Genomic DNA, 57,060 nt, shown 5'->3' on the forward strand with positions numbered 1-57,060 from the left:
TGAGCTACAGGGGAATGCCTCGTTGCATCGATCGTACCTACCCGGGTATTCGCCAGGGGGCGTGCGCTCGCTGCGACACATACATTAGCGCAAGCAGGGGGGTGCTCCGCCAATCGGTTCCCCCGGCACCGATGCCGCGCCGGAGACCCGCGAGGGACAGACCCGCGAGGGACTACGCAAGGGAAGGGTGACCGTCATGCGCTACAAGCTCACGTTCGTCGTCGGACTGGCTCTGGGTTACGTGCTGGGCACGCGGGCCGGACGCGAGCGCTACGAGCAGCTGAAGAAGTCGGCACGCCAGGTCGCGCAGAACCCGGCCGTCCGCAACACCGCCGAGTCGGCGGCGCAGCAGGGCCGCCAGTTCGCGGGCAAGGCGTACCACGCGGTCGGCGAGAAGGTGGGCGATCGGGTCCCCGACTCGGTCGCCCAGCGCGTACGGTCCCTGCGTGAGCGCAACACGAACGGCACGGGCGAGGACGACTGGGGCACCAGCAACACCTAGGGAGCCCCGACCCGGCGCGGCCACCTCCCGCCGTACGGCAGAATTTCCGCCATGGGGATAGTCGCCGGGTTGGACAGTTCGCCCGATTTCACTCGTATCGTCGTCTGTGACACGGACACGGGGTCCGTGCTCAGGCAGGGATACGCGCCACATCCGGTCGAATCCGAGACCGAGGGCGGCGGGCGGCCCTCCGATGTCGATCCACAGGCCTGGCTGCTGTCGCTGGGCGAGGCGGCCGGCGGGGGGCTGCTCGAAGGGGTGCAGGCCATCGGCGTGTCCGCGCAGCAGAACGCGCTGGTGCCGCTGGACGCGCAGGGCAACACCGTGCGGCCCGCGATGGTCGGCGGTGACAAGCGGGCGCAGGTCGCCGCGGCGGATCTGATCGACGCGCTCGGCGGGCGCGAGGCGTGGGCGCAGGCGGTGGGCTGTGTTCCGCAGGCCGCGCAGCCGGTGACCAAGCTGCGCTGGCTGAACCGGACCGAGCCCGACAACGCCCGCCGTACGGCCGCCCTGTTGCAGGCCCACGACTGGCTGGTGTGGCAGCTCCTCGGGCGGCCGGTGAGAAGGACCACCGATCGGGGTGGGGCCTCCGGGACCGGGTACTGGTCCGCCGCCGGCGGCGGTTACCGGCCCGACCTCGTCGAGCTGGCCCTCGGTCACCAGGCCATGCTGCCCGAGGTGATCGGCCCGTCCGACGCGGCCGGTACAACTCCGGAGGGGCTGCTGATCTCCGCCGGGACCGGCGAGACCATGGCGGCCGCCTTCGGACTCGGGATCGGGTTCGGGGATGCCGTGGTGTCGCTCGGTGCCTCCGGGTCCGTGATGGCCGTACACCCCGAGGCGCTCGTCGACCAGAGCGGGATGATCACCTCGCTGGCCGACGCGACCGGGATGCATCTGCCGGTCGTCACCACACTCAATGCCGTACGGACCCTGCGCGGGGCCGCCGAGCTGCTCGGGCTGCCCGATCTGGAGAGTCTGTCCGAGCTGGCGATGAAGTCGACGCCGGGTGCGCACGGGTTGGTGTTCCTGCCGTATCTGGAGGGTGAGCGGACGCCGAACCTGCCGCACACCGCCGGGACGCTGGCCGGACTGCGGCGGGAGTCGATGAAGGCGGAGCATCTGGCGCGGGCCGCGTTCGAGGGCATGCTGTGCGGGCTCGCGGACGCGCTGGACGTGCTGCGCGGGCGGGGCGTGGCGGTGCGGCGACTCTTCCTGCTCGGGCCGGCCGCCGAACTGCCCGCGGTGCAGGCCGCGGCGCCCGCGCTGTTCGGGACGCAGGTCGTCGTACCGCAGCCCGCCGACTACGCGGCGATCGGTGCCGCCCGGCAGGCCGCGTGGGCGCTCGGGGTCTCGCAGGGGACGCTGGACCCGCGCACCCCGCCGCCCTGGCAGGGTCCGGTCGCGCAGGTGCTGGAGCCGGGTGACGAACTGGCCGTAGGGCAGGCGGTGCGCCAGCAGTACGTGTCCGTACGGGAACAGACCCATCCGGGGGCGTTCCGGTCGTAGGACTTCACGCGTTGCACTCTTAAGCGTTCATAAGGGGGCATGTGGCACTGCTCTTGGCTTAATCAGTTGAGGTAACGCGGGTGGAGTGTCGGACGATGGGGGCGAGGGGCAGACCGCCCACCCCCCACCCGCCGACTCCGAGAGACCCAGCGTGCTCATACGACTTCTGCGGACCTATCTCAGGCCCTACAGGAAACCCATCGCCCTGTTGGTGCTGCTGCAGTTTTTGCAGACCTGCGCCACCCTCTACCTGCCCACCCTGAACGCGCACATCATCGACAACGGTGTCGTGAAGGGTGACACCGGTTACATCCTGTCGTTCGGCGCCCTGATGATCGGGATCTCGCTCGTCCAGGTCGTCTGCAACACCGGAGCCGTCTACTTCGGCGCGCGCACCGCCTCGGCGGTCGGCCGGGACATCCGGGGTGCCATCTTCGACCGGGTGCAGTCGTTCTCGGCCCGCGAGGTCGGCCAGTTCGGCGCGCCCTCGCTGATCACCCGTACGACCAACGACGTGCAGCAGGTCCAGATGCTGGCCCTGATGACGTTCACGCTGCTCGTGTCGGCGCCGATCATGTGTGTCGGCGGGATCATCCTGGCGCTCGGTCTGGACGTGCCACTGTCCGCGGTGCTGATCGCGGTGGTGCCGACGCTGACGATCTGCGTGACGATCATCGTGCGGCGGCTGCGACCGCTGTTCCGGACGATGCAGGTACGCCTGGACTCGGTGAACCGGGTGCTGCGCGAGCAGATCACCGGCAACCGGGTCATCCGCGCCTTCGTCCGGGACGAGTACGAGAAGGACCGGTTCCGGAAGGCCAACAGCGATCTCACCGAGATGCAGCTGAGGACCGGCAACCTGCTCGCGCTGATGTTCCCGGTGGTCATGACCACGGTGAACCTGTCGTCGATCGCGGTGGTCTGGTTCGGCGCCCATCGCATCGACAGTGGCGGGATGCAGATCGGTGACCTGACCGCGTTCCTCGCCTACCTCATGCAGATCGTGATGTCCGTGATGATGGCCACCTTCATGTTCATGATGGTGCCGCGCGCGGAGGTCTGTGCCGAGCGCATCGAGGAGGTCCTCGACACGGAGAGCAGTGTCGTGCCGCCGGTGGCTCCCGTCTTCGAGCTGCGCCGGCACGGGCATCTGGAGGTCCGCGGGGTCGGCTTCTGTTATCCGGGCGCCGAGGAACCCGTGCTGAAGTCCATCGACCTGGTGGCCCGCCCGGGCGAGACGACGGCCGTGATCGGCTCGACCGGCAGCGGAAAGTCCACCCTTCTGAGTCTGGTCCCGCGCCTGGTTGACGCGACCGACGGCGAGGTCCTCGTCGACGGAGTCGACGTGTCGACCATCGACCCGGTGCTGCTCGCCAAGACGGTCGGCCTGGTCCCGCAGAAGCCGTATCTGTTCGCGGGCACGGTCGCCACCAACCTTCGCTACGGCAATCCCGACGCGACGGACGAGGAGTTGTGGCACGCGCTGGAGGTGGCGCAGGCCAAGGGCTTCGTCGAGGGGCTGGAGAACGGACTGAACTCCCCCATCGCGCAGGGCGGCACGAATGTCTCCGGCGGTCAGCGGCAGCGGCTCGCGATCGCCCGGACACTCGTGCAGCGGCCGGAGATCTACCTCTTCGACGACTCCTTCTCCGCCCTCGACTACGCGACCGACGCGGCGCTGCGGGCGGCCCTCGCGCACGAGACCGCCGAGGCGACCGTGGTGATCGTGGCGCAGCGGGTGGCGACCATCAGGGACGCGGACCGGATCGTCGTACTCGACGAGGGACGGGTCGTGGGGACGGGGCGTCATCACGAACTGATGGCGGACAACGAGACGTACCGGGAGATCGTTCTCTCCCAGCTCACGGAAGCGGAGGCTGCCTGATGGCCGGGCCCATGGGGCGGATGATGGCCGGGACGGGCCCCGACGCCCGTTCGATGGACTTCAAGGTGTCCGGCAAGCGGCTGATCGGTCAGTTCAGGCCGGAGCGGCTGACCATCGGCATCCTGCTGGTGTGTGTGGTGATCAGCGTCGGGCTGAACGTGGTGGGGCCGAAGATCCTCGGCAACGCCACCGACCTGGTCTTCGCGGGGATCATCGGGCGGCAGATGCCGGCCGGGACGACCAAGGCGCAGGCCCTCCAGGCGATGCGCGACCGGGGCCAGGGCTCGATCGCGGACATGCTGCAGAGCACGGACTTCACCCCGGGCAAGGGCATCGACTTCACCGCGGTGGGTCATGTGCTGCTGCTCGCGCTGGGCACGTTCCTGGTGGCCGGGCTGCTGATGGCGGTGGCGACCCGGATGGTCAACCGGGCGGTCAACCGGACGATGTTCCGGCTGCGCGAGAACGTGCAGACGAAGATGTCCCGCCTCCCGCTGTCGTACTTCGACAAGCGGCAGCGCGGTGAGGTGCTCTCGCGCGCGACCAACGACATCGACAACATCGGGCAGACGCTCCAGCAGTCGATGGGCCAGCTGATCAACTCGGTGCTCACGATCATCGGCGTTCTCGCGATGATGTTCTGGGTGTCCTGGCTGCTCGCCCTGGTCGCGCTGGTGACCGTGCCGCTGTCGTTCTTCGTCGCCACCCGCATCGGCAAGCGCTCGCAGCCGCACTTCGTGCAGCAGTGGCGCTCGACGGGCAAGCTCAACGCGCATGTCGAGGAGATGTACACCGGCCACAACCTGGTGAAGGTGTTCGGGCGGCAGGACGAGTCGGCGCAGCTGTTCGCCGAGCAGAACGACGCGCTGTACGAGGCGGGCTTCAAGGCCCAGTTCAACAGCGGGATCATGCAGCCGCTGATGATGTTCGTGTCGAACCTCAACTACGTGCTGGTCGCGGTCGTGGGCGGCCTGCGGGTCGCGTCCGGCGCGCTCTCCATCGGTGACGTGCAGGCCTTCGTCCAGTACTCGCGCCAGTTCTCGATGCCGCTGACCCAGGTCGCCTCGATGGCGAACCTGGTCCAGTCCGGCGTCGCCTCCGCGGAACGGATCTTCGAACTCCTCGACGCCGAGGAGCAGTCGGCCGACCCGATGCCGAGCGAGCGCCCCGCGGAGCTGCGCGGCCTGGTCGCCCTGGAGCACGTCTCCTTCCGCTACGAACCCGACAAGCCGCTCATCGAGGACCTCTCGCTGACGGTGGAACCGGGCCACACGGTCGCGATCGTCGGCCCCACGGGCGCCGGCAAGACCACCCTCGTGAACCTCCTCATGCGGTTCTACGAGGTCTCCGGCGGCCGGATCACCCTCGACGGCGTGGACATCGCGCGGATGTCCCGCGACGAACTGCGCGCCACCATCGGCATGGTGCTCCAGGACACCTGGCTGTTCGGCGGCTCGATCGCCGAGAACATCGCGTACGGCGCGTCCCGCGAGGTCACCCGGGGCGAGATCGAGGAGGCGGCGCGGGCGGCGCACGCCGACCGGTTCGTCCGTACGCTGCCCGACGGCTACGACACCGTGATCGACGACGAGGGGACGGGCGTCAGCGCCGGTGAGAAGCAGCTCATCACCATCGCGCGGGCGTTCCTCTCCGACCCGACGATCCTCGTCCTCGACGAGGCGACGTCCTCCGTCGACACGCGCACGGAGGTCCTGATCCAGAAGGCGATGGCCAAACTCGCCCACGGGCGTACCTCGTTCGTGATCGCGCACCGGCTCTCCACGATCCGGGACGCGGACACGATCCTGGTCATGGAGAACGGCGCGATCGTCGAACAGGGCGCGCACGCGGACCTGTTGGCGGCGGACGGGGCGTATGCGCGGCTGTACAAGGCACAGTTCGCGCAGGCGGTGGCGGAAGTGGACTAGCGGTTCGGTGTTCGGCTGCGGGTCCGGTGGGGGCTGGTCGCGCAGTTCCCCGCGCCCCTAAAAGACACCGCTCACCCGGTGTTTTTGGGCGCGCGGGGGGCGCCTGAAAGCATGGGCGCGCCCGACTCTTCAGGGGCGCGGGGCTGTGTACATTTGCGGCTCCGCCGCGGGGCGCGGCCCGCCCCCACCGGACCCGCACCCGGCATCAGTCCAGATAACCCCTGAGCTGATCCGCAAAGGCATGGTCCCGCAGCTTGTTCAGAGTCTTCGACTCGATCTGCCGGATCCGCTCCCGCGTCACCCCGAAGATCCGCCCGATCTCCTCCAGCGTGCGCGGACGCCCGTCGGCCAGCCCGTACCTCAGCTGTACGACCTTCCGCTCCCGCTCGCCGAGCGTCGACAGCACCGCTTCCAAGTGCTGCCGCAGCAGCAGGAACGCGGCGGACTCCACGGGACTCGTCGCGTCGCCGTCCTCGATCAGGTCGCCGAGGGCGACGTCGTCCTCCTCCCCCACCGGCGCGTGCAGCGACACCGGTTCCTGGGCGAGCCGCAGGACCTCGCTGACGCGTTCGGGGGCGAGGTCGAGGTGCTCGGCGACCTCTTCCGGCGTGGGCTCGTAGCCGCGCTCCTGGAGCATCCGGCGCTGGACGCGGACGACCCGGTTGATCAACTCGACGACGTGGACCGGGACGCGGATCGTGCGGGCCTGGTCGGCGAGGGCGCGGGACATGGCCTGGCGGATCCACCAGGTGGCGTAGGTGGAGAACTTGTAGCCGCGGGCGTAGTCGAACTTCTCGACTGCCCTGATCAGGCCGAGGTTTCCCTCCTGGACGAGGTCGAGCATGGTCAGCCCGCGGCCGACGTACCTCTTCGCCACCGACACGACGAGCCGCAGGTTCGCCTCGATCAGGCGACGCTTGGCCATCCGGCCCATGACGACCAACTTGTCCAGGTCGAGGGCGAGTTGGCTGTCCAGGTCGAAGGCGCTGCCGAGCCGTTCCTCGGCGAACAGGCCGGCCTCGACGCGGCGGGCGAGTTCGACCTCCTCGGCCGCGGTGAGCAGGGGGATGCGGCCGATCTCGCGCAGGTACTGGCGGAACAGGTCCGAGGAGGGTGCGCCGGTGTCGGCGACCCGGCCGCGGGGCCGTTCGTCGGGCTCGGGTGCCTCGGCGGTCTCCACCGCTTCGGCCGGCGGTTCTTCGAGCCCGGGCGGGCTCTCCAGGTCCGCGGTCTCGGGGTGGTGCGCGGCACGGCTCTGCGGGGGGACGGTCGCGAGGACTTCGGTCTCCGCGTCCGGTTCCGCGCCGTCCGTCGTGCTGGTCTCGGTCTGGTCGAGGGTCTGGGTCTGCACGGGGGCGACCTCCAGGATGATCGCTGCCAGGGGGTACGGCAGCGGTTCTTCGGGGGCGGAGTCGGCGGCCTCACCGCTGTCCGTCCCGTACTCGATGAGCGGAATCGCGGGGGTGAAGGACCCGCTGGGGACGGATCGGCCGCGCTCCGAGGACTCAGGCACCGGAACCCAGTGTGGAGTACGACACATCGCCGCCACGAGGGGCGTGCGGTGACTTTTTGAGTCCGTTCCGTAACTACGCGCTCAGAGCGCTGAGGCGCCGTGCACCTGGAGTGCCTGGTCGTACTGCTGAAGAACCCACAACTCGTTCTGTACGGCGGCCAGTTCCGCCGAGTCTCCGTGGCTGCCGAGGCGGGTGAGCGCGCCCTGGATGTCGTGGATCCGGCGCACTACGGCTCTTCGGCGGACGGTGACGAGCTGCTCGCCCGCGTAGTTCTCGTCGACCGTGCGGCGCAGGATCGCCTCCACGGCGAGCTCGGTGACCATCGCGCGGACCGCGTCGTCCGGTGCCGCCTCGCGGACGCGGACGAGATAGTCCTGGGGGTCCTGGACGCCGTACTCGGCGCCGCCCGCCTCGATGATCGCCTCCCGAACGGCCGCGTAGGGCGGGGCGGTGAACTCGTCGACGCCGTACGCGTCGAAGGCCGGGGAGACCAAATCGGGGCGCTGGAGGGCGAGTTTGAGGAGTTCGCGTTCGGTGGCGAAGACCGGGTTACGGAGGGTGAGGGCGGGGCCGCCGGTCGGGGGGCGCGGGGTGGTGTCGTACTGCTGCTGGGCGCCGCCCCTCGCCGGTGCCGGGCCCTTGCCGCCGCGGTCGCGGGCCCAACGGGCCAGCTGCGCAACCCTCTTGACCACGAACTGGGTGTCGAGGATGCCGAGCATGCCGGCTAGCTGGACGGCCACCTCGTGCTGGGCTCCGCTGTTCTTGATGCGGGCGACGATCGGGGCCGCCTCGTCCAGGGCGGAGGCGCGGCCCGCGGGGGTGTCGAGGTCGTAGCGGACGACGATCTGGCGGAGCGCGAACTCGAAGAGCGGGGTGCGGGGTTCGACCAGGTCGGCGACCGCCTCGTCGCCCTTGGCGAGGCGGAGTTCGCACGGGTCCATGTTGTCGGGGGCGATCGCGATGTACGTCTCGGCGGCGAACTTCTGGTCGTCCTCGAAGGCGCGCAGGGCCGCCTTCTGGCCGGCCGCGTCGCCGTCGAAGGTGAAGATCACGCGGGCCGAGCCGTTGTCCATCAGCAGCCTGCGGAGGATCTTGATGTGGTCGGTGCCGAAGGCCGTGCCGCAGGTGGCGATCGCCGTCGTCACTCCTGCCAGATGGCAGGCCATGACGTCCGTGTAGCCCTCGACCACGACCGCGCGGGACGATTTGGCGATGTCCTTCTTCGCGAGGTCGATGCCGTAGAGGACCTGGGACTTCTTGTAGATCGCGGTGTCGGGCGTGTTGAGGTACTTCGGGCCGTTGTCCGACTCGTAGAGCTTGCGGGCGCCGAAGCCGACGACCTCGCCGCCGATGTCGCGGATCGGCCACATCAGGCGCCCGCGGAAGCGGTCGATGGGGCCGCGGCGGCCCTCCTGGGAGAGACCGGAGAGGAGCAGCTCCTTGTCGGTGAAGCCCTTGCCGCGGAGGTAGCGGGTGAGGTGGTCCCAGCCCTGGGGGCTGTAGCCGACGGAGAAGTGCTCGGCGGCGGACTGGTCGAAGCCGCGCTCGGCGAGGAACTTGCGGCCGGTGTCCGCCTCGGGGCTGACGGCGAGCTGCTCGACGTAGAAGTCGGCGGCGGCCTTGTGGGCCTCGACCAGACGGATGCGCTCGCCGCGCTGGTGGGAGGGGTTGTACCCGCCCTCCTCGTACCGCAGCGTGATGCCGGCCTGGGCGGCCAGGCGCTCGACCGACTCCGAGAAGGTGAGGTGGTCGACCTTCATCACGAACGTGATGGTGTCGCCGCCCTCCTGGCAGCCGAAGCAGTGGAAGAGACCCTTGCTCGGGCTGACCTGGAAGGACGGCGACTTCTCGTCGTGGAACGGGCAGAGACCCTTGAGGTTGCCGCCGCCCGCGTTCCGCAGCTGGAGGTACTCGGACACCACGGCGTCGATCGGGACCGCGTCCCGAACCGCCTTCACGTCCTCGTCGTTGATCCGTCCTGCCACGCGTGAATTCTACGGGGCCGGACTGACACCAGTGACGAGCAGGATCTCTAGGCGCCCAGGCTGTCCAGCGGAACGTGTGGGTCCGCCAGAGCCTCGGTGTTCACCTGTGCCCTGGAGCGGATGAGCTGCTGGATGGGCTCTGTGACGTCCCACACATTCACGTTCATCCCGGCCAGCACGCGTCCCTCCTTCAGCCAGAAGGCGATGAACTCGCGCTTGCCCGCGTCTCCCCGGATCACCACTTCGTCGTAGGAGCCCGGGGGCGCCCAGCCGGAGTACTCCATACCCAAGTCGTACTGGTCGGAGAAGAAATAGGGCACGCGGTCGTAGGTGACGTCCTTGCCGAGCATCGCGCGGGCCGCCGCCGGGCCGCCGTTGAGGGCGTTGGCCCAGTGCTCCACCCGCAGCCGGGTGTCGAACAGGGCGTGGTGGAAGGCGGCCACGTCGCCGGCCGCGTAGATGTCGGGGTCGGAGGTGCGCAGCCGTTCGTCGACCGCGATGCCGCCGCCGTGCGCGCGGTCCGCCAGCTCCAGGCCCGCCGCCTCGGCGAGCGCGGTGCGCGGGGCCGCGCCGATGGCCGCGAGGACGTCGTGCGCGGGGTGCTCCTCGCCGTCGTCCGTGCGGGCGGCGAGAACCATGCCGTCCTGGCCGACGATCTCGGTGAGCTTGGCGCCGAAGTGGAAACGGACGCCGTGCTCGGCGTGCAGATCGGCGAAGAGCTGGCCGAGTTCGGGGCCGAGGACTCCGTGCAGCGGGGTCTGCGAGGGTTCCACGACGGTCACCTCGGCGCCGTACTCGCGGGCCGCCGCCGCGACCTCCAGGCCGATCCAGCCGCCGCCTGCGATCACCAGATGGCCGTTGTCCCGGCCCAGGGTGGCGAGGACGCCCTTGAGGCGCTCGGCGTGCGAGAGGCGGCGCAGATGGTGGACGCCCGCGAGGTCCGTGCCCGGGATGTCGAGGCGGCGGGGCTCGGAGCCGGTGGCGATGAGCAACTTGTCGTAGTGGACAAGGGTGCCGTCGTCTCCGAAGCGGACCGTCTTCGCCGTACGGTCGATGGCGTCGACGGTCTGGCCGAGATGCAGCTCGATGTCGTTGCGCGCGTACCAGGCGGGTTCGTGGACGAAGACGCTGTCGCGCTCCTCTTTGCCGAGGAGGTAGCCCTTGGACAGCGGCGGGCGCTCGTACGGGTGGTCGCGTTCGTCGCAGATCAGTATCACGCGGCCGGTGAAGCCCTCCGCTCGGAGCGCCTCGGCCGCCTTGGCGCCGGCCAGGCCTCCTCCGACGATGACGAATGTCTGATCCGCGTCGACCACTTGATGCCTCCTCGTAAGGGTGCCGCCATATGCGAGCGTCCCGCACGCAGCGTGATGCGGGAAGGGGGTGTGGCCCGATCAGGCCACGGAGGGTCACATTCGGGCTTGTTTCGCGTCACTGTGCCCCAGGGATGTGAGATGCGCGTGAAGAGACCGCGCCGACGCGTCGGTCAGTGACGCGATCTGATCGACGATCACCCGCTTGCGGGCGCGGTCGTCGGGCGCCTCGTCGAACTGGGCGCGGAACTGCGGCTCCAGCCCGTCGGGCGCGCGCGTGGTGAGCGCCTCGGCGAGTTCGGCGACCACGACGCGCTCGTCGGCACGGATGCGCTCCTGCTCGGCGCGCTGCATGACGTACCGGTCGGCGACCGCCTTGAGGACCGCGCACTCCAGCCGTGCTTCGCGCGGTACGACGAGTTCGGCGTCGTAGCGGGTGAGGCGGCCGGTGCCGTACCTCGCGCGCGTGGCGGCCTCGGCGGCCAGGCAGAAGCGGCCGATGAGCTGGCTGGTGGCGTCCTTGAGGCGGGCCTGCGCGACCGCCGAGCCGTCGTAGCCGTGCGGCCACCACGGCTCGTTCTGGAGCCGGTCCAGCGCCTCGGCGAGTTCGTCGGGGGCCGTGTCCGCGGGGACGTAGCGGCCGACGGCCACCTTGAAGATCTCCTGGCGTTCCGGTTCGGCGTGCAGGCAGTTGGGGTCGATGTGGCCCGCGTGCAGGCCGTCCTCGACGTCGTGCACGGAGTACGCCACGTCGTCCGACCAGTCCATGACCTGGGCCTCGAAGCAGGTGCGGGTGCCGGGGGCGCCCTTGCGGACCCAGTCGAAGACCGGTCTGTCGTCCTCGTAGACACCGAACTTGGGCGACTTGGGGTCGGTGGGGTGCGCGCCGCGCGGCCAGGGGTACTTGGTGGCGGCGTCGAGGGTGGCCCGGGTGAGGTTGAGGCCGACGCTCACCAAGTCGCCGGTCGTGTCGCTCTTCACGAAGCGCTTCGGCTCGATGCGGGTGAGGAGTCTCAGGGACTGGGCGTTGCCCTCGAAGCCGCCGCAGTCGTCCGCGAACTCGTTCAGTGCCTGTTCGCCGTTGTGGCCGAAGGGAGGGTGGCCGAGGTCGTGGGAGAGGCAGGCGGCTTCGACGAGGTCGGGGTCGCAGCCGAGGGCCGCGCCCAGCTCTCGGCCCACCTGGGCGCATTCCAGGGAGTGGGTCAGGCGGGTGCGGGGGCTGGCGTCCCAGGCCTGGCTGCGGGTTCCCGGGGTGACGACCTGGGTCTTGCCGGCGAGTCTTCTGAGTGCGGCGGAGTGGAGTACGCGCGCGCGGTCACGCTGGAAGGCGGTGCGGCCGGGGCGTTTGTCGGGTTCGGGGGCCCAGCGTTCGGTTGCGTGCGCGTCGTAGGACATGTCTCGACAGTAAGCGGCGGTAGTGACAATTCGGGAGTTGCGGGGCAGCAGGAGGCGATTCGTCTGCAGGCCGGTGGGGGTTGGTCGCGCAGTTCCCCGCGCCCCTAGGTGGGCTGCCCTTGCCTACGTATCAAGCTGATGCCAGTTCCGGTTCCGTGCTCGCCGTCGTCATCATGGCCTGGTCGTAGCGGTGGAGGACCAGCCTAGCCATCGCGGGGTGCGCTCCCAGAGGGGCCGACGCGATCCATGGAGCCGCCTCCGCGCACTGGGTCGCGAAGCGGCCGGGGGCCGTGAAGCAGGATGCGACAGCCACCCGGTGCCGGCCCCTCGCCGCGAGGGCGCGGACCGCCGTTGCGACAGTGGGAGTCGCCGCCGAGGCGTACGCGGGGATGACGGGGACTCCCAGGCGGTCGGCGAGGAGTTGGGCCGTGTGGTTGGTGTCCAGCTTGGAGTCCGGGTCCCTGGAGCCTGCTGCGGCCAGGACCACCGCGCTGCCCCGGCGGGACTGCTCGTCGGTCCTCGTACGCCAACCCGCCTCGACCAGGCGGTCGTAGAGGGTCTCCACGAGGAGGGGGTGCGGGCCCAGAGGGGGTGCCACGCGCGTGCGTGCCGGTGTCTCGGCGGCCAGTTCGGGGATGTCGTGCTTGACGTGGTAGCCGCGGGCCAGGAGGAGGGGGACGAGGACGGCGTCCGTGGGGCCGAGTGCGGTGAGGGTGTCCGTCAGGCGGGGCTCGTTGAGTTCGATGTGGCCCAGGTGGACGGGGAGGCCGGGGCGCAGTTCACGGACGCGGTCCATGAGGGCTCGTACGGTGCTCAGGGCGCGCGGGTCGCGGCTGCCGTGCGCGACCAGGACGAGCGCGGGCGGGCCGGGGCGGCGGCTGCCGTTCAGGGAGACGAGGCTGAGCTGGCTGGCGAGCTGACTGCTGATCCGGTTCATGAGATGCGCCGTACTGTCGAGGGTCGTGGACTCGTCGTGGGGATGATGCGACGCCGTCATGAAGTGATGGTGGCGGCAGGACGTTGCCGTGCCGTTGCACCGGAATGACGGGGGTTTTCCGGGGGTTCACGGTGGGGTGCCGGGGGTGTGTGAGGTGAGGTGACCTGCGCGTTCGGCGTTCACAGTGAAGCCGGTCACACTGCCGGCGGCGAACCGCGGTGGGTTACGGCGCGTCTGTGACTGTCGAAACCGAACAGCGAGGGGCCCCCGTTGATACGTCTGATGCGTCGCCCGAGACTTCGCCGACCCCGGCTGCCACGCACGCGTGCCGGGTGGCGACAGCTCGTGCAGGGGGTCGCCCTCGGGTGCGTCCTCGCGCTGCTTCCGGCGACCTGGCTGTGGGTGTCGACGGCGGACCGGCTGCGGACCCTTCAGGACGCGCCGCGCACCGATGTGGCCGTGGTCTTCGGCGCCGGGCTGTGGGACGGCGAGCCGTCGCCGTATCTCGCGCACCGGCTGGACGCGGCGGCCACGCTGTACCGGGAGGGCCGGGTGAAGGTCGTCCTGGTGACCGGTGACAACAGCCGCAAGGACTACGACGAGCCGGACGCGATGCGCGTCTACCTGGCGAAGCACGGGGTGCCCCGCGCGCGCGTGGTCACCGATTACGCCGGCTTCGACACCTGGGACTCCTGCGTCCGCGCCAAGAAGATCTTCGGCGTCGGCAGGGCCGTGCTCATCAGCCAGAGGTTCCACATCCGGCGGGCGGTCGCGCTGTGCGAGGCGGCGGGGGTCGACTCGTACGGCGTCGGGGTCGACGAGGCGCACAACGCGACCTGGTACTACGGCGGCACCCGCGAGGTGTTCGCGGCGGGCAAGGCGGCGCTGGACGTGGCGATCCGTCCCGATCCGCAGTTCCTGGGGCCGAAGGAGAAGGGGGTCGCGCGGGCGCTGGCCTCCGGAGGCAACTGAGGATCGTTCAACAATCGTTCAGCGGCGGTGGCGCCAGTCGCCGCCCTCGATCAGTTTGCCGTGGGCGTGGAGGGCTGCGGTGACGGCGGCGGACGCGAAGTACACCCACGCGCGTACCGCCGTGCCGTCGGCGTCGCGGGTCACCGGGCGTTCGACGCGCTCGTAGAGGTTGCGCGGGTCGCCGGGCGCGTAGTCCTCAAGCCGGTCGAGGGCCAGGAGGAGTCGGGGGTAGGACTCCCGGCGCGCGGTGACGAGTTCGCCGACGACCACCGAGCCGGGGTCCTCGACGGCGTACGGGTAGCCGGGGCCCTCGTAGAGGACGGCACCGTGCAGGCGCCCCGGTTCCTCCGACTCCGTGTGGCCGCGCAGGAAGTGGTCGTGGTTGGGCTCGCCGGGGCGGAGGGTGCCGTAGACGAAGAACGGGAGGGATGTCACTCGGCCTCCTGGAGTCCGGAAGTCTTTGCACGCGCTATGGACATGACATGTCATGACCCTTTAAATCTCATTCAACATCAACGCGGCCCCCACGCCCCCCACTTGCGTTCTTGAGGAGACCGATGAGTCGGACACGGCACGTTCATGGTTCCCGTCTCGCCACGGCCGGTATCGCGGCCGGCGCCGCGACCCTGCTGGCCGCCACCCTCTCCCCCACCGCCCACGCCGTCGACCGGCCGACCCGGTCCACCGCGATCGCGAACGCCGCCTCCGCGCTGCTGGCCCATGCCACGAGTCTGGGGCTGACCGCCTCGGAGGGCACGTCGGTCCGGGACGTGATCGTCGACCCGGACGGCACACAGCACGTCCGCTACGACCGGACGTACCGTCAACTCCCCGTACTCGGCGGTGACTTCGTGGTGCACCTGGCTCCGAACGGGAGTTACCGGAGCGCCGACCGCGCGACCCGCGCCTCCATGTCCCTGGCGACCGTCACGCCGAAGGTGGCCGCTCCGAAGGCGGCGGACCTGGCGGTGAACGCGCTGCGGGCCGCGCATCTCGGCGAGGCGCTCAAGAGCGTGACCGCCAAGCCCCAGCTGATAGTCGACGCCCTCCACGGCGCCCCGAAGCTCGCCTGGCGGACCAATGTCGTCGCCAAGGACTCGCTCGGCAACCCGGTCGCCCGAACCGTGCTGACCGACGCCCGCACCGGCGCCCGGATCGACGCCTGGGACAGCGTGGAGACGGCGACCGGCGACGGGCAGTCGCTGTACAGCGGGACGGTGCCGCTGGAGACGACGCTGTCGGGATCGACGTACCAGCTCAAGGACGCCTCGCGCGGCGGGACCTACACCGGTGACGCGGCGAACAAGACCGATCTGTGCATCCTCGGCATCTGCATCAGCCGGGCGCCGTCCACGGTGTTCACCGACACCGACAACCACTGGGGCACGGGGGCGACTTCGGACCGTTCGTCGGCCGCGGTGGACGCGCAGTACGGCACGAACGAGACCTGGGACTACTACAAGAACGTGCACGGCCGCAACGGCATCGCGGGCGACGGCAAGGGTTCGTACAACCGGGTCCACTACGGCAACAGCTACAACAACGCCTTCTGGGACGACAGTTGCTTCTGCATGACGTACGGCGACGGTGACGGGACGCAGCTCGGTCCGCTGGTGGCGCTGGATGTCGCCGGGCACGAGATGACGCACGGGGTCACCTCGAAGACGGCGGCGCTGACGTACTCGGGCGAGTCCGGCGGGCTCAACGAGGCGACCTCCGACATCATGGGCACGCTGGTGGAGTGGTACGCCAACAACGCGTCCGACCGGGGGGATTACCTCATCGGCGAGAAGATCGTGCGGTCCGGCTTCGGGCGGTCGGCGCTGCGGTACATGGACAAGCCGTCCAAGGACGGGAACTCCGCGGACTGCTGGAGTTCGACGGTCGGGAATCTGGACGTCCACTACTCGTCGGGCGTCGCGAACCACTTCGCGTATCTCCTCGCGGAAGGCAGCGGCGCGAAGACGATCAACGGGGTCGACTACAACTCCCCCACCTGCAACGGCTCTTCGGTCGGCGGGATCGGCCGGGACAAGCTGGGGGCCATCTGGTACCGGGCGCTGACGGTCTACATGACGTCCTCGACGAACTACGCCGGGGCCCGCACGGCGACGCTGAACGCGGCCAAGGACCTCTACGGGACCGGAAGTTCGGAGTACAACGCGGTGGCCGCGGCCTGGAGCGCGGTCAACGTGGGGTGAGACCCGGGTCACATGCGTCCATGTCACAGGGGAACGGGCCGTCTCGTCTCGTGGGTGTAGCCACTGACGACGACGGCCCACGGAGGGCACCATGGACGCACGACTCAACTACCTCGCCAGCGCGACCGCGAGCAAGGCCGCCAAGCAGTTCATGGCGGTCGGCAGGTCCCTCAAGAACTCTGAACTGCCCGCTCTGACCCAGGAGTTGGTGGCGCTGCGGGTCAGCCAGATCAATGGCTGCGCCGTCTGCGTCGACATGCACACCAAGGAGGCCGTCGCGGCCGGCGAGACCTCGGTGCGGCTGAACCTGGTCGCGGTGTGGCGCGAGGCCACGGTCTTCACCGAGGCCGAACGGGCCGCGCTGGAACTGGCGGAGGAGGGGACCCGGGTCGCGGACGCGGCCGGCGGGGTGAGCGACGAGGTGTGGGCGCACGCCGCCAAGCACTACGACGACGAGCAACTCACCGCGCTGGTCATCCTGGTCTCCTTCATGAACTCGGTGAACCGGCTGAACATCATCACCCGCCAACCGTGCAAGGGCGACTACGAGCCCGGCCTCTTCGGCTGAACCCCACACCCGCACCCGCACCGGCCAGGACAGGGAGAGCCCGCGTGAGCGAAACCGACCGGAAGGCCCAGGAGTTCGAGGAGCTGCGACCGCTGCTGTTCTCGATCGCCTATCGGATCCTGGGCAGTGTGGGCGAGGCCGAGGACGCGGTGCAGGAGACCTGGCTGCGCTACGACGGCTCGGCGACCCGGCCCACCTCGACCAAGTCGTTCCTGTCGGCCACGGTCACGCGGATCTCCATCGACGTCCTGCGTTCGGCGCGGGTACGGCGGGAGGAGTACGTCGGGCCGTGGTTCCCGGAGCCGCTCCTGAGCGACCCGTACCAGGATCCGGCGCGGTCGGTGGAGCTCGCCGACTCGGTGTCGATGGCCGCGCTCCTGCTGCTGGAGCAACTCAGCCCGCTGGAGCGGGCGGTGTTCGTGCTGCGGGAGGTGTTCGCCTTCGGCTTCGACGAGATCGCCACGACCGTGGGGCGTTCGGAGTCGGCGTGCCGGCAACTGCTGGTGCGGGCCCGGCGGCACATGGCGGACAGGCGGCCCCGGTTCGCCGCGGACCGGCAGGAGCGGCAGGAGCTGGCGACCCGGTTCTTCGACGCGCTGAAGGACGGTGACGTGGGCGGGCTGCGTGAACTGCTCGCCGCCGACGTGCAGTTCGTCGGGGACGGCGGCGGAAAGGCACCGCAGCTGGCCAGGGCCGTCATGGGCGCGGAGAACGTGGCCCGGGTGCTCGGCATGGTCTTCCCCTGGCTGATCCGGATCGACGTGTCGTTCGAGCCGCACGAGGTCAACGGCCAGCCCGGCGCGCTCTTCCGCGACCGCGACGGCAAGGTGCTCCACACCCTGGCCCTCGACGTCCTCGACGGACAGATCCAGACCATCCGCGCGGTGATCAACCCCGACAAGCTCACCCACCTCGGCCCGGTCGCCGACGCCTGGGCCGTCGACCGCGAGCTGAGGCACGCCAGGCGGCGCACGGACTGACGGACCGGCCGGGTCGGCAGCGCCACGCGCGACCGGCCGGGTCGGCAGCGCTACGCGGAGTACGGCCGCGCCTCCCGCGCTTCCTTCAACGCCCTTCCCCACCACACCAGTTGGTCGAGCATCGCCTTCGCCGCCGCGTCCGGGGCGGCGGGGTCCTTGAGGAGGCCGCGGTCGTCGAAGGACGCGCCCGCGTTGTGGAAGGAGACGGTGTCGCGGACCGTGACGGCGTGCAGTTCGGCGAAGACCTGGCGGAGGTGTTCCACCGCGCGCAGGCCGCCCGCGAGGCCGCCGTAGGAGACGAGCGCGACGGGCTTGGCGCGCCACTCGGTGTAGTGCCAGTCGATCAGGTTCTTGAGGCCGGCCGGGAAGGAGTGGTTGTACTCGGGGGTGAGGACGACGAAGGCGTCGGCCGAGGCGAGTTTCGGGGTGATGGAGGCGAGGGCGCCGGTCGCCTCCGGGGTAAGGGCGAGGGTCGTGGGCAGGTGGCCGGTGTCGGCGACGTCGACGACCTGGAGGGCGAGGTCGGCGCGGTCCTCGACGTGGGTGAGGAGCCAGTCGGCGACGACCGGGCCGAAGCGGCCGTGGCGGTTGCTGCCGATGACGACGGTCAGGGTCAGAGGAGCGGTCTCGGTGTCCATGCCTGGCAGCCTGGTACCTCAACCATTCTTGAGGTCAAGCCCGACCGTCCGTCACCCGTTCACACGCTCGGCGTGCGCTCTTCGGGTACTCCTTCGGGACGGGGCCGTCGAACCCCCATGACCTGCTGAAACAGCGAGGAAACGGGCCGCCGCGACCGCTCCCTGACACCCATTCACCACACTTCTGACGCGCGCTCAGGAAGCGGGCTCGGCCCGGTGCCACTTACCTCGGAAGGGCAGCCAACCACAGCTCGGAGGAGCACCGATGCGTCGTACGGCCCGTCTGTTGACCGGTACCGCGCTCGCCGTCGCCGCCGCCGGTCTCGCGACCGCACCGGCGTACGGCGGCGAGACCGGCAGCCTGGAGGTGTTCCCGTCGAGCGCCGTGCCGGGCGGCGACGTCACCGTCAACACGGCCGCGTGCGGCGACGGCGGTACGGCGGCCGGGGACGCCAGCGCGGTGGGCGCCGGCACGTTCACGCTGGCGCCGAGCACGCACGAGGGCGACGCGATCGGGCAGTTCAAGGTGCCGCCGAGCGCGCAGCCGGGGACGTACGAGATCGTCGCGAAGTGCACGGACGGCAAGCAGGTCTCCGGCGATCTGATGGTGACGCTGGCCTCGATGCGGCAGCAGGTGCAGCCGCGCGGAAGTGTGAAGACGGGGGTCGGTGGCGCCCTGGGCCCCGACCCCGTGCAGACCGCGGCCGGTGTGGCGGCTCTCGCCGTCGCCGCCGCGGGCGGTACCTGGCTCCTGCATCGCCGGGCGAGAGGCGACGGGATCTGACGGACACCCTCCGCTGTCCGTCCGCCGGTACCGCAAGTCCCCTCCCCCTCCGGGTCCGACGCCCCTCGTGACCCGGAGGGGGCGCGGGGCAGGCCCTGGTCACTGGAGAGGGGTGCGTGATGCGTCGTCGTAGATTCGGCAACACCGCGATAGGGGCCGTCACCGTGGGCGCCCTGTGCACGGGCGCGTGGCTGCTGACCAGTGGCGGCGAGACGAACGCGCCGCCGCAGCCGTCCGCCGCCGAGGCCCGCCCCGACCCGGCCGCCGAACGCGCCGCGGCCCGTGCGCTGCCGCCGTCGCCGCCGGACCGCATCCGTATCCCGGCCATCCATGTGGACGCCCCGCTGATGGGCCTCGGACTGACGAGCACCGGGAGCCTGGACGTGCCCCCGGCCGCGAAGAAGAACCTCGCCGGCTGGTACGAGTCCGGCACCACTCCCGGTGAGACCGGCACGGCGGTCGTCGCGGGTCATGTCGACAACGCCGACGGACCCGCCGTCTTCTACGACCTCGGCGCCCTGAAGAAGGGCAACACCGTCGAGCTGGACCGGCTGGACGGCACCGTCGCGCTGTTCACGGTCGACGCGGTCGAGGTGTACCAGGCCAGCCGCTTCCCCGACCAGAAGGTCTACGGCGCCGCCGGGCGGCCCGAGTTGCGGGTGATCACGTGCGGGGGCGGCTACTCGCGGTCCACGGGCTATCAGGGGAACGTCGTCGTGTTCGCGCACCTGACGGGCAGTCGCTAGTCCCCAAGTCCCGTTACGGGACGCCGAGTTCGAAGAGGGCGTAGCCCGCGTACGAGCCCGAGGCCAGGGCCGCCATGCCCAGCAGCGTGCACAGGTGGGCGAGGCTCAGGCGGCAACGCCCTTGTTCTTCTGCGTAGTTGCCGTGACCGTGGCCGAACTCCCGGTCGTGGTGGGCCCCGTGGGAGTGTCCGAGGTCGTGGCGCCGGGATTGGCGAGGGATGTCGTGGCGGACGAGGTGGGCGGAGCGGTCGGGGTCTCCCCCGGTGTCGGGGCCGAGCCGGTGGACGTCGGGCTCGTCGCCGGCCGGGGGTGGGGCTCGGCGGGCTGGACCCGGGTCGGGCCGGCGGGCACCAGGAGCAGCCCGATGCCGACGCCGACGACGGCCAGGGCGCAGCCGACGGTCCTGCGCACCATCCTGGTCCGGCGACGGACACGTACTCCCTCGTGGAGACGTTCGCGGTGGCGCGGCTCGAAGGGGACGGGCTCGTGCGTGTCGCGCATCAGCCGCGCCAACTGCCGTTCGAACGGATCCATTTGATCCATGGGGTCCTCCTTCACCGCGTCGGCTCGATGGCGTCGGTCAGGATCTGCCGCAGCCGCGCCACACCACGGGAGGCGTGGGAGCGCGCGGTACCCACCGGGCATCCGAGCGCCTCCGCGACCTGGCCCTCGGGCAGGTCCTGGTAGTAGCGCAGCACCACGGCCGCGCGCTGGTTCGGCGACAGCTGGGCGAGCGCGGCCTCCAGCCGGGACCGTTCCGCCACATCGGCGGACACGTCCCCGGTCATCGCCCCCTCGGGCAGCCGCTCGACCGGACGTTCACCCCACCAGCGCCGCCGGCCCGCACGCGCCGCCGCGCGGACCATCACCTTGCGGACGTATGCCTCCGGCGCGTCCTGGGAGACCTTCGGCCAGACGAACCAGAGCTTGACCAAGGACTCCTGCGCCAGATCCTCGGCCCGGTGCCGGTCACCGCCGACGAGCAGACGCGCGAGGTGGAGGAGTACCGACCAGCGGGCCGCCACGAACTCCTCGAACTCACCCGCCTGACCCTGCTCGATGCGCACTGTCTCTGCTCCCACTGGTTGCCTACGCCAGGTAAAAGGCGGTGGGCGGCCTTCCGCGATGCACCTGCGCTGCATGATCTGGATCACGGGGGGGTGTGCTGCAGACTCCGGGACAGGATGGGCGGGTGATCGACTACGACGACGAGGCGCGGGACCACGACATGTCCCGAGGCGGTGAGCCCGGGGCCCGGGCCGCGGCGGACGCGGTGGAGGCAGTGCTGCCGTTCACCTGGCGCCGGGCCACGTACGCGCCCGCCTTGCAGGCGTGGCCCTGCGCCGAGTGGGCTTGCTCTTTGCCGAGCTCAGCGCCCGCTCTCCAGATACCGGAGCACCGCGAGCACCCGTCGGTTCCCCGTCTCCGACGGTGGCAGGTCGAGCTTGGTGAAGATGTTGGCGACGTGCTTCTCGACCGCGCGCTCGGAGACGGTGAACGCGGTGGCGATCGCGTGGTTGGTGCGGCCCTCCGCCATCAGGGCGAGGACCTCGCGTTCGCGGGGGGTGAGGGTGTCGAGGGCGGTGGACCGGCGAGCGGCGCCGAAGAGTTGGGCGACGACCTCGGGGTCGAGGGCGGTGCCGCCGGCGGCGACGCGTTCCAGGGCGCCGACGAACTCGCCGATGTCGACGACCCGTTCCTTGAGGAGATACCCGAACCCGGCCGGGTTGCCGAGGAGTTGGGCCGCGTGGGTCGTCTCGACGTACTGCGAGAACAGCAGCACGCCCATCGCGGGGTACCGCTCCCGCAGTCGTACGGCCGCCCGTACGCCCTCGTCGGTCTGGGTGGGCGGGAGGCGGATGTCGACGACGGCGACGTCAGGGGCGTGGGTCGCCACCGCGGTCAGCAGGGACTCCGCGTCGCCGACCGCCGCGGCCACCTCCACGTCCCGCAGCTGGAGCAGCTGGACCAGGCCGTCGCGCAGGAGGGCCGAGTCCTCGGCGATGACGACGCGCATGCCACTCCGTTCGGATGTGAGGTCATGTGTGGGGCAGTTCGACCGTGACCACCGTAGGGCCTCCGCGCGGGCTGTCGCAGGTCAGTGTGCCGTCGACGGTACGGACCCGGGCCAGCAGGCCGGTGAGACCGGACCCGGCGCCGAGCCTCGCGCCGCCCTGTCCGTCGTCGGTGACGCGCAGCCGCAGGACTCCGTCGCGGGCGGTGACGTCGACGGCGGCGGCCGTGGCCCGGGCGTGTTTCGTCGCGTTGGCGAGCAGCTCGGCGGCGCAGAAGTAGGCGATGGTCTCGACGGCCGGGGTGGGGCGGGTGCCGATGTCGGTGGTGAGGGTGACGGGGAGCGCGCTGTCGGCGGCGAGGGTGGTGAGCGCGGCGCGGAGGCCTTCGTCGAGTACGGGCGGATGGATGCCCTTGACCAGGTGGCGCAGGTCGGTGATGGCCTGGGTGGCGTTGCCCCGGGCGGTGTCGACCACGGCGAGGACTCGGTCGGGTGCGGCCTCCGTGGTCACCAGTTCGCGGATCACGGTGAGCTGCATGGCGAGCGAGACCAGCCGGGCCTGGGTGCCGTCGTGCAGATCGCGTTCGATACGGCGGAGGGTGGCGGCGGCATCGTCGACGGCCCGGGCGCGGGTCTCCTCCAGGGTGCGGATCCGGCGGGTCGCCGCGTCGGGGCCGAGCAGCACCGTCAGCAGCGCGCGGTGCGGGCCCAGGGCGTAGCGGAGGAGTACGGGCGCGAGGGCCAGCAACAGCAGTCCGGCCGTGAACGGGATCAACCACCGTGGCCAGGAGTCGAGTTGGAAGCCGAAGAACTCCAGCGACACATGGCGCGCGGAGCCGTCGGTGGCGCTGTGCACCGTGTCGTAGTTCCAGCGTTTGAGCAGCGGGTGCAGGGTGAGCAGGACGCCGTAGACGTATCCGACGACGACGGCCGCGTACGCGAAGACGGCAGTGAACGGGGTCAGCAGCGCGCAGCCGGCGGCCCGCCAGCCCGCGCGGTCCAGCAGGACGCCCCGGCGCCAGCCGAGGAGCCCGCTGCCACCGGGTGTGCCCGGCGGTTCGATCTCCAGTCCGAGCAGCCGCCGCGCGAGCGCCCGCTGCAGCGCGCCGAGCGCCAGCGCGCCCCGCACGGTGACGGCCAGCAGCCACAGCCCGAGCGTGGTCACCGACAGCGCCCCGCCGAACGCCAGCCCGACGAGGGTGAGGAAGAAGCCGGCCAGGGCGAGCGGGAGGGCGAGCACGCCGTAGAGGACGGCGGCCAGCGCGCGGCGGCCGAAGGTGGCGACGGCGAGCGTACGGAGGCGGGAGCGGAGGCTCGGCATGGGATCAACCTAGGAGAGGAGCGACCTGGCGACACGGAGCTGTACGGCGGTGAGGCCCCGCACCAGCCACGGCATCAGCAGCAGGAAGCCGATGCCGCCCAGGACGGCGTGGAAGGCCCAGGCCCCGGCGAAGGTGGGGCCGCCCCAGGCGCCGGCGTAGTCGTCGCCCGCGCGCAGCGGCCAGCCGAGGTTCATGGGGACGATCGCCCAGCCGTAGACCGTGACGAAGGCGGTGAGGAGGTTGAGGGGGGTGGCGAGGAGGGCGTGGCGCAGGCCGCCGCGCCGCGCGGCGCCCGGCATGTCCGTGTCGATGTCCGTGTCGAGGAAGCGGCGGACCAGGCCCCGCTGCCGGCGGGCCGTGGGGGCGCCGAGGAGGCCGAGCGGGACACAGGCCAGCCCGACCGGGAGGGCGAGCAGCGCGTAGGCGGTGCGACGCCACGTCCCGGCGGTGAAAGGCTCCCGCACGACCCGCCAGATCCGCACCGCCGCCGTGTCGCGAACCTGCACATGACGAACACTGTCCATGGGGCTTCCTCCTGGCTGTGGCCTGCGACGAGCTGCCGAAGAACCGATGTCTCCAGCGTTCCGCCGCCGGCCGCCGTACACGATGGTGCCTGCACGGAAGCGCGGGGTTCGGTTAACCGAACCGGGACGGATCCACCCGCCCTCACACTCCGCCCCCGGCGCGCACCCGGAACCCTCACACCCCCCGCGCGCTCCCGCTGAGGGCAGCGTTCCTCACGGGAAACAGATGTGATGCGGTCGGGTAACACCGACGTCGCAGGCTCCTGGACATGACCTCGAATCCGCGTGTGGTGCCCACCATCGTGCTCGTCGGCCACGGCATGGTCGGTCAGCGCTTCCTCGAAGCGCTCGCCGAGCGCGGCCTGACCGCCACGCACCGTGTGGTCGTACTGTGCGAGGAGCCGCGCCCGGCCTACGACCGCGTCCAGCTCACCTCGTACTTCTCGGGCCGCACCCCCGAGGAACTGTCGCTCACGGACGCGGAGTTCATCAAGGACCACGGCATCGAGCTGTACGTCGGCGACCCGGCGGAGACGATCGACCGGGCGGCGAAGACGGTAACGGCCCGCTCCGGGCTGGTAGTCGAGTACGACGCCCTCGTGCTCGCCACCGGCTCCTACCCGTTCGTGCCTCCCGTCCCGGGCAAGGACTCCGACGGCTGCTTCGTCTACCGCACGATCGAGGACCTCCTCGCGATCGAGGCGTACGCGAAGTCGCGGGCCACCACGGGGGCGGTGGTCGGCGGCGGGCTGCTCGGCCTGGAGGCCGCCGGTGCGCTCAAGGGGCTCGGACTGGCCACGCACATCGTGGAGTTCGCGCCCCGGCTGATGCCGGTGCAGGTCGACGAGGGCGGTGGCGCGGCCCTGCTGCGCACCATCGAGGACATGGGTCTGACGGTCCACACGGGGACCGGTACGCAGGAGATCGTGGCCGGCGCGGACGGGGCCGTCGTCGGCATGAAGCTGTCGGACGGCTCCGAACTCGCCACGGACATGGTGGTGTTCAGCGCCGGTGTCCGCCCCCGCGACCAACTCGCCCGGGAATCGGGGCTGTCGGTCGGCGAGCGCGGCGGCATCACGGTCGACGAGCAGTGCCGTACGGTCACCGACCCGCACGTCTTCGCGATCGGCGAGTGCGCGCTGGCGGCGGACGGCCGGGTCTACGGCCTGGTGGCGCCCGGCTACGAGCAGGCGGAGACGGTCGCGGCGACCATCGCTCAGGACGAATCGGCGTTCACCGGCGCCGACTTGTCCACCAAGCTGAAGCTGCTCGGCGTGGACGTGGCGTCCTTCGGCGACGCGCACGGCGCCACCGCGGACTGCCTCGACGTCGTCTACTCCGACGCGCGGGCCGGGACGTACAAGAAGCTGGTGATCGGCCGGGGCGGCGAGCTGCTGGGCGGCATCCTGGTCGGCGACGCGGAGGCCTACGGCACGCTGCGCGCGTTCACGGGGTCCGTACCGCCGGTCTCCCCCGAGCAGTTGGTGCTGCCGGCCGGTTCCGGGGGCGCCGTCCAGCTCGGCCCCTCCGCGCTGCCCGACGAGGCGGTGATCTGCTCCTGCCACAACGTCACCAAGGGCACGATCCGCGGGGCGGTCACCGAGCACTCCTGCACGAGCGTGCCCGAGGTGAAGAAGTGCACCAAGGCCGGTACCGGCTGCGGGAGTTGCGTCAAGGTCCTCGGCCAGCTGGTCACCGCCGAGCTGGAGGCGAGCGGCATCGAGGTCGACAAGGGCCTGTGCGGCTGCTTCGCGCAGACCCGCGAGGAGCTGTACGAGATCGCCCTCGCGCTGCGCATCACCTCCTACCAGGACCTGTTGGACCGCTACGGCCGTGCCGACGCCCGGGGCGGCGACGGCTGCGAGATCTGCAAGCCGACGGTCGCCTCCATCGTCGCGTCCCTCGCCCCGACGATCGGCGCGAGCGGCTATGTCCTGGACGGCGAGCAGGCGGCCCTCCAGGACAGCAACGACCACTTCCTCGCCAACCTCCAGAAGAACGGCTCCTATTCGATCGTGCCGCGCATCCCCGGCGGCGAGATCACCCCCGAGAAGCTCATCGTGATCGGCGAGGTGGCCCGCGACTTCGGCCTCTACACGAAGATCACCGGCGGTCAGCGCATCGACCTCTTCGGCGCCCGGGTCGAGCAACTCCCGCTGATCTGGGCGAGGTTGGTGGACGCCGGCTTCGAGTCCGGCCACGCCTACGGAAAGGCCCTGCGCACGGTGAAGTCCTGCGTCGGCCAGACCTGGTGCCGCTACGGCGTCCAGGACTCCGTCCGGATGGCGATCGACCTGGAGCTGCGCTACCGCGGACTGCGCTCCCCCCACAAGCTCAAGTCGGCGGTCTCCGGCTGCGCCCGCGAGTGCGCCGAGGCCCAGTCCAAGGACTTCGGCGTCATCGCCACCGCCAACGGCTGGAACCTCTACGTAGGCGGCAACGGCGGCGCGACCCCGCGCCACGCGGACCTGCTGGCCCAGGACCTGTCCGACGCCGAACTGGTGCGCCTGATCGACCGGTTCCTGATGTTCTACATCCGTACGGCCGACCGCCTGGAGCGTACGAGCGTGTGGCTGGAGCGGATCCCGGGCGGCCTGGACCACATCCGGGACGTGGTCGTCGAGGACTCGCTCGGCATCTGCGAGGAGCTGGAGTCGCTGATGGCCGCGCATGTCGCCGGGTACCGCGACGAGTGGGCCGAGACCATCAACGACCCCGAGAAGCTGGGCCGGTTCGTGTCCTTCGTGAACGCGCCGGACACCCCGGACCCGGTCGTCGGCTTCGTCCCCGAGCGCGACCAGATCAAGCCCGACCTGCCGCTGCTGACCATCGGCATGCGGCCCCAGCAGACCGCAGACGTCCTGGAAGGAAGCGCCCAGCGATGACCCTGGCTCCCGAGACGACCGACCTGAAGGTCCAACTCAGGCTCGAAGAGGGCTGGTTCGCGGTCTGCGACCTCAACCGGCTCCTCCCCGGCCGCGGAGTCGCGGCCCTGCTGCCGGACGGCCGCCAGGTCGCCCTGTTCCGCGACCGCTCCGGCACCCTCTACGGCATCGACAACCGCGACCCCTTCAACGGCGCGGCCGTCCTCTCCCGCGGCCTCACCGGCACCCACCAGGGCCGCCCGTTCGTCGCCTCCCCGCTGCTCAAGCAGCGCTTCGACCTGATCTCCGGGGAGTGCCTGGACGACGCGTCGGTGCGGGTGGAGACGTACGAGGTGCGGGCGGGGTGAGACCGAATCGACCGCGCTGCTTGAGGAGTTGAGGACGGCTCGGGGAGCGCAGGCGCGCAGTGTCGCCGTCGCCCGCCCGGAGGGGTTCGCCCGACGGCCGGCGCCCCGGGCGGTCGTCGACTTCCTGCGCGAACACCCCGACACGACCTTCCGCGTGGACGTGGTCGACCGCCAGGAGGCGACGCGTCGCGTGGTCGAGGGGCTCGCCGATGTCGCCGTGACGTACACGATGGACCCGCAGCACGACGTCCGTGTCGAGTGCGCGGTCGTGGTCCCCGTGGCCGCGATCGTCCCGCTCGGCCATGAACTCGCCGACCGCGACCGCATCGGCCTCGCCGACCTCTGCGCCTACCCGCTCGCCCTGGCCTCGCCGGGCACCAGTCAGCGTGAACTCTTCGACATCGGCACCGAGTTGGAGGGGATCACGGTCCGCCCCGCGCTGGTCTGCGACAGTCTCGCCCCGCAGTACGAGTTCGTCCGCGCAGGAGGCGGCCTCGCCCTGGTCGGGGACCTCGGCGACATCGGGCAGGACACGGCGGCCGAGGGCGTGTCCTACGTCCCCGTCGACCACCCGGTGTTCCGGCAGCGCGAGGCGCAGGTGCAGACGGCGACGGGGCTCCGCCCGTCCTGGCCGGCGTCCCAGTTCACCGAACTGCTGGTGGGGGCGCTGCGGCAGGGCTGGCCATCCTGACGTTCTTTCTTGACCGTTCGTTCCAACTGGATCTAGGCTGCGACACATGGCCAGGACCAAGGAGTTCGACCCCGAGGCCGCACTGCGGGCAGCCCTGGAGCTGTTCTGGCGGCGCGGCTACGAGGCGACGTCGATGTCCGATCTCGTCGAGCACCTCGGCATCGGCCGGGCCAGCATCTACGCGACCTTCGGCAGCAAGCACGAGCTGTACCTGAAGGCACTGGAGAGCTACGACCGGGCCGGACTCACGCCGATGGTGCGGGAGTTGTCCCAGCCGGGCCCCGCACTGCCGCCCCTACGAGCGATCGTACGGCGGTATGCGGCCGAGGCGGCGGACGAGCAACTACGGCCGCTGGGCTGCCTGGTGACCAACACGGCGGCCGAACTCGCCCCGCACGACCGGGCCGCGACCCGGCTGGTCGAGCGCAACTGGGACCAACTGGAGGCCGTACTGCGGTCGGCGCTGGTGCGGGCCCAGGCACAGGGCGAGTTGCCCGCCGACCGCGATCCGCTCCCCCTCGCGCGCATGCTGCTGGTGCTGATGCAGGGGCTGCGGGTGGTCGGCCGGGCGTCCGGGGACCCGGCGCGGGTGCGGGACGCGGCGGAGCAGGCGTTGGCGCTGCTGGACTGAGGCCTCGGGTGGCGCAGGGCACCTTTTCATGTCCCCATACTGAACCGATCGTTCTGGAAAGAGGCTCGTTCATGAGCAACCGCTTCTCCGGCAGGACCACACTCGTCACCGGGGCCGGGTCCGGGATAGGACGCGCCATCGCCCTCGCGTTCGCGGCGGAAGGGGCGAACGTCGTCGTGGCCGGGCGGCGACGGGGGCCGCTGGACGAGACTGTCGCCCTGATCGAGGCCGGGGGCGGTGACGGCGCCGGGCTCGGGAAGGCCTTCGCGGTGAGCGCCGATGTATCGAAGGCCGCCGACGCGGACGACCTGGTGCGGGCGGCCGTCGACCGGTACGGCTCGCTCGACGTGGCCGTCAACAACGCGGGCGTCTTCCGGGGCGGGCGGCCCCTCGCCGACCTCACCGAGGAGGACTGGCGCACCCAGCTCGACATCAACGTGACCGGCGTGTTCCTGGCCCTGCGCGCCCAGATCGCGCGGATGCGGGCCCAGCCGTCCGGCGGTGCGATCGTCAACGTGGCGTCCACCTTCGGCGTGCACACCAGCAGCCCCGGGGCCGCCGCCTACGCCGCGTCCAAGGCCGCGGTCGCCGTGCTCAGCAGGGGTGCCGCCGTGGACCACATCCGTGAGGGCGTCCGTATCAACGTGGTCAGCCCCGGCGCCACCGACACCCCCATGTCCCTGCGCCCCGGCGAGACGGAGACCGACCGCGCCGAACGCGTACGGGCCACGCTCCCCCTCGGCCGTATCTCCGCCACGGCCGAAATCGCCGCCGCGGTCCTCTACTTGGCCTCGGACGACGCGGCGTCGGTGGTGGGCACGGATCTGGTGGTGGACAGCGGAGCGACGGCCTGAACACCCGCCCCTACGGCTTGAGTTGGTCGTAGACGACCCCCGTCAGCTCCTCCGAGGCCGCCCAAAGCCGTTGCCCCATCGCGTCGTTGAGGGTCCACGGCGCCCGCCAAGAGCGGGCCGGTGCCCCACGCCACATCACGACTCGCGGACCGTAGAAGGAATCCGGGCGTACGTCGGGCGCGGTCGCCGCATACAGGGAGGGCAGCGCGCCGGCCTCCGCGGACTGGGCGAAGACGCGATTACCGAGTTCCATGGCCCGCTCCGCACCCCTGCGTCCCTCCACCCGCGGCCCGGCGGTCTGGAGGTTGGTGGCGGCGTACCCGGGATGGGCGGCGGTGGCGACCACCCCCGAACCGACTGCCGCGAGCCGCCGCGCCAACTCGTGCGTGAAGAGCAGATTGGCGGTCTTGGAACGGGAGTACGCGGTCCAACGACCGTACCGCCGCTCGCTGTTGAGGTCGCCGATGTCGATGTTGGCGAGCGTGTGCATGAAGCTGGAGACGGTGACGATCCGCGCGTCCGGCGCGTCGAGCAGCGCCGGCAGCAGCAACCCGGTCAACGCGAAGTGCCCGAGGTGGTTGACACCGAAGTGCGTCTCGAAGCCGTCCACCGTCGCGCCGTACGGCATCGCCATCACGCCCGCGTTGTTGACGAGCAGATCGAGCCGCTCGTACTGGAACGTGGCCGCGAACTCCCGTACGGAACCCAGGTCCCCGAGGTCCAGCCGCCCGAACTGCGCCCCGGCGCCCGGCACTTCGGCGACGATCCGGTCCGCGGCCGCACTCCCCCGCGCCGCACTCCGACACGCGAGCACGACCCGGGCCCCCTTGCGCGCCAGCTCCCGCGCGGTGACGTACCCGATGCCGCTGTTGGCCCCGGTGACGACGGCGACCCGACCGCCCTGATCGGGCACGGCCTTCTCGTTCCAACCGGACATGGACGGCTCCTCCCGTCGACGCGTGAACGCCGGTGCACGAAGAGCGTACGAGAGCAGGACCGGCCCCGCGCCCCCACGCCGCGTGACCTGCCCGTCACAGACCATCACAGGTTGGTCACTCCCCCTTCACGTATCCCGCCCCGGCGTTACGTTCCAGGCCACACCAGACACAGGGGGACGAGATGACTCATCCGTACGCGATGCCACCCGTACCACCGGCTCCCCGGCCGGACCGCCCCGCACCCCGCTGGGCCCGCAAGCGGTATGTGCTCCCGGCCCTCGCGCTGGCCCTCTTCATAGGCGCGGGCATCGGCGCATCCGGCCAGGACACGAAGAAGAACACGACGGCGGACGCGAAGCCGGCGGCGGCGAAGCCCCAGCCGACGATGACGATCACGGCGACCACAACGGAGACGGCGACTCCGTCACCCGCACCCACGGTGACCGCGACGAAGACCGTGAAGGTCACGAAGACGGTCACGGCTGAGGCGGCAGCGGGGAGCGGTTCGGGTTCCGGTTCCGGGTCCGGGTCCGGGTCCGGCGACAGCGGCTCAAGTTCCGGCGGAGGCGGCAGCACCTACTACGCGAACTGCACTGCCGCCCGCGCCGCCGGTGTCACGCCCCTCTACCGGGGCGACCCGGGCTACGACTCCCACCTGGACCGGGATGGGGACGGGGTTGCTTGCGAGTAACGGCCCATGACGGCAGCGGAGAAGGTACGGGCAGGCGTCCGCCCGCTCTGCGTCGCATGATCATTCACGCGCGCAGGGCCAACCCGCCACGATCCGCCTCATGTTGCAGCTGAGCGCGCACGCCACCCATGGCGGTCGGATGTTCCTGCGGTTCTGGGATGCAGGCGCGCTGACCATGGGGTCGGTGTTGGCATCGGAGAATGGCTCCGATGCAATTCGGCTTGTCCTAACGGCGACGGCAGCGCAACTCCTGCGCGCCCCCACCCAAGTCGCTTCGGGACGAAGATCTCCGGAGCTCCAGGCTCGCAAAGCCGGCAGGCGTGATGCAGGCCTTGCGAGTCGGACGCTCCCACGGTCAGGCCAGCGCGGGCATGAAGCCGCCGCGGGCGGTGCCCGAGGACAGCAGGGCAGTCCAGTCGAGTGCCTGGGGCAGGTGGTCCAAGGACGGCACGACCGCCCCGCCGGCCTGCTCGGCATCCGCGCACCAGTCGCCCATGGCGCCGGATGCCCTGCCGTCGTCGGCCCCGCCGACCACCGGTGCGGCGAGAGCGGGGACGATAAGCCCGTGGTCCCCGGGTCCGTCCACCACGCACAGGGTGAGTCGGGGAACGATGCTCCAGCCCTCGCACAAGGGCACCGTCCCGTCCGACGCGGTCAGCACCGGCAAGGCATCGTGGACAGGCGCGTCGGCCAGCAGGAGCACGGGCGTGACACCACGGACGAACAGCGTGTTCTCGGGATCCAGCAGCACGGGGCCACTCTCTCAGGCCAGGTCATCGGAGCCGCAGTGGGGTACCGAGTCCGCGGAAGTCCGATCGAACCGATCGAACTCCTAAAGCGGTTGTCCACTGCGGAGTTGATCCTCAACGATCCGCCGCACAACAGCGAAGCGCTCGTCCTGGCGAGTCCCACCTGCCAGATCACTCAGGGCATACGCCGTGTACACGAACCCGTCCGTCGTGTGGAACCGCGCACCCCAGTTGCCGAGGCTCACCGCACTGACACGCGACCACGGCAGACGCTGAGTGCCCCAGGGGTTCACCATGACGATCATGTCCGTCGCGAGTTCCAGGCGTATGCGCAGCAGCCCCCACCAGGCGAAGAGCCCGAACCCCAGCGCGACGGCAGTAGCGATCCCTGCGGAGCCCACGGAGCCCGCGTCCGGATGCGAGAGCATGCCCAGCCAGACGGACAACGCCCCGCACGCCGGGCCGGCAGCCAGCACGTAGCCCATGAGCCGGCCGGACCAGCCGACCCGCCACTCCCCGATGACGCCGTCTCGCACATCGTCCACGGTGCGAATGATCCTCGCCCGTACCTCACAACGGAACACACAGAGGGGCGGCATCCCCGCACAGGATGCCGCCCCTCCTTCGTGATCCGGAACCGCCGCCCATCGGTGAGGGTCGGGGACAGGCGACGGTTCCGGCGTTCAGTGGGCGTATGACCTTACGGCTGTACGGCCGTATGACCTGCCAGCGGTCGGTCCTACGCCCCCTACGACCTACCGGTGATCGCTCCCCTGAGCCACCGAAGCCGCCCGCCCCGCCTCAAGTCGCGCCACCGGAATCCGGAACGGCGAGCACGACACGTAGTCGAGCCCGACCTCGTGGAAGAAGTGGACCGACTCGGGGTCGCCGCCGTGTTCGCCGCAGACGCCCAGCTTCAGGTCCGGGCGGGTCTCGCGGCCCGCCTTCGCCGCGAGCTTGACCAGCGAACCCACGCCGTCCCTGTCGATGGTCTCGAAGGGGCTGACTCCGAAGATGCCCTTCTCCAGGTAGGCGGTGAAGAAGGAGGCCTCTACGTCGTCGCGGCTGAAGCCCCAGACCGTCTGGGTGAGGTCGTTCGTGCCGAAGGAGAAGAACTCCGCCGCCTCCGCGATCTGGCCCGCCGTCAGGGCCGCGCGCGGGAGTTCGATCATCGTGCCGATGGACAGTTTCAGTGACGTGCCCGTCGCCGCCTCCACCTCCGCGATGACCTGGTCGGCCTCCTCGCGGACGATCTCCAGTTCCTGGACCGTGCCGACCAGCGGGATCATGATCTCGGCGCGCGGGTCGCCCTTCGCCGCCTTGCGTTCGGCGGCGGCCTCGGCGATCGCCCTCACCTGCATCGTGAACAGGCCCGGGATCACCAGGCCCAACCGGACACCCCTCAACCCCAGCATCGGGTTCTGCTCGTGCAGGCGGTGGACCGCCTGGAGGAGGCGGAGGTCGTTCTCGTGGGACTCCTGGCGGGACTCCGCGAGCGCTACTCGGACCGACAACTCCGTGATGTCCGGCAGGAATTCGTGCAGCGGCGGGTCCAACAGGCGGACCGTCACCGGGAGTCCGTCCATCGCCTTGAACAGCTCTACGAAGTCGGCCTTCTGGAGCGGGAGAAGCGCCTTGAGGGACTCCTCGCGTTCGGTGTCCGTGTCGGCCAGGATCAGGCGTTCCACCAGTTCCCGGCGGTCGCCGAGGAACATGTGCTCCGTACGGCACAGGCCGATGCCCTGGGCGCCGAAGCGGCGGGCGCGCAGCGCGTCCTCGGCGTTGTCCGCGTTGGCGCGCACCCTCAACCGCCGTACGCGGTCCGCGTATCCGATGATCCGGTGCACCGCCTCGACGAGTTCGTCCGCGTCGTCGGCGCCCGCGTGCATGCGGCCCTCGAAGTACTCCACGACCGGGGACGGGACGACCGGGACCTCACCGAGGTACACCTTGCCGCTGGAACCGTCGATGGAGATGACGTCGCCCTCCTCGACGACGTGTCCCCCCGGCACGACCATCCGGCGGCGCTTGGTGTCGACCTCAAGCTCCTCGGCGCCGCAGACGCACGTCTTGCCCATGCCGCGTGCGACGACGGCCGCGTGGGACGTCTTGCCGCCGCGGGACGTCAGGATGCCCTCCGCCGCGATCATGCCGTCGAGGTCGTCGGGGTTGGTCTCACGGCGGACCAGGATGACCTTCTCGCCCGAACGCGACCACTTCACCGCGGTGTACGAGTCGAAGACCGCCTTGCCGACCGCCGCGCCCGGCGAGGCCGCGATGCCCCGGCCGACCTGCTGGACCTTCGCGTCCTCGTCGAAGCGCGGGAACATCAGCTGCGCCAACTGGGCGCCGGTGACGCGCTGGAGGGCCTCCGCCTCGTCGATCAGGCCCTGGTCGACCAGTTGGGTCGCGATGCGGAAGGCCGCACCCGCCGTCCGCTTGCCCACCCGCGTCTGGAGCATCCACAACTGGCCGCGCTCGATGGTGAATTCGATGTCGCAGAGATCCTTGTAGTGGTTCTCCAGGGTCTTCATGATCTGCATCAGCTGGTCGTACGACTTCTTGTCGATCTGCTCCAGCTCCGCGAGCGGGACGGTGTTGCGGATGCCGGCCACGACGTCCTCGCCCTGCGCGTTCTGCAAGTAGTCGCCGTAGACGCCCTGGTGGCCGCTGGCGGGGTCGCGGGTGAAGGCGACGCCGGTGCCGGAGTCGGGGCCGAGGTTGCCGAAGACCATCGAGCAGACGTTGACGGCGGTGCCGAGGTCGTGCGGGATGCGTTCCTGGCGGCGGTAGAGCTTGGCGCGGTCGGTGTTCCAGGAGTCGAAGACCGCGTGGATGGCGAGGTCCATCTGCTCGCGCGGGTCCTGTGGGAAGTCGCGTCCGGCCTCGGTCTTGACGATCCGCTTGAAGCGGGTGACCAGCTTCTTCAGGTCGGCCGCGTCCAGTTCGGTGTCGACGGTGACCTTCTTGGCCTCCTTGGCCTTGTCGAGGGCTTCCTCGAAGAGGTCGCCGTCGACGCCGAGGACGGTCTTGCCGAACATCTGGATGAGGCGGCGGTACGAGTCCCACGCGAAGCGCTCGTCGCCTGCCTGCTTCGCCAGGCCCTGCACGGACTTGTCGGAGAGGCCGATGTTCAGGACGGTGTCCATCATGCCGGGCATGGAGAACTTCGCCCCGGAACGGACCGACACGAGGAGGGGGTTGTCGGCCTGCCCCAGCTTCTTGTCCATCGTCGACTCCAGCGCGTCGAGGTGCGCACTCACCTCGTCACGCAGTGCCGCCGGCTCCTCGCCACTGTCGAGGTAGGTCTTGCACGCCTCGGTGGTGATGGTGAAGCCGGGGGGCACGGGAAGGCCCAGGTTGGTCATCTCGGCGAGGTTGGCACCCTTGCCGCCGAGAAGGTCCTTGAGGTCCTTGTTTCCCTCGGTGAAGTCATAGACGAACTTCGCTACGTGGGGTTCTTTGTTTTCCGACACGGGTCTCGACTCCTCGGGACGCGGGTGGCTGCCCTGACGGCCAGGAACATACCCAGATCGAAGGCGTCTGGGTACGTCCACTTGCATGTCATGCGTCCGTAACCAGTCGTCCGCCAGCGGATCGAAAGTCAAAGCTCGGCAAGCGAACACCGCCGGATGTTTTCACTTCTTGAACCCAGTAGGGTCCATCGGCACACTTTTCCGCTCACCTGAGCGGGTTGCACGCTCGCCTGTTTTCGATCGATGAACGATCAAGGGGTGGCACGGAGTGCCACCCCTTGGAGAAGTGCAGCCGCCCAAGATCCGCTCACCTGAGCGCCACCCCTATCAAAGGTGGTGAGAATCACGCTTCCACACCCGGCCGGATTTCACCATGCGGACGGACATCGGACGGACCTCGGACATGTCCCGGGACCGAAACGCGGACGTCACACGCCCAGCGCGAGCAGCCGCTCCTCGACCCGCTCCGGCGCGTACAGGTACTCCACGACCAGCGCGCCCGCCCCCACCAGACCGGCCCGCTCGCCGAGTCGTGAAGTGAGCACGTGCAGATGAGCGGTGGAGCGCGGCAGCGCCCGCTGGTACAGCAGCTCCCGTACGCCCGTGAGGAAGGAGGTGCCGGCCAGGTCTCCCGCGATCATCAGCACCCCGGGGTTGAGGAGCGTCACCACGGTCGCCAGGACGTCCCCGACCTGCCGTCCCGCCTCGCGGGCGAACGCGGCCGCTCCCGGGTGCCCCGACGCCAGCAGGTCCCGTACGTCCGAGCCGGACGCCGCCGGAACCCCGGTCTCGGCCAGCCTCCGCGCCACGGCGCCACCGCTGGCGACGGCGGCGAGACAGCCGTAGGACCCGCATCGGCACAGTGCCTGCGCGCCCGCCGGGATGCGGATGTGGCCGATGTCGCCGGCGCCGCCGTCGATCCCCCGGAAGATGGAGCCGCCGACGACGACTCCGGCGCCGATACCGGTCGAGACCTTGACCAGGACGAAGGCCGAGCAGTCGGGGTGGCCGGTGCGCTGTTCGCCGTAGGCCATGAGGTTGGCGTCGTTGTCGACCAGGACCGGGACCCGGGGGGCGCCGGTGTGTTCCGTGAAGGCGCGGGCCAGGCGGCCTCTTATGTCGTAGCCGTCCCAGCCGGGCATCATCGGCGGCTGGACGACCCGGCCGGTGTCGGTGTCGACCGGGCCGGGGACCGCGAGACCGATCCCGCAGACCTCGGACGCCCGGTGTCCGGCCTTCTCCAGCAACTCGGCGAACCAGCGGCCGAGTTCACCCAGTACGACGTCGGGGCCGTCCTCGACGGCCAGCGTGCCGCCGTGCTCCGCGAGGATCTCGCCGGTGAGCGAGAGGACGCACGCGCGCGCGTGGCGGGTGTCCAGGTCCGCCGCGAGGACCACGGCGTGGGCGTCGTCGAATTCGAGGGTGATGGAAGGTCTGCCGCCCAGTGGGGAGTCCACGGGGCCGCCCGCGCCCTCGCGCAGCCAGCCCGCGCGGAAGAGCCGGTCCAGGCGCTGGCCGACGGTCGCGCGGGAGAGTCCGGTCACCTGTTGGAGGGCGCCTCGGGTCGTGGCGCGCCCGGTGCGCACCAGTTCGAGCAGATCTCCGGCGCTCCCTTGACCTCTTCCCGTCATGCGCACCCCCTTGTGTTTCTCAACCCTGCATTACATATTGAGTTTTGCGTGTTAAATAGACGTAACCCTACGGTAGCCATGACCGAACCGGTCGGCACGACGTGTTTCGTGGAGTCCCGAGTGGATCGCACTGCCCAGCTCACAGCCCTCCCGGTGGAGCACCACCTCGTATACGATCCACCGTCCTTGTCAGGTTCGCTGCACCTCAGAGCGGCTGCCGTACTCGAAGGGAACTGGACGGGAACCTCAACGGTCCCCTCCCGTGGTCTGTATCCGCACCAGTGGTCCTGGGACTCCGCGTTCATCGCGATCGGGCTGCGGCACCTCTCGCCGCTGCGGGCCCAGACGGAGCTGGAGACGCTGCTCGCCGCCCAGTGGGGCGACGGCCGGATCCCGCACATCGTCTTCAACCCCTCCGTACCGCTCGACGCGTACTTCCCGAGCCCCGACTTCTGGCGCTCCTCGACCGCTGGGCACACCGCGGGCGCCCCGCGCACCGTACAGACCTCGGGCATCGTGCAGCCACCGGTGCACGCGCTCGCCGCCTGGCTGGTGCACTGCGCGGACCCGGGCCTCTCCCGCGCACGCGGCTTCCTGGCGGGCGTCTACCCCCGGCTGGCCGCCTGGCACCGCTATCTGCTGCACCGGCGCGACCTGGGCGGAGGCGGACTCGCGTCCGTCGTGCACCCCTGGGAGCAGGGCATGGACAACAGCCCCTGCTGGGACGCCCCCCTCGCACGAGTGACCCCCGCACCGGCCCGCTCCTTCCGCCGCGCCGACCTCGACCACGGGGCCGCCGAGGACCGGCCCACGGACCTCGACTACGGCCGTTACGTGCGGCTCGCGACGGACTACCGGGACGGCCACTACGCCGACGGGACAAGCGAGTTCGCGGTGGAGGACCCCTCCTTCAACGCCCTCCTCATCGCCTCCGAGCACGCACTGGCCCGGATCGCACGGGAGTTGGGCGCGACCGGCACGGCCCGCCACGCGCGCGCGGAGCGGCTGACGGGGGTGCTGATCGAGCGGCTGTGGGACCCGGCGGAGGGCATGTTCTTCTGCCGTGACGTCCGGGGCGGGGGACTGATCCCCGAGCGCAGCGTCTCCGGTCTGATCCCGCTCCTCCTCCCCGATCTGCCCCGGGACATCGCCGCGGCCCTGGTCCGTACGGCGTCCGGCCCGCACTTCGGGCTCGGCGAGAGCACCCGACTCCCGCCCAGCTACGACCTGTCGGGCGAGGCCTTCGACCCGCACCGGTACTGGCGCGGCCCGGCCTGGTTCAACACCGGCTGGCTGCTGGAGCGCGGCCTGCGGCTGCACGGCGAGCGGACGCGGGCGGACGCGCTGCGCGAGGCCGTCCTGGAGACGGCCGCCGCCACCGACTTCGCCGAGTACGTCGACCCGTACGACGGCGAGGCGTGCGGCGCGACCGGCTTCAGCTGGACCGCCGCACTGACCCTCGATCTGCTTCACGAGCCCCCCGGGCACGGCGTGTCCGGCACGGGCCTCGGCACGTTCGACATGAGTGGCACAGAAGTGAACGGCAAGGCAGTCAAGGTCGCCAAGAGAGTCAAGGGAGGGGACCGGGGATGACGGACCGGCATCATCTGCTCGTGCACGGCGGGACGTTCGCAGCCGTGGGCGACGGCGGGGACATCAGCGGCGTACGGGGCGGCAGTTCCCCGGACGGGTTATTCGTACGGGACGCCCGGCACCTGAGCCGCTGGCAGTTGACGGTCGACGGCGCGGTGCCGGAGGCACTGACACCGGTGGCCGACGGGGACATGGCGCGCTGTGTCCTGGTCCCGCGCGGGGGCCGCCAGGAGCCGCCCGCGCACACGCTCTTCCGTGAACAGGCCGTCGGCGACGGCTCGTTCGTCGAGTCGCTGAAGGTGACCAGCAACCGGCCGGTGCCGACCACGGTCCGGCTCGCGGTCACCGCGGACGCCGACTTCACCGACCAGTTCGAACTCCGCTCCGACTACCGCACCTACGCCAAGACCGGGGCCACCCGCTCCCGCCAAGTCCTCGACGACGGCGTGGAGTTCGCCTACCAGCGCGGCGAATGGCGCTCCTGTACGACGGTCACGGCCGAGCCCGCCCCCGACGGCGTCGAGGAGACCGGCACCGGAGCCCGCCGCATGGTGTGGACCCTGGACCTCGAACCGCACGGCACCGCCGAGCTGGCCCTGCGGGTGATGGCCCGCCCGCACGGCGACAAGCGGGCCCTGCGGGTACCGCGCTCACCGTCCGCCCTGAACGAGCAACTCCTCGCGCTGGAGGGCGAGTACGTCCAGGGCGTCTCCTTCCCCACCGGCTGGCCGGAGCTGGCCGCCGCCTGCGCCCGGGGCCTGTCGGACCTGGCCTCGCTCCAGGTCCCGGCGACGGGCCTCGACGGCGAGGAGCTGCGCGTACCAGCGGCGGGGGCTCCGTGGTTCTTGACCCTGCTGGGCAGGGACGCGCTCCTGACGTCCCTCTTCGCGCTCCCCTACCGCCCCCAACTCGCCGCCGCCACACTGCCTGCGCTCGCCGCGACGCAGGCGACGGCGGTGGGTCCGGAGTCTGTCTCCCAGCCCGGCAAGATCGTGCACGAGGTGCGGCACGGCGAGCTGGCGCACTTCGGGCAGGTGCCGTACGGGCGTTACTACGGTTCGGTCGACGCGACCCCGCTGTTCCTGGTGCTGCTCGGCGCGTACGTCGAGCAGACCGGCGACACGGCGCTCGCCCGGCGGCTGGAGTCCAACGCCCGCGCGGCGGTGGGCTGGATGCTCGACCACGGCGGCCTGACCTCGCGCGGCTACCTGGTCTACCGCGCCGACCAGGGCGGCCTGGCCAACCAGAACTGGAAGGACTCCCCCGGCGCCATCTGCGGGGCCGACGGCACCCGCGCAAGCGGTCCCGTGATGGCGGCGGGGGCCCAGGGGTACGCGTACGACGCGCTGCGCCGTACCGCGTGGGTGGCGCGGACGGTGTGGGAGGACGAGACGTACGCGGCCCTCCTGGAGCAGGCGGCGGCCGATCTGCGGGACCGTTTCCAACAGGACTTCTGGATGCGGGACCACTCCTTCCCGGCGCTGGCGCTGGACGGGGAGGGCCGCCAGGTCGACGCGCTGGCGTCCGACGCGGGCCATCTCCTCTGGTCGGGCCTCCTCGACAAGGAGTACGGCGAACTCGTCGGCCGCAGGCTCCTGGAGCCGGACTTCTTCTCCGGCTGGGGCGTCCGCACGCTCGCCTCCGGGCAGGCGGCGTACCACCCGCTGTCGTACCACCGGGGTTCGGTCTGGCCGCACGACAACGCCCTGATCACGCTGGGCCTGGCCCGCTACGGCCTGCACGACGAGGCCCGTACGGTCGCGCACGCGCTGGTCGACGCGGCGACGGCGGCCGGCCACCGGCTCCCGGAGGTCCTCGCGGGCTACGGCCGCGACACCCACCCGGAGCCGGTTCCGTACCCGCACGCGTGCGTGCGGGAGTCCAGGTCGGCGGCGGCTCCGCTGGCGCTGCTCACGGCGGTAGGAGGCGCGTGACGCAACAGTGATAAGCCGTTTGCCGGGTGTTTGCCCAGTTCCGTGAACGGGCGCATGAGGCAACTCGTACGGAATGACGGCGGCCCTGCCTCCCCAGCGAGGGTCTGGCCTGCCAGGTCCCAAGGGGCCGCCACTCCGACTACGGGCTCCTCATGGAAGGACCTTCGGGTTGCCTCAGCACACGAGCACACGCCAGTCACCGAACACGGCCGGGGCAGCCGATGGCCAGGTTCCGCCGCCGGACATCGACGGCGACGTCAGCGACGGCGTCGACATCGACGTGGACGTGGACACCATGGACACGGAGCCGATACCGGGCGACGCGACAGCGATACCGGGCGAGGCCGGGGCCGAGCGAGTCGTAGAAGCTCCGGCCGAGACCGGGAAGGTCGTAGAAACTCCTGCTGAGGCGTCGGCGAAGGCGGCGACCGAAACCGGGGCCGAGACGGTGGAGCCCCCGGCGGCCGAGGCCACGGACACCGAAGCCGACAGCTCCGAGGTCCCGGGCTCCGGCGCTGCCGAGCGGGCCACCGCCTCGGACCTGGAACCCGCGGGCGTCGCCGCAGCCGACCCCGACGCCGCCGCCGAGTACGAAGCCGCCCCCGCCCCCGAGGTCACCGCGAACGGAGCCGACACCGCCCCCGAGACCGCCGACTCTGACGCCGAAGTCGCTGAAGCCGCCGAAGCCGCCGCCGAGGCCTCGACCGCCACGGAACCCGAAGCCGACGCCGACCCCGAGGTCACCACCCCCGAAGCCGCCGCCGATGCCGAAGCTTCCACCGACGCCGAGGCTGAGGCCCCCGCCCCCGAACCCCCCGCCCCGGACCACACCCCCACCACCACCCCCCGCCCCACCCGCCCAGGCCCCCGCGCCTGGAGTAGTCGGCTCGGTCTGCGGGGGCGTATCCGAGGGTGGCGGGAGAAGCATCCCGGCGCCGCTCGCGTCGTGTCCTGGACCGTCACCGTGCTCGCCGCCGCCATCGTCTACGTCTGCCTGCAGATGCCGACGACCCTGAACAGCCTGAAGCCCGCCGAGTTCATGCGGCTGCCGGCGGAGGCGATCCTGGGGGCCGTCGTCCTGATGAGCCTGCCGCGCCGGCCGCGGATCGTGCTGGCGGCGTTCTCCGGTGCGCTGACCGCCGTCGTGGCGATCCTGAACATGCTCGACATGGGCTTCAACGAATACCTGGGCCGGGGCTTCAACGTCGTCCTGGACTGGAGCCTGTTCGGCGACGCCCGCGGCTATCTCGTGGACACGCTCGGCGGGACGGTCACGTCCGCCGTCACGGTCGGTGTCATCCTCTTCGTCCTGCTGCTGATCGTGCTGGTCGCGCTGGCCACGGTCCGGCTCAGCAACCTGCTGGCCGGTCACAAGGCCCAGGCGTCCCGGGGCGCGCTCATCGCCGGCACGGTCTGGATCACCTGCACGGCCTTCGGCCTCCAGGTCTCCGGTGTGCCGCTCGCCGCGGACCACACCGCCGCGATCCTCAAGCTCCGCACCGTGGCGATCCGCAACACCCTGCGCGACGAGGCAGAGTTCAAGAAAGTCGCCAAGGTCGACGCCTTCGGCAACACCCCGGGCAGCCAGCTCGTCCCCGACCTGCGCGGCAAGGACATGATCTTCACCTTCATCGAGAGCTACGGCCGCAGCGCGATCGAGGACCCGATCATGGCGCCCGGTGTCGACGAGACCCTCGCCGCCGACACCGAGGCCCTGTCGAAGGCCGGTTTCGCGGCGAAGAGCGGCTGGCTGACCTCGGCGACCTACGGCGGCAGCAGCTGGCTCGGCCACTCGACGACCATGTCGGGACTGTGGGTCAACAACCAGCAGCGCTACCGCACGGTGATGGCCAGCGACCACCTGAGCCTGACCGACGCCTTCAAGAAGACCGGCGACTTCGACACCATCGGTGTGATGCCGGGCGTGCAGAAGGGCTGGCCGGAGCAGAGCTTCTACGGCCTCGACAAGGTCTACAACGCCTTCCAACTGGGCTACAAGGGACCGAAGTTCAGCTGGTCGACGATGCCCGACCAGTACACCCTTGAGCAGTTCCAGAAGCGGGTGCACAGCAAGCCGCGCACCGACGGCAAGTCGCTCATGTCGATGATCATCCTGACGTCGAGCCACCAGCCGTGGGCGCCGATCCCGAAGCTCGTCCCGTGGGACCGGCTGGGCAACGGTTCGATCTTCGACGCGATCGAGAAGGCCGGCAACAAGGCCTCCGACGTCATCGCCGACACCACCAAGTCCCGCCAGGAGTACGGCAAGTCGATCCAGTACTCGGTGAACTCCCTCACCCAGTGGCTGGAGCGCTACGGCAACAAGAACACCGTGCTGGTCTTCCTCGGCGACCACCAGCCGATCGCCCGGGTCAGCGGCAACCACGCCAGCCGCGACGTGCCGATCTCGATCGTCGCCAAGGATCCCAAGGTCCTTGCGAAGATCGACAGTTGGAACTGGACGGACGGCCTGCGCCCCGCGCACGACGCCCCGGTGTGGAAGATGAGCGCCTTCCGCGACAAGTTCCTCACGGCGTACGGCTCTACACCCCACCCGAAGACGAACTAGCCGCCCGAGGTGTCGAGTTCGGCGTCCTCGCCGATCCCCGCGCAGTCGTACGGGTCCTTCAGCCAACCGTCGGGCAGCACCACCCTGTTGTTGCCCGACGTACGGCCGCGGGGCCCGTCGGCGCCGGCCGGCCAGGGCTGGTCGAGGTCCAACTCGTCGAGGCCGGAGCGGAGTTCGGTGAGGGACGAGGTGATGGCGAGGCGCTTGCGCATCTCACTGCCGACCGCGAAGCCCTTGAGGTACCAGGCGACGTGCTTGCGGAAGTCGATGACCCCGCGCGCCTCGTCGCCGATCCACTCGCCGAGCAGGGTCGCGTGCCGCACCATGATGTCGGCGACCTCGCGCAACGAGGGCTTCAGACCGCATCCATCAGTGCCTCCGGCACGGGCCTGTTCACGTCCCTCGAAGGCCGCCACGAGGTCCGCGAACAGCCACGGGCGCCCCAGGCAGCCGCGCCCGACCACGACCCCGTCGCACCCGGTCTCCCGCACCATCCGCACCGCGTCCTGCGCCGACCAGATGTCGCCGTTGCCGAGCACGGGGATCTCCGGCACATGCTCCTTCAGCCGGGCGATGGCGTCCCAGTCGGCGGTGCCGCCGTAGTGCTGGGCGGCGGTGCGGCCGTGCAGCGCGATGGAGGTGACGCCCTCCTCGACGGCGATGCGGCCGGCGTCGAGGAAGGTGATGTGGTCGTCGTCGATGCCCTTGCGCATCTTCATGGTGACGGGCAGGTCGCCGGCGCCGCTGACGGCCTCCTTGAGGATCGCCCGCAGCAGGTTCCGCTTGTACGGCAGCGCGGAGCCGCCGCCCTTGCGGGTGACCTTCGGTACCGGGCAGCCGAAGTTGAGGTCGATGTGGTCGGCGAGGTCCTCCTCCGCGATCATGCGGACGGCCTTGCCGACGGTCGCGGGGTCCACGCCGTACAGCTGGATCGAGCGCGGCTTCTCGGTCGCGTCGAAGTGGACCAGCTGCATGGTCTTCTCGTTGCGCTCGACCAGCGCCCGGGTCGTGATCATCTCGCTGACGAACAGGCCCTTGCCCCCGCTGAACTCCCGGCACAGGGTGCGGAAGGGCGCGTTGGTGATCCCGGCCATGGGGGCCAGGACGACGGGCGGCGAGACGGTGTGCGGGCCGATCTGCAGGGGGGGCGCAGTCGGCGACACGGGCGAGGCGACGGGCGTGGACATTGCTCCATTGTGGCGTACCGGCAGAGATCATGTATCGGTAATTAGTTAGACGCACTATCGAGTTTCGCGTACGATGGTTCGCATGCCCGAGCTCAGCCACCGTCGCCGCATGCTGGTGCTCGCGATCTGCTGCATGAGTCTGCTGATCGTGAGCCTGGACGTCACCATCCTGAACGTCGCGCTGCCCGCGATGCAGACCGATCTCCACGCGAGCACCTCCGGTCTGCAGTGGACGATCGACGCGTACACCCTCGTCCTCGCCTCCCTGCTGATGCTGGCGGGCTCCACGGCAGACCGGATCGGCCGCAAGCGGGTCTTCGTCGTCGGCCTGGTGGTCTTCAGCGTGGGCTCCCTGCTCTGCTCGCTCGCGCCCGACCTGAACGCGCTCATCTGGTTCCGCATGATCCAGGCGGTCGGCGGTTCGATGCTCAACCCGGTCGCCATGTCGATCATCACCAACACCTTCACCGAGCCGCGCGAGCGCGCCCGTGCCATCGGCGTGTGGGGCGCGGTCGTCGGCATATCGATGGCCGCCGGACCGCTGATCGGCGGACTGCTCGTGGACTCGGTCGGCTGGCGCTCGATCTTCTGGATCAACCTGCCGGTGGGCATGGCCGCGCTGCTGCTCACGCTGAAGTTCATCCCGGAGTCGCGCGCGCCCAAGCCCCGCCGTGCCGACCCGGTCGGCCAGCTCCTGGTGATCGCGCTGTTCGGCTCGCTGACGTACGCGATCATCGAGGCACCGGACTCGGGTTTCACCGCGATCCTGCCCTTCGCGGCGCTCGCGCTGGTCGCCCTGGTCGGCCTCGTCTGGTACGAGCCGCGCCGCGACGAACCCCTCATCGACCTGCGCTTCTTCCGCTCCGCGCCGTTCAGCGGGGCCACGGGGATCGCCATCAGCGCGTTCTCGGCGCTGGGCGGCTTCCTGTTCCTGTCCACGCTGTATCTGCAGAACGTGGTCGGTCTGGACGCGTTGCACGCCGGCCTGTGGATGCTGCCGATGGCGGTCCCGACGTTCCTGTGCGCGCCGATCTCCGGACGGCTGGTCGGCAGTCGCGGACCCCGAATACCCCTTCTGATCGCGGGTTCCGCGATGACCGTGAGCGCGCTGCTGTTCGCCGGGTTCGAGGCGGAGACGTCGAACGTCTCGCGCTTCATCGGGTACTTGCTCTTCGGCATCGGCTTCGGCTTCGTGAACGCGCCGATCACCAACACGGCGGTCTCCGGGATGCCGCGCGCACAGGCGGGAGTCGCGGCGGCCGTCGCCTCCACGAGCCGGCAGCTCGGCCAGACCCTCGGCGTCGCGGTGGTCGGCGCGGTGCTGGCCTCCGGGGTCGGATCGTCGTCGTACAAGGACACGTTCGTGTCGGCGGCGCGGCCCGGCTGGTGGATTCTCGTGGCCTGCGGTCTGGCCGTGCTGATCCTGGGCGCGGTGACCAGCGGCGCCTGGGCCCGGCGAACCGCCGAGCGCACGGCCGAGAAGCTGTCCTCCGTCGAGGTGCGCGAGGCGGCCGGGATCATCGCGTAGCCCACCGGGACGGCCGAACATCCCGCAGACACCGGCGAGTTGATCCGCCGGAAGCCGGTCCGGCCCGCCACTCCGATCTCCGGACCAAGCACGCCCGCGCGTTGGGTCTCGAGGCACCGAACTTCGAGACCCTGAGCAACCCGAGGTTCAACAGGCCGGGACACCCGAGGCCTGGACGCGGCGGAGGCGGCCCGGCCTCACTTCTCCAGCGCGATCGCGTGCAGTCTCTCCAGCCGTTGCCTCGACTCCTCGTCCGCCGGGGCGTAGGTCACCATCCGCGGGCCCCTCGACGGGCCCAGCCACAGGTCGGTGTGGTCGACCGTGAGGCGGCCGACGTGGGCGTTGCGGAACTCCTTGCGGCGCGGGCTGGCGCCCATCACCTCGTGGCGGTCCCAGACCTCGCGGAACTCGGGGGACGTGTGCAGCCGCTTGAGCAGGGTCTTCCAGGTGGGGTCGGCAAGATGGTCGGCCATCGAACCCCGGAAGCGGGCGGCCATGAGCCGCTGGGTCTTCTCCAGGTGCACGATCGAGGAGCGCCACTCCTGGTGCGTGTAGGAGAGGATCATGCAGTTGCGGTCCTCGGGCGGCACCGCGTCCATGTCGCAGAGCAGCATCCCGTAGGTGCGGTTGTAGGCGAGGATGTCGTACCGCGCGTTCTGGAGGCAGGCCGGGATGGGGTCGAGCTGGTCCAGCATCGCCTGGAGGGCGGGCGTGACGACCGGGCAGACGGTGGCCGGCTGCGGATCGGTCGCGTCGGCCAGCTGGAAGAGGTGGCTGCGCTCGCTGCGGTCCAGCAGCAGGGTGCGGGCGAGTGCGTCGAGGACCTGTACGGAGACCTGGATGTCCCGGGCCTGTTCGAGCCACGTGTACCAGGTGACGCCGACCGCGGCGAGCTGCGCGACCTCCTCGCGGCGCAGCCCCGGCGTACGGCGCCGGGTGCCGCGCGGCAGGCCGACCTGCTCGGGGGTGATGTGCTCGCGGCGGTGGCGCAGGAACGCGGCGAGTTCATGGCGCCGGACCGTCGAAGCGGTCTGCGGAGAAGCGGTCTGCGGAGCCGCCGTTCGCGCCGTCCCTGTCGCTGTCGCCGTTTCCTGTGCCATGGTCGTCATCACCCCAGTCTGCCGCCGCGCGGACCCTGTTTCCAGGTAGTCCTGCTACCAGGATAAGGACACTCTGGTACCAGTCTGGCGGAGGGAGCAGGCTCGTCGGCGTGACCGAAACCATCGCTTCCCGCACCGTCCGATCCCCGGCGGCGCCACCCGTGCTCGGCGGCCTCGGCCTGTTCACGGTGCTGCTGGCCGCGGCGCTGCCCCTCATCGACTTCTTCATCGTCAACGTGGCCCTGCCGACCATCGGCAGGGACCTCTCGGCGAGCGAGGCCGTCCTCGAACTCGTCGTCGCCGGCTACGGAGTCTCGTACGCCGTGCTGCTCGTCCTCGGCGGCCGGCTCGGCGACCTGTTCGGGCGCCGCCGGCTCTTCCTGGGCGGGATGGCCGCCTTCGGCGTGACCTCGCTGGCCTGCGGCCTCGCGCCCACCGCGTGGACACTGGTCGCCGCGCGGATCGCGCAGGGCGCGGCCTCCGCCGCGATGCTCCCGCAGGTCCTCGCCACCATCCAGGCCGCGACCCAGGGCGCGCGCCGCGCCAAGGCGATGGGCCTGTACGGCGCGACGGCCGGCCTCGCCATGGTGGCCGGGCAGATCCTCGGCGGGGTCCTGGTCGCCGCCGACATAGCCGGTACCGGCTGGCGCGCGGTGTTCCTGGTGAACGTGCCGGTGGTCGTCGTCGGACTGGTGCTGGCCGCCAAGGTCGTACCGGAGACGCACTCCCCGCATCCGGAGCCGGTGGACGTGCCCGGCACCTTCCTGCTGGCCGCGTCGCTGCTGGCGCTGCTGGTGCCGCTGACCGAGGGCCGGGCGGCGGGCTGGCCGCTGTGGACGTGGCTGTCGCTGGCCGCGTTCCCGGGGATCGTGTCCGCGTTCTACGCGGTGGAGCGCAGGGCGGACCGGCAGGGCCGTACGCCGCTGGTGCCGCCGAGTCTGCTGGCGCTGACCTCGCTGCGGCGGGGGTTGATGATCGTCCTGCCGCTGTCGATCGGCTTCAGCGGCTTCATGTTCGTGATCGCGGTGGCGCTGCAGCGCGGCGCGGACCTGGGCCCGGTCGCGGCGGGCCTGGCGCTCGCCCCGATGGCCGTGGCGTTCTTCCTGGTCTCGCTCGCCGGGCCGCGCCTGGTGACCCGGTACGGCACCCGGGTCGTGGCGGCGGGTTCGGTCGTGCAGGGGGTGGGCGTGGGGCTGATCGTGCTGGCCGCATGGCGCTCCTGGCCGGACCTCGGCTTCGTCGAACTGCTGCCGGGGATGGCGGTCGCGGGCGTCGGTCAGGCGCTCCAACTGCCCATCATCTTCCGGATCATCCTGTCCGAGGTGCCGCCCGCCCGGGCCGGTGTGGGAGCCGGCGTGATGGTGACCACCCAGCAGTCGGCGCTGGCGCTGGGCGTGGCCACGCTCGGCACGCTGTTCCTGTCGCTGATTCCGGGCATGGGCATGCGGGACGCCCTGGTGACCACGCTGTTGGTGCAGCTGGCGGGTGTGGTGCTGACCGGGCTGCTGAGCCTGCGACTGCCGCGCGCGATCGGCTGAAAGCCGGACGAACCGCCGGACGTCATGTTCACAGCTTGGACAACTCGCCGTGAATTGCGCCCCGTTGATGTTGGTCTTGCTGCACACTCCTTGCCGGAGACTCCTGAGCGGAGGCGAGGCGCATGTTGCAGATCAACACCAGCAAGGTGAGCCGCTGGGACCAGCACGGGCGGGAACATGTCGTCCGCGTGCAGCGCAAGGGCGCGCAGCGCATGATCGTGTGCGACACCTGCGGCTGGAAGAAGAGCGCGCAGTTCCTGCCCTGGCTGAAGGCGGAGGAGCATCTGGCCGAGGAGCACCAGGCGACGGTGGACCCGTCCGACGGCTGAGCGGGGAGCGATGAGTTCACGAGGCGAGGAGAGTCGTCACTGGCGTAACAGCTACGACTCCCCGGACCGGAAGGCCGACCGATGAGCTCTCTCCACGACACCCTGCGGCAACGCGTCGACGACGGCACCGTGCCGGGGGCGGTGGGCCTGGTGGCCCGCGGAGCCGACGTCGAGGTGGTGGCCGTCGGCTCCGCTGACGTCGAGGGCACCGCGCCGATGGCCCGCGACTCGATCTTCCGGATCGCCTCGGTCAGCAAGCCGGTCACGGCGGCGGCGGTCCTGGCGCTGGTGGAGGACGGGCGCCTCGCGCTGGACGCCCCGGTGGCGGAGTGGCTGCCGGAGCTGGCGAAGCCGACGGTGGTCCGCACGCCGTCCTCGCCGGTCGAGGACGTGGTGCCCGCGGACCGGCCCGTCACCGTCGAGGACCTGCTGAGCTTCCGGGCCGGGTGGGGATTCCCGGACGACTTCTCTCTGCCGGCCGTCCAGACGCTGCTCGCCTTCCAGCAGGACGGCCGCGCCCCCTACCTCCAGCCCGGCCCGGACGAGTGGCTGGCCGCCCTGTCCCGGATCCCGATGGTGCGCCAGCCGGGCGCCGCGTGGCTCTACAACACCTGCTCGGACCTCCAGGGTGTCCTGGTCGCCCGGGCCTCGGGCTCGTCCTTCCCCGACTTCCTGGCGGAGCGGTTCTTCGGACCGCTGGGCATGACGGACACGGCGTTCACCGTCCCGGAGTCGAAGCGGGCCCGCTTCACCACCGCCTACGCCCCGGGCGAGCGGGGCACCCTCCGGCAGTCGGACACCCCGGACGGCGGCTTCAGCCGGCCCCCGGCCTTCCCCTCGGGCGCCGGCGGCCTGGTCTCCACGGCCGACGACCTCCTCGCCTTCGGCCGGATGCTCGCGCACGACGGCACGGCACCGGACGGCACCCAGGTCCTCTCCCCCACCTCCGTGAGCCGCATGACCACCAACCACCTCACCGCCGCCCAGCGCGAGGCCGCGACCCTCTTCCTGGAGGGCCAGGGCTGGGGCTACGGCGGCCAGGTCGACGTCACCCCGGTCGACCCGTGGAACGTCCCCGGCCGCTACGGCTGGGTCGGCGGCACCGGCACCACCGCCCATGTCGTCCCCCCGACGGGCACGGTGACGATCCTGCTGACCCAGGTGGCGATGACCAACCCGACACCGACACCGCTGATGCGGGAGTTCTGGCGGTGCGCGGCCCGGAGCTAGGCCGTCTCCGCAAAGTCCCGCCGTCCGCCCGGAGGGCCGGCCCGGCGGCGTCCGGTGCGCGCTCTGAGGTTGCCCCGGCCGGAGGCTGGGGTGCCGGGCGGAAGCCCTCGTACTGGTTGCACGTGGGCTTGCGCCCGGTGCGGCGAGTGGGGGCACCTCTCACGCCCTTGAGGCAGTGGCGGAGCGTGCCGGGCGTCGCGGGGGGGCAGGCGGGACTCCGCGGACACGGCCTAGGCCGGACCGGAGAACCTCTCCGGCCGGAAGTCCGCGAGCAGTTCGTCGCTCTCGCCGCCGAGGATCTCCGCGGCGAGCAGCCGGCCGAGGACGGGCCCGAGTGTGATGCCGCTGTGGGAGACGGCCTCGTAGTAGCCCGGCACGGACGGCACCGCTCCCACGGAGGGGAATCCGTCGGCCGGGATGGGCCGGAAGGCCACCCGGGTCCCGGTGACGCGGGAGTCGGCGAGCCGGGGAACGACCTGGCGCGCCGATGCGTGGAGCAGCCGGGCGAGTTCCGCGGGGTCCTCCTCGCCGGTGTCGATGAGTGCGTCGGTCTCGCGGCTGTGCAGGACCATCGATCCGTCTCCGTCGGGGCGGATCTCGATGTGGGGCGCGTGCAGGGCCCGGTGGATCGGGACCGGGTTGCAGGCGATCCGGGTGACGACACCGGGTTCCCGGCGCATCGGCAGGTCGCGTGCGACGAGCCCGGCGATGCGGGAGGCTCCGGGGCCGGCCGCGTTCACCACGGCGTCCACGTCGAGGACGCTCCCGTCGGACAGGGCGACGGTCCGGACGCTCCCGTCGGCAGCGGTACCGATGTCGCGGACCTCGGTGTCGGACCTCGACCCGGCGCCGGCCGCGAGCGCTTCGCCGACCAGGCGGCCGACGAGACGGCGGCCGTGCACCCAGGCCTCGTCGGGGTAGAGCAGGACGGGAACGTCGTCGGGCAGCGCGAGAGCCGGTTCGAGGCTGCGGCGCACCTCGGCTCCGGTGGAGAGTTCGACCCGGTAGCCCCAACCGGCCAGCAGTTCCGCCGTTTTCAGGAACCGCGCCTCCGCCGCCGGATCGTCAGCCCAGCGCAGATGGCCGCTCGGATACCACCACGAGTCCGGCCCGATGGCCGCGGCCAGCTCGCGGTGTGCCGCCATGCCCGCGACGTTCAGGTCGAAGTAGGACCTGCGCACGGTCTTGTTGCTGGCGTTGACCCACGAGAAGGACCAGTCGGTGACGCCCTCGCCCGGTCGGCCCGCGTCGAGGAGGACCACTTCGGCGCCCCGCCGGGACAGGTTCCAGCCCACGCAGGCTCCGAGGACGCCCACGCCGATGACGGCGACGCGTCGAGACCGTTCCACGGACCCGATTCCCATGGACCCGATTCTCAGCCCCGCAGCCCTCGCACCAACAGGTCCACGACGGCCTCGAACTCGGCCTGCGCGCCCGGCCGTTCCCACTCCTTGGCGTAGCCCGGGTCGTGGAAGCGGCCGGTGGCCTGGAAGACGGCGGTGGCGGCGGTGCGGGGGTCGGAGGCGGCGAACACGCCGGTGTCCACGCCCGCTTGGATGATCCGGGTCAACTGCCCGGTCAGCTCGTCGAGATGGTCACTGACGACTCCGCCGAGCCCGGTCGCCAGCACGCTGTACGTGGCGAACAGCTCCGGATCGGCGCCCGCCTTGCGCCGCTTGGCCGCGAACAGCCCCGCGAGCCAGCCGCGCAGCCGGGTCTCCGGATCCCGGTCGGTCTCGTCGACGATCCCGGACAGCGCCTCGGCCGTCCGGTCCAGCCAGCGCTGGGTGACCGCCTCGCGCAGCGCCGCCTTCGTGCGGAAGTGCCGGTAGACGGTGCCGTGGCTGACGCCGAGCGCGCGAGCCACGTCCACCACGGTCGCCTTCGCGGGGCCGTGGCGGCGCAGCACCTCCTCGGTCGCTTCGAGGATGCGCTCGGCGGTCAGGGCTTCGCTGGTCGGCGGCATGTCTAGACGGTACCCGGCACCGCGATCAGCGTTCGCTGTCGAGCATGGCCATCTGCGCGGGGGCGTACCGCTCGCCGGCCGCCGCGTCCGCCGGTACGGCCGCCTCGATGGCGGCGAGGTCGGCCGCGTCCAGGGTCACGTCCAGCGCGCCGAGCGCCTCGCCGAGCCGCTCGCGGGTCTTGGCACCGACCAGCGGCACGATGTCCGTGTGGTGCCGCCGGCCCTGGGAGAGCACCCAGGCGATGACGATCTGTGCGACGGAGACGCCCTTCTGCTCGGCGATCTTGCGCAGGGACTCGACCAGGGTGAGGTTGTGCTGGAGGTTGTCGCCCTGGAAACGGGGCGTGCGGGCGCGGAAGTCGTTCGCGGCGAAGCCCTGGCCGGGTGTGACATGGCCGGAGATCAGCCCGCGGGAGAGCACGCCGTACGCGGTGACGGCGATGCCCAACTCGCGCAGGGTGGGCAGGATGTCCCGCTCGGGGCTGCGTGAGATGAGCGAGTACTCGATCTGGAGGTCGGCGATGGGGGCGGTGGCGGCGGCCCGGCGGATGGTCTCCGCGCCGACCTCGCTCAGGCCGATGTGGCGGACGTATCCCTTCTCGACGAGTTCCGCGATGGCGCCGACGGTCTCCTCGATCGGCACGGCCGGGTCGAGCCGGGCGGGGCGGTAGACGTCGATGTGGTCGACGCCGAGGCGCTGGAGGGAGTACGCGGCCCAGGTCTTCACGGCGTTCGGGCGCGCGTCGTAGCCGAGCCACGCGCCGTCCGGGCCACGGTGGGCGCCGAACTTCACGCTGGTCAGCGCGTTCTCCCGCAGGGCGGCCGGGGCGGTGCGCAGGGCCTCGCTGATCAGCAGCTCGTTGTGACCCATGCCGTAGAAGTCGCCGGTGTCGAGCAGGGTCACGCCGGCTTCGAGGGCGGCGTGGATGGTGGCGATGGACTCGGCGCGGTCCGTGTCGCCGTACATGCCGGACATGCCCATGCAGCCGAGGCCGAGGGCGGAGACCTGGGGGCCGGTGGTTCCGAGGTTTCGGGTTCGCATCGTCATGCCCTCCACCCTGCCCTATCAAATGACAGATTTCAATATCTGTCATTCCAACTCTGTCATCCGTCATGCCCGGCTGGTCCAGACCTCTTGACTAAAGGTCTGGACCACGCGCACTCTCGTGCCAGCACTGTCATGCCTACGACACCTCACCGCACCCCCACCGGGAGGCCCCGTATGCTCCGCCGCCTGCTCACCGCCGCCCTGACCGCGGCCGCCCTCGTCGTCCCCCTCGGAATCGCCACCGCCCCCACCGCCTCGGCGGCCGACACCTGCGCCGTCAAGTCCCGCCCGGCCGGCAAGGTCCTCCAGGGCTACTGGGAGAACTGGGACGGCTCCGCCAACGGCGTCCACCCGCCCTTCGGCTGGACTCCGATCACCAACTCGGCGATCGCCACGCACGGTTACAACGTGATCAACGCGGCCTTCCCGGTCATCCGCTCCGACGGAACGGCCCTCTGGGAGGACGGCATGGACACGGGCGTGAAGGTGGCCACGCCCGCCGAGATGTGCGCGGCGAAGGCGTCGGGCCAGACGATCCTGATGTCGATCGGCGGCGCGGCGGCGGGCATCGACCTCAGCTCGTCCACCGTGGCCGACAAGTTCGTCGCGACGATCGTCCCGATCCTGAAGAAGTACAACTTCGACGGCATCGACATAGACATCGAGACGGGTCTGGTCGGCAGCGGCAACATCGGCCAACTCTCCACGTCCCAGGCCAACCTGATCCGCGTCATCGACGGCATCCTCGCCCAGATGCCGTCCAACTTCGGCCTGACGATGGCCCCGGAGACCGCCTACGTCACCGGCGGCAGCATCACGTACGGCTCGATCTGGGGCGCGTACCTCCCGATCGTGAAGAAGTACGCGGACAACGGCCGCCTGTGGTGGCTCAACATGCAGTACTACAACGGCAGCATGTACGGCTGCTCCGGCGACTCGTACTCGGCCGGCACGGTCGCGGGCTTCACCGCCCAGACCGACTGCCTCAACAAGGGCCTGGTCGTCCAGGGCACGACGATCAAGGTCCCCTACGACAAGCAGGTCCCGGGCCTGCCCGCCCAATCGGGCGCGGGCGGCGGCTACATGACCCCGTCCCTGGTCTCCCAGGCCTGGACGCACTACGGCACGTCCCTCAAGGGCCTGATGACCTGGTCGATCAACTGGGACGGCTCGAAGAACTGGACGTTCGGCGACAACGTGAAGGCGCTGCAAAGGCGTTGAGGTTCACCTGGCCGTGAGGGCGAGCTTCGCCCCGAGCGCCACGAACGACCCCGCGAAACTCCGCCGCAGCCATGTCATCACCCCCGGCCGTGAGACGACGTGGCTGCGGACGGAGGCGGCGAGGACGCCGTACGCGGCGAAGACGACGAACGTCGCCAGCATGAAGACTCCGCTGAGCGCCACCATCCGTACGGCGGAGTGGGGTTCGTGGGGACTCACGAACTGCGGCAGGAAGGCGAAGAAGAAGATCGTCAGCTTCGGATTGAGGATGTTGATCAGCACTCCCCGGACGATCACGCGGCCGGCGGAAATGGGCGCGCTGTCCTGGTCGACGTCGATCGCCGCCTTGTCCTTCACGGTCGCCCAGGCCATGTACAGGAGATAGGCGACACCGGCGTACTTGAGAACCTGGAAGGCGGCGGCACTGGCGTTGAGCAGCGCGGCCAGCCCGACGACGGTGGCCAGCACGTGCGGCACGATCCCGAGCGTGCAGGCGAAGGCCGCGAGGACGCTCGCGCGCCGTCCCCGGGAGAGACCGGCGGCCAGGGTGTAGACGACGCCGGTGCCGGGGGTGGCGACCACGACGAGGGTGGTGAGGAGAAAGGCGAGGCTCATGAGGCCAGCCTGGCGGTGCCGCGGACCTCGTGGCAGGGCCAATGGGCCGCTGGTGTCGGGGACCAATCACCAACGCCGGACGGGCGTTTCAGCCCGTCCGGCGTTTCGGTTCAAGCAGACCTAGGCACCGATCAGGCGACCCGCGAGGTAGCCCTCGATCTGGTCGAGAGACACCCGCTCCTGCTTCATCGAGTCGCGCTCGCGGACCGTCACCGCGTTGTCCTCAAGGGTGTCGAAGTCGACCGTCACGCAGTACGGCGTGCCGATCTCGTCCTGGCGGCGGTAGCGGCGGCCGATGGCGCCGGCGTCGTCGAACTCGATGTTCCAGTTCTGCCGCAGCGCCTGGGCGAGGCCCTTGGCCTTCGGGGACAGCTCGGGGTTGCGGGAGAGCGGGAGCACCGCGACCTTCACCGGGGCCAGACGGTGGTCGAGGCGCAGCACCGTGCGCTTCTCCAACTTGCCCTTGGCGTTGGGCGCTTCGTCCTCGACGTACGCGTCGAGCAGGAACGCCAGCATCGCGCGGCCGACACCGGCGGCCGGCTCGATGACGTACGGCGTCCAGCGCTCCTGGGCCTCCTGGTCGAAGAAGTGGAGGTCCTGGCCGGAAGCCTTGGAGTGCGCGGTGAGGTCGTAGTCGGTGCGGTTGGCGACGCCCTCCAGCTCACCCCACTCGTTGCCGCCGAACTGGAAGCGGTACTCGATGTCCGCGGTGCGCTTGGAGTAGTGGGAGAGCTTCTCCTTGGGGTGGTCGTACCACCGCATGTTCTCCTCGCGCAGACCCAGGCCGGTGTACCAGTTCCAGCGCTCCTGCATCCAGTACTCCTGCCACTTCTCGTCCTCGCCCGGCTTGACGAAGAACTCCATCTCCATCTGCTCGAACTCGCGGGTGCGGAAGATGAAGTTGCCGGGCGTGATCTCGTTGCGGAAGGACTTGCCCATCTGCGCGATGCCGAACGGCGGCTTCTTGCGCGAAGTGGTCAGCACCTGGCCGAAGTTGGTGAAGATGCCCTGGGCCGTCTCGGGGCGCAGGTAGGCGATGGAGCCGGTGTCCTGCGTCGGGCCGAGGTGGGTGGAGAGCAGGCCGGAGAACTGCTTGGGCTCGGTGAACTGGCCCTTGTTGCCGCAGTTGGGGCAGTTGACGTCGGCGAGGCCGTTCTGGGGGGCGCGGCCGTGCTTGGCCTCGTACGCCTCCTCCAGGTGATCCGCGCGGAACCGCTTGTGACACGCGGTGCACTCGGTCAGCGGGTCGGAGAAGGTGGCGACATGGCCGGAGGCGACCCACACCTCGGGGGCCAGGATCACGGACGAGTCGATACCGACCACGTCCTCGCGCGACGTCACCATGTAGCGCCACCACTGGCGCTTCAGGTTCTCCTTGAGCTCGACACCCAGGGGTCCGTAGTCCCAGGCGGCCTTCTGGCCGCCGTAGATCTCACTGCACGGGTAAACGAAGCCACGGCGCTTGCTCAGGCTGACGATGGTGTCGATCTTGTCGGCGGCCACGATGCTCTCTTCATGACGAATGGACGGTAATGAGGGGCGGCGCGGAGCGCCTCGGTGGGGGGTGGTGGTCGGGAGACGGGCGGGCGAATGACTCAGGTTACCGGCGTCTCCTGCCCTCGTATCAAATCGGTTCCCTGAGCACAGCTTGTTGACAACGGTTTCCATCTCAGTTGAAAATGACTGTCATGAACGTACGACGACGCCACATATCCGGGATCGCGATAGCCGCGGCCACCGCCCTCGGCCTCGGGACCCTCTCCGCGTGCTCCGACAGCGCGGCGGCCGCCAACACCGACAAGTTCGACGTCGTCGCGTCGTTCTACCCGCTGCAGTACCTCGCCGAGCAGATCGGCGGCAGTCACGTCCACGTCACCAGCCTCACCAAGCCCGGCCAGGAACCGCACGACCTGGAGATCAGCGCGCAGCAGACCGCCGCGCTCGGTGAGTCCGACGCGGTGCTCTACCTCAAGAACCTCCAGCCCGCCGTCGACGACGCGGTGAGCCAGTCCGGGCCCAGGACGAGGATCGACGCGGCCTCCCTGACCACGCTGGAGAAGCACGGCAACGAGGTCGGCGGCCACGCGGCCTCCCACGACACCTCCAAGAACGAGGAACTGGCCGGCCTCGACCCGCACATCTGGCTCGACCCGGTGCGCTACGCCCAGGTCGCCGAGGGCGTCGGCAAGGCCTTCGAGAAGGCCGACCCCAAGAACGCGGCCGACTACAGGACGCGCACCGCGGCCCTGGTCGAGAAGCTGGACGCGCTCAACACGGAGTTCAGGACCGGGCTCGCGAACACGAAGACCAAGGTGTTCATCACCACCCACGCCGCCTTCGGCTACCTCGCCGAGCGCTACGGCCTCACCGAGGAGGCCATCAACGGCCTCGACCCCGAGTCGGAGCCCAGTGCCGAGCGCGTGAAGGACCTTGAGAAGATGGCCAAGGCCGACGGCGTCACCACGGTGTTCTACGAGACGCTCGTCAGCGACAAGACCGCGAAGACCGTCGCCGCCGACGCCCACCTGAAGACCGACGTCCTCGACCCCATCGAGGGCATCACCGCCAAGTCCCGCGGCACGGACTACTTCTCGG

At 70.6% G+C, this 57,060-nt stretch carries 49 protein-coding genes (1 of these 49 only partly in view); 25 read left to right on the forward strand and 24 right to left on the reverse strand.

Going from position 1 to position 57,060, the window contains the following annotated elements; translation table 11 throughout:
- The first annotated feature begins 196 nt into the window (after window positions 1-196).
- The 4 genes from ACWDEW_RS05385 to ACWDEW_RS05400 all read left to right on the forward strand — a co-directional run bounded on the left by ACWDEW_RS05385 (window position 197) and on the right by ACWDEW_RS05400 (window position 5,824).
- On the forward strand, window positions 197-502 hold the full coding sequence (locus ACWDEW_RS05385) for a YtxH domain-containing protein (protein ID WP_450509838.1): 306 nt from the start codon (window positions 197-199) through the stop codon (window positions 500-502).
- Between the two features lie 51 nt (window positions 503-553).
- The gene (locus ACWDEW_RS05390) at window positions 554-2,011 is read left to right on the forward strand and encodes a xylulokinase (protein WP_362970536.1); all 1,458 of its coding nucleotides are present in this window, start codon (window positions 554-556) and stop codon (window positions 2,009-2,011) included.
- Between the two features lie 151 nt (window positions 2,012-2,162).
- Window positions 2,163-3,896 carry an ABC transporter ATP-binding protein gene (locus ACWDEW_RS05395; protein ID WP_450509840.1) on the forward strand — a complete coding sequence of 578 codons (1,734 nt, stop codon included), beginning with the start codon at window positions 2,163-2,165 and terminating at the stop codon, window positions 3,894-3,896.
- Complete coding sequence (locus tag ACWDEW_RS05400) at window positions 3,896-5,824, forward strand: ABC transporter ATP-binding protein (protein ID WP_450509842.1); 1,929 nt, start codon at window positions 3,896-3,898, stop codon at window positions 5,822-5,824. The genes ACWDEW_RS05395 and ACWDEW_RS05400 overlap by 1 nt, the downstream gene beginning before the upstream one ends.
- Before the next feature lie 205 nt (window positions 5,825-6,029).
- On the opposite strand, the gene ACWDEW_RS05405 is transcribed toward ACWDEW_RS05400, so the two are convergent.
- The 5 genes from ACWDEW_RS05405 to ACWDEW_RS05425 form a co-directional block, all read right to left on the reverse strand.
- Complete coding sequence (locus tag ACWDEW_RS05405; protein ID WP_450509844.1) at window positions 6,030-7,337, reverse strand: RNA polymerase sigma factor; 1,308 nt, start codon at window positions 7,335-7,337, stop codon at window positions 6,030-6,032.
- Between the two features lie 81 nt (window positions 7,338-7,418).
- Window positions 7,419-9,323 carry a DNA primase gene (dnaG, locus tag ACWDEW_RS05410; protein ID WP_450509846.1) on the reverse strand — a complete coding sequence of 635 codons (1,905 nt, stop codon included), beginning with the start codon at window positions 9,321-9,323 and terminating at the stop codon, window positions 7,419-7,421.
- 47 nt (window positions 9,324-9,370) lie between these two features.
- Window positions 9,371-10,636 carry an NAD(P)/FAD-dependent oxidoreductase gene (locus ACWDEW_RS05415; RefSeq protein ID WP_450509848.1) on the reverse strand — a complete coding sequence of 422 codons (1,266 nt, stop codon included), beginning with the start codon at window positions 10,634-10,636 and terminating at the stop codon, window positions 9,371-9,373.
- A 93-nt stretch (window positions 10,637-10,729) separates the two neighbouring features.
- On the reverse strand, window positions 10,730-12,028 hold the full coding sequence (locus ACWDEW_RS05420; protein WP_450509850.1) for a deoxyguanosinetriphosphate triphosphohydrolase: 1,299 nt from the start codon (window positions 12,026-12,028) through the stop codon (window positions 10,730-10,732).
- A 130-nt stretch (window positions 12,029-12,158) separates the two neighbouring features.
- Complete coding sequence (locus ACWDEW_RS05425) at window positions 12,159-13,025, reverse strand: sirohydrochlorin chelatase (protein WP_450509852.1); 867 nt, start codon at window positions 13,023-13,025, stop codon at window positions 12,159-12,161.
- Window positions 13,026-13,247: 222 nt separating this feature from the next.
- Here ACWDEW_RS05425 and ACWDEW_RS05430 point away from each other — a divergent pair, with 222 nt between their 5' ends.
- Window positions 13,248-13,937, forward strand: a complete 690-nt coding sequence (locus ACWDEW_RS05430; RefSeq protein ID WP_450509853.1) for a SanA/YdcF family protein — start codon at window positions 13,248-13,250, stop codon at window positions 13,935-13,937.
- 18 nt (window positions 13,938-13,955) lie between these two features.
- Here the strand turns inward: ACWDEW_RS05430 and ACWDEW_RS05435 are convergent, their stop codons facing one another.
- Window positions 13,956-14,372 carry a gamma-glutamylcyclotransferase family protein gene (locus ACWDEW_RS05435; RefSeq protein WP_450509855.1) on the reverse strand — a complete coding sequence of 139 codons (417 nt, stop codon included), beginning with the start codon at window positions 14,370-14,372 and terminating at the stop codon, window positions 13,956-13,958.
- A 122-nt stretch (window positions 14,373-14,494) separates the two neighbouring features.
- Between ACWDEW_RS05435 and ACWDEW_RS05440 the strand changes: the two genes are divergently transcribed.
- The 3 genes from ACWDEW_RS05440 to ACWDEW_RS05450 all read left to right on the forward strand — a co-directional run bounded on the left by ACWDEW_RS05440 (window position 14,495) and on the right by ACWDEW_RS05450 (window position 17,686).
- Window positions 14,495-16,138, forward strand: a complete 1,644-nt coding sequence (locus tag ACWDEW_RS05440) for a M4 family metallopeptidase (protein ID WP_450509857.1) — start codon at window positions 14,495-14,497, stop codon at window positions 16,136-16,138.
- Between the two features lie 91 nt (window positions 16,139-16,229).
- Window positions 16,230-16,706: a carboxymuconolactone decarboxylase family protein gene (locus tag ACWDEW_RS05445; RefSeq protein WP_450509859.1), complete on the forward strand. Its 477-nt coding sequence runs from the start codon at window positions 16,230-16,232 to the stop codon at window positions 16,704-16,706.
- A 44-nt stretch (window positions 16,707-16,750) separates the two neighbouring features.
- Window positions 16,751-17,686: an RNA polymerase sigma-70 factor gene (locus tag ACWDEW_RS05450; RefSeq protein WP_450509861.1), complete on the forward strand. Its 936-nt coding sequence runs from the start codon at window positions 16,751-16,753 to the stop codon at window positions 17,684-17,686.
- A gap of 50 nt (window positions 17,687-17,736) precedes the next feature.
- Here the strand turns inward: ACWDEW_RS05450 and ACWDEW_RS05455 are convergent, their stop codons facing one another.
- Window positions 17,737-18,324: an NADPH-dependent FMN reductase gene (locus ACWDEW_RS05455; protein WP_450509863.1), complete on the reverse strand. Its 588-nt coding sequence runs from the start codon at window positions 18,322-18,324 to the stop codon at window positions 17,737-17,739.
- A gap of 265 nt (window positions 18,325-18,589) precedes the next feature.
- On the opposite strand from ACWDEW_RS05455, the gene ACWDEW_RS05460 reads away from it, so the two are divergent.
- Both ACWDEW_RS05460 and ACWDEW_RS05465 read left to right on the forward strand, forming a co-directional pair.
- Window positions 18,590-19,108 (forward strand): hypothetical protein, encoded by a 519-nt coding sequence (locus ACWDEW_RS05460; protein ID WP_427922634.1) that lies wholly within the window; start codon window positions 18,590-18,592, stop codon window positions 19,106-19,108.
- A 119-nt stretch (window positions 19,109-19,227) separates the two neighbouring features.
- A complete protein-coding gene (locus ACWDEW_RS05465) occupies window positions 19,228-19,854 on the forward strand; it encodes a class F sortase (RefSeq protein ID WP_450509865.1) in 627 nt (208 codons plus the stop codon).
- A 105-nt stretch (window positions 19,855-19,959) separates the two neighbouring features.
- Here ACWDEW_RS05465 and ACWDEW_RS05470 read toward each other — a convergent pair whose 3' ends face one another.
- From ACWDEW_RS05470 to ACWDEW_RS05490, 5 genes are all read right to left on the reverse strand, one after another.
- Window positions 19,960-20,397, reverse strand: coding sequence for a cellulase (locus tag ACWDEW_RS05470; protein WP_450509867.1), 438 nt, complete (start codon window positions 20,395-20,397; stop codon window positions 19,960-19,962).
- A gap of 11 nt (window positions 20,398-20,408) precedes the next feature.
- The gene (locus tag ACWDEW_RS05475) at window positions 20,409-20,915 is read right to left on the reverse strand and encodes a SigE family RNA polymerase sigma factor (protein WP_450510161.1); all 507 of its coding nucleotides are present in this window, start codon (window positions 20,913-20,915) and stop codon (window positions 20,409-20,411) included.
- Between the two features lie 308 nt (window positions 20,916-21,223).
- Window positions 21,224-21,871 carry a LuxR C-terminal-related transcriptional regulator gene (locus tag ACWDEW_RS05480; protein ID WP_450509869.1) on the reverse strand — a complete coding sequence of 216 codons (648 nt, stop codon included), beginning with the start codon at window positions 21,869-21,871 and terminating at the stop codon, window positions 21,224-21,226.
- A 22-nt stretch (window positions 21,872-21,893) separates the two neighbouring features.
- Window positions 21,894-23,189, reverse strand: a complete 1,296-nt coding sequence (locus ACWDEW_RS05485) for a sensor histidine kinase (RefSeq protein ID WP_450509871.1) — start codon at window positions 23,187-23,189, stop codon at window positions 21,894-21,896.
- A 9-nt stretch (window positions 23,190-23,198) separates the two neighbouring features.
- The gene (locus ACWDEW_RS05490; RefSeq protein ID WP_450509873.1) at window positions 23,199-23,714 is read right to left on the reverse strand and encodes a hypothetical protein; all 516 of its coding nucleotides are present in this window, start codon (window positions 23,712-23,714) and stop codon (window positions 23,199-23,201) included.
- 269 nt (window positions 23,715-23,983) lie between these two features.
- Between ACWDEW_RS05490 and nirB the strand changes: the two genes are divergently transcribed.
- The 5 genes from nirB (at window position 23,984) to ACWDEW_RS05515 (ending at window position 29,122) form a co-directional block, all read left to right on the forward strand.
- The gene (nirB, locus tag ACWDEW_RS05495) at window positions 23,984-26,599 is read left to right on the forward strand and encodes a nitrite reductase large subunit NirB (protein WP_450509875.1); all 2,616 of its coding nucleotides are present in this window, start codon (window positions 23,984-23,986) and stop codon (window positions 26,597-26,599) included.
- The gene (nirD, locus tag ACWDEW_RS05500; protein WP_450509877.1) at window positions 26,596-26,946 is read left to right on the forward strand and encodes a nitrite reductase small subunit NirD; all 351 of its coding nucleotides are present in this window, start codon (window positions 26,596-26,598) and stop codon (window positions 26,944-26,946) included. Before nirB ends, nirD begins: the two co-directional genes overlap by 4 nt.
- Before the next feature lie 28 nt (window positions 26,947-26,974).
- Window positions 26,975-27,637 carry a LysR substrate-binding domain-containing protein gene (locus ACWDEW_RS05505; RefSeq protein ID WP_450509878.1) on the forward strand — a complete coding sequence of 221 codons (663 nt, stop codon included), beginning with the start codon at window positions 26,975-26,977 and terminating at the stop codon, window positions 27,635-27,637.
- A gap of 46 nt (window positions 27,638-27,683) precedes the next feature.
- Window positions 27,684-28,268, forward strand: a complete 585-nt coding sequence (locus ACWDEW_RS05510; RefSeq protein ID WP_450509880.1) for a TetR/AcrR family transcriptional regulator — start codon at window positions 27,684-27,686, stop codon at window positions 28,266-28,268.
- A 71-nt stretch (window positions 28,269-28,339) separates the two neighbouring features.
- The gene (locus ACWDEW_RS05515) at window positions 28,340-29,122 is read left to right on the forward strand and encodes an SDR family NAD(P)-dependent oxidoreductase (RefSeq protein WP_450509881.1); all 783 of its coding nucleotides are present in this window, start codon (window positions 28,340-28,342) and stop codon (window positions 29,120-29,122) included.
- Between the two features lie 10 nt (window positions 29,123-29,132).
- On the opposite strand, the gene ACWDEW_RS05520 is transcribed toward ACWDEW_RS05515, so the two are convergent.
- Window positions 29,133-30,059, reverse strand: coding sequence for an oxidoreductase (locus ACWDEW_RS05520; RefSeq protein ID WP_450509883.1), 927 nt, complete (start codon window positions 30,057-30,059; stop codon window positions 29,133-29,135).
- Between the two features lie 182 nt (window positions 30,060-30,241).
- Here ACWDEW_RS05520 and ACWDEW_RS05525 point away from each other — a divergent pair, with 182 nt between their 5' ends.
- Window positions 30,242-30,751 carry an excalibur calcium-binding domain-containing protein gene (locus ACWDEW_RS05525; protein ID WP_450509885.1) on the forward strand — a complete coding sequence of 170 codons (510 nt, stop codon included), beginning with the start codon at window positions 30,242-30,244 and terminating at the stop codon, window positions 30,749-30,751.
- A gap of 355 nt (window positions 30,752-31,106) precedes the next feature.
- Here ACWDEW_RS05525 and ACWDEW_RS05530 read toward each other — a convergent pair whose 3' ends face one another.
- The 4 genes from ACWDEW_RS05530 to ACWDEW_RS05545 all read right to left on the reverse strand — a co-directional run bounded on the left by ACWDEW_RS05530 (window position 31,107) and on the right by ACWDEW_RS05545 (window position 36,607).
- Window positions 31,107-31,502, reverse strand: coding sequence for a hypothetical protein (locus ACWDEW_RS05530; RefSeq protein ID WP_450509887.1), 396 nt, complete (start codon window positions 31,500-31,502; stop codon window positions 31,107-31,109).
- A gap of 81 nt (window positions 31,503-31,583) precedes the next feature.
- Window positions 31,584-32,045, reverse strand: coding sequence for a hypothetical protein (locus tag ACWDEW_RS05535; protein WP_450509889.1), 462 nt, complete (start codon window positions 32,043-32,045; stop codon window positions 31,584-31,586).
- Between the two features lie 210 nt (window positions 32,046-32,255).
- A complete protein-coding gene (gene ppdK / locus ACWDEW_RS05540) occupies window positions 32,256-34,976 on the reverse strand; it encodes a pyruvate, phosphate dikinase (RefSeq protein WP_381248332.1) in 2,721 nt (906 codons plus the stop codon).
- 428 nt (window positions 34,977-35,404) lie between these two features.
- Window positions 35,405-36,607, reverse strand: coding sequence for an ROK family protein (locus tag ACWDEW_RS05545; RefSeq protein WP_450509891.1), 1,203 nt, complete (start codon window positions 36,605-36,607; stop codon window positions 35,405-35,407).
- A gap of 120 nt (window positions 36,608-36,727) precedes the next feature.
- Here ACWDEW_RS05545 and ACWDEW_RS05550 point away from each other — a divergent pair, with 120 nt between their 5' ends.
- From ACWDEW_RS05550 to ACWDEW_RS05560, 3 genes are all read left to right on the forward strand, one after another.
- Complete coding sequence (locus ACWDEW_RS05550) at window positions 36,728-38,200, forward strand: MGH1-like glycoside hydrolase domain-containing protein (RefSeq protein WP_450509892.1); 1,473 nt, start codon at window positions 36,728-36,730, stop codon at window positions 38,198-38,200.
- Window positions 38,197-40,134 carry an amylo-alpha-1,6-glucosidase gene (locus ACWDEW_RS05555; protein WP_450509894.1) on the forward strand — a complete coding sequence of 646 codons (1,938 nt, stop codon included), beginning with the start codon at window positions 38,197-38,199 and terminating at the stop codon, window positions 40,132-40,134. The genes ACWDEW_RS05550 and ACWDEW_RS05555 overlap by 4 nt, the downstream gene beginning before the upstream one ends.
- 964 nt (window positions 40,135-41,098) lie before the next feature.
- A complete protein-coding gene (locus tag ACWDEW_RS05560; RefSeq protein ID WP_450510163.1) occupies window positions 41,099-42,703 on the forward strand; it encodes a sulfatase-like hydrolase/transferase in 1,605 nt (534 codons plus the stop codon).
- Here the strand turns inward: ACWDEW_RS05560 and dusB are convergent.
- Complete coding sequence (gene dusB, locus ACWDEW_RS05565) at window positions 42,700-43,890, reverse strand: tRNA dihydrouridine synthase DusB (RefSeq protein ID WP_450509896.1); 1,191 nt, start codon at window positions 43,888-43,890, stop codon at window positions 42,700-42,702. The two genes, ACWDEW_RS05560 and dusB, sit on opposite strands and share 4 nt — an antisense overlap.
- Window positions 43,891-43,972: 82 nt before the next feature.
- Between dusB and ACWDEW_RS05570 the strand changes: the two genes are divergently transcribed.
- Window positions 43,973-45,418 carry an MFS transporter gene (locus tag ACWDEW_RS05570; RefSeq protein WP_450509898.1) on the forward strand — a complete coding sequence of 482 codons (1,446 nt, stop codon included), beginning with the start codon at window positions 43,973-43,975 and terminating at the stop codon, window positions 45,416-45,418.
- A gap of 197 nt (window positions 45,419-45,615) precedes the next feature.
- On the opposite strand, the gene ACWDEW_RS05575 is transcribed toward ACWDEW_RS05570, so the two are convergent.
- Window positions 45,616-46,527, reverse strand: a complete 912-nt coding sequence (locus ACWDEW_RS05575) for a helix-turn-helix transcriptional regulator (protein ID WP_450509900.1) — start codon at window positions 46,525-46,527, stop codon at window positions 45,616-45,618.
- 101 nt (window positions 46,528-46,628) lie between these two features.
- Between ACWDEW_RS05575 and ACWDEW_RS05580 the strand changes: the two genes are divergently transcribed.
- From ACWDEW_RS05580 to ACWDEW_RS05590, 3 genes are all read left to right on the forward strand, one after another.
- Window positions 46,629-48,056 carry an MFS transporter gene (locus ACWDEW_RS05580; RefSeq protein ID WP_450509902.1) on the forward strand — a complete coding sequence of 476 codons (1,428 nt, stop codon included), beginning with the start codon at window positions 46,629-46,631 and terminating at the stop codon, window positions 48,054-48,056.
- 122 nt (window positions 48,057-48,178) lie between these two features.
- Window positions 48,179-48,385 (forward strand): hypothetical protein, encoded by a 207-nt coding sequence (locus ACWDEW_RS05585; RefSeq protein WP_450509904.1) that lies wholly within the window; start codon window positions 48,179-48,181, stop codon window positions 48,383-48,385.
- Between the two features lie 81 nt (window positions 48,386-48,466).
- On the forward strand, window positions 48,467-49,615 hold the full coding sequence (locus ACWDEW_RS05590) for a serine hydrolase domain-containing protein (protein ID WP_450509906.1): 1,149 nt from the start codon (window positions 48,467-48,469) through the stop codon (window positions 49,613-49,615).
- Window positions 49,616-49,845: 230 nt separating this feature from the next.
- Here ACWDEW_RS05590 and ACWDEW_RS05595 read toward each other — a convergent pair whose 3' ends face one another.
- Genes ACWDEW_RS05595 through ACWDEW_RS05605 form a run of 3 tightly spaced genes read right to left on the reverse strand, consistent with a single transcriptional unit; the run spans window position 49,846 to window position 52,629 of the window.
- Window positions 49,846-50,979, reverse strand: coding sequence for an NAD(P)/FAD-dependent oxidoreductase (locus ACWDEW_RS05595; protein WP_450509908.1), 1,134 nt, complete (start codon window positions 50,977-50,979; stop codon window positions 49,846-49,848).
- A gap of 11 nt (window positions 50,980-50,990) precedes the next feature.
- The gene (locus ACWDEW_RS05600; protein ID WP_450509910.1) at window positions 50,991-51,581 is read right to left on the reverse strand and encodes a TetR family transcriptional regulator; all 591 of its coding nucleotides are present in this window, start codon (window positions 51,579-51,581) and stop codon (window positions 50,991-50,993) included.
- Window positions 51,582-51,606: 25 nt separating this feature from the next.
- The gene (locus ACWDEW_RS05605; RefSeq protein ID WP_450509912.1) at window positions 51,607-52,629 is read right to left on the reverse strand and encodes an aldo/keto reductase; all 1,023 of its coding nucleotides are present in this window, start codon (window positions 52,627-52,629) and stop codon (window positions 51,607-51,609) included.
- Window positions 52,630-52,803: 174 nt separating this feature from the next.
- Between ACWDEW_RS05605 and ACWDEW_RS05610 the strand changes: the two genes are divergently transcribed.
- Complete coding sequence (locus tag ACWDEW_RS05610) at window positions 52,804-53,850, forward strand: chitinase (protein ID WP_450509914.1); 1,047 nt, start codon at window positions 52,804-52,806, stop codon at window positions 53,848-53,850.
- A gap of 3 nt (window positions 53,851-53,853) precedes the next feature.
- Here the strand turns inward: ACWDEW_RS05610 and ACWDEW_RS05615 are convergent, their stop codons facing one another.
- Window positions 53,854-54,465 carry a LysE family translocator gene (locus tag ACWDEW_RS05615; protein ID WP_450509916.1) on the reverse strand — a complete coding sequence of 204 codons (612 nt, stop codon included), beginning with the start codon at window positions 54,463-54,465 and terminating at the stop codon, window positions 53,854-53,856.
- Window positions 54,466-54,585: 120 nt separating this feature from the next.
- The gene (locus tag ACWDEW_RS05620) at window positions 54,586-55,968 is read right to left on the reverse strand and encodes a glycine--tRNA ligase (RefSeq protein WP_450509917.1); all 1,383 of its coding nucleotides are present in this window, start codon (window positions 55,966-55,968) and stop codon (window positions 54,586-54,588) included.
- A gap of 185 nt (window positions 55,969-56,153) precedes the next feature.
- Between ACWDEW_RS05620 and ACWDEW_RS05625 the strand changes: the two genes are divergently transcribed.
- On the forward strand, window positions 56,154-57,060 hold the 5' portion of the coding sequence (locus tag ACWDEW_RS05625; protein ID WP_450509919.1) for a metal ABC transporter substrate-binding protein. 50 nt of this gene lie beyond the right edge of the window; the window shows 907 of its 957 coding nt (coding positions 1-907); the start codon lies at window positions 56,154-56,156; its stop codon lies off the right edge, out of view.

The organism is Streptomyces sp. NPDC001100, from assembly GCF_053598575.1.

Coding starts and splice junctions, on each gene's coding strand:
- ACWDEW_RS05385 (WP_450509838.1), top strand. CDS start 197: ATGCGCTACAAGCTCACGTTCGTCGTCGGACTGGCTCTGGGTTACGTG.
- ACWDEW_RS05390 (WP_362970536.1), top strand. CDS start 554: ATGGGGATAGTCGCCGGGTTGGACAGTTCGCCCGATTTCACTCGTATC.
- ACWDEW_RS05400 (WP_450509842.1), top strand. CDS start 3,896: ATGGCCGGGCCCATGGGGCGGATGATGGCCGGGACGGGCCCCGACGCC.
- ACWDEW_RS05420 (WP_450509850.1), bottom strand. CDS start 12,028: ATGTCCTACGACGCGCACGCAACCGAACGCTGGGCCCCCGAACCCGAC.
- ACWDEW_RS05425 (WP_450509852.1), bottom strand. CDS start 13,025: ATGACGGCGTCGCATCATCCCCACGACGAGTCCACGACCCTCGACAGT.
- ACWDEW_RS05430 (WP_450509853.1), top strand. CDS start 13,248: ATGCGTCGCCCGAGACTTCGCCGACCCCGGCTGCCACGCACGCGTGCC.
- ACWDEW_RS05440 (WP_450509857.1), top strand. CDS start 14,495: ATGAGTCGGACACGGCACGTTCATGGTTCCCGTCTCGCCACGGCCGGT.
- ACWDEW_RS05445 (WP_450509859.1), top strand. CDS start 16,230: ATGGACGCACGACTCAACTACCTCGCCAGCGCGACCGCGAGCAAGGCC.
- ACWDEW_RS05455 (WP_450509863.1), bottom strand. CDS start 18,324: ATGGACACCGAGACCGCTCCTCTGACCCTGACCGTCGTCATCGGCAGC.
- ACWDEW_RS05460 (WP_427922634.1), top strand. CDS start 18,590: ATGCGTCGTACGGCCCGTCTGTTGACCGGTACCGCGCTCGCCGTCGCC.
- ACWDEW_RS05465 (WP_450509865.1), top strand. CDS start 19,228: ATGCGTCGTCGTAGATTCGGCAACACCGCGATAGGGGCCGTCACCGTG.
- ACWDEW_RS05470 (WP_450509867.1), bottom strand. CDS start 20,397: ATGGATCAAATGGATCCGTTCGAACGGCAGTTGGCGCGGCTGATGCGC.
- ACWDEW_RS05480 (WP_450509869.1), bottom strand. CDS start 21,871: ATGCGCGTCGTCATCGCCGAGGACTCGGCCCTCCTGCGCGACGGCCTG.
- ACWDEW_RS05485 (WP_450509871.1), bottom strand. CDS start 23,189: ATGCCGAGCCTCCGCTCCCGCCTCCGTACGCTCGCCGTCGCCACCTTC.
- ACWDEW_RS05490 (WP_450509873.1), bottom strand. CDS start 23,714: ATGGACAGTGTTCGTCATGTGCAGGTTCGCGACACGGCGGCGGTGCGG.
- nirB (WP_450509875.1), top strand. CDS start 23,984: ATGACCTCGAATCCGCGTGTGGTGCCCACCATCGTGCTCGTCGGCCAC.
- nirD (WP_450509877.1), top strand. CDS start 26,596: ATGACCCTGGCTCCCGAGACGACCGACCTGAAGGTCCAACTCAGGCTC.
- ACWDEW_RS05510 (WP_450509880.1), top strand. CDS start 27,684: ATGGCCAGGACCAAGGAGTTCGACCCCGAGGCCGCACTGCGGGCAGCC.
- ACWDEW_RS05515 (WP_450509881.1), top strand. CDS start 28,340: ATGAGCAACCGCTTCTCCGGCAGGACCACACTCGTCACCGGGGCCGGG.
- ACWDEW_RS05520 (WP_450509883.1), bottom strand. CDS start 30,059: ATGTCCGGTTGGAACGAGAAGGCCGTGCCCGATCAGGGCGGTCGGGTC.
- ACWDEW_RS05525 (WP_450509885.1), top strand. CDS start 30,242: ATGACTCATCCGTACGCGATGCCACCCGTACCACCGGCTCCCCGGCCG.
- ACWDEW_RS05545 (WP_450509891.1), bottom strand. CDS start 36,607: ATGACGGGAAGAGGTCAAGGGAGCGCCGGAGATCTGCTCGAACTGGTG.
- ACWDEW_RS05555 (WP_450509894.1), top strand. CDS start 38,197: ATGACGGACCGGCATCATCTGCTCGTGCACGGCGGGACGTTCGCAGCC.
- dusB (WP_450509896.1), bottom strand. CDS start 43,890: ATGTCCACGCCCGTCGCCTCGCCCGTGTCGCCGACTGCGCCCCCCCTG.
- ACWDEW_RS05570 (WP_450509898.1), top strand. CDS start 43,973: ATGCCCGAGCTCAGCCACCGTCGCCGCATGCTGGTGCTCGCGATCTGC.
- ACWDEW_RS05575 (WP_450509900.1), bottom strand. CDS start 46,527: ATGACGACCATGGCACAGGAAACGGCGACAGCGACAGGGACGGCGCGA.
- ACWDEW_RS05585 (WP_450509904.1), top strand. CDS start 48,179: ATGTTGCAGATCAACACCAGCAAGGTGAGCCGCTGGGACCAGCACGGG.
- ACWDEW_RS05590 (WP_450509906.1), top strand. CDS start 48,467: ATGAGCTCTCTCCACGACACCCTGCGGCAACGCGTCGACGACGGCACC.
- ACWDEW_RS05595 (WP_450509908.1), bottom strand. CDS start 50,979: ATGGGAATCGGGTCCGTGGAACGGTCTCGACGCGTCGCCGTCATCGGC.
- ACWDEW_RS05600 (WP_450509910.1), bottom strand. CDS start 51,581: ATGCCGCCGACCAGCGAAGCCCTGACCGCCGAGCGCATCCTCGAAGCG.
- ACWDEW_RS05605 (WP_450509912.1), bottom strand. CDS start 52,629: ATGACGATGCGAACCCGAAACCTCGGAACCACCGGCCCCCAGGTCTCC.
- ACWDEW_RS05610 (WP_450509914.1), top strand. CDS start 52,804: ATGCTCCGCCGCCTGCTCACCGCCGCCCTGACCGCGGCCGCCCTCGTC.
- ACWDEW_RS05615 (WP_450509916.1), bottom strand. CDS start 54,465: ATGAGCCTCGCCTTTCTCCTCACCACCCTCGTCGTGGTCGCCACCCCC.